General features: G+C 73.4%; 51 protein-coding genes and 2 pseudogenes (1 of these 53 cut by a window edge). 38 read left to right on the top strand and 15 right to left on the bottom strand.

Going from position 1 to position 56,944, the window contains the following annotated elements; genetic code table 11:
• Positions 1-3, bottom strand: partial view of an adenylosuccinate lyase gene (locus IF19_RS0102765; protein WP_202478645.1) — the start only. It extends 570 nt beyond the left edge of the window; only the first 3 of its 573 coding nucleotides appear in the window; the start codon lies at positions 1-3; the stop codon falls past the left edge of the window.
• 399 nt (positions 4-402) lie between these two features.
• Between IF19_RS0102765 and IF19_RS0102760 the strand changes: the two genes are divergently transcribed.
• Both IF19_RS0102760 and IF19_RS0102755 read left to right on the top strand, forming a co-directional pair.
• On the top strand, positions 403-2,184 hold the full coding sequence (locus IF19_RS0102760) for a 3-hydroxyacyl-CoA dehydrogenase family protein (RefSeq protein ID WP_030113730.1): 1,782 nt from the start codon (positions 403-405) through the stop codon (positions 2,182-2,184).
• A gap of 91 nt (positions 2,185-2,275) precedes the next feature.
• Positions 2,276-3,088 (top strand): TetR family transcriptional regulator, encoded by an 813-nt coding sequence (locus IF19_RS0102755; protein WP_030190442.1) that lies wholly within the window; start codon positions 2,276-2,278, stop codon positions 3,086-3,088.
• A gap of 147 nt (positions 3,089-3,235) precedes the next feature.
• Here the strand turns inward: IF19_RS0102755 and IF19_RS0102750 are convergent, their stop codons facing one another.
• Complete coding sequence (locus IF19_RS0102750) at positions 3,236-4,018, bottom strand: restriction endonuclease (protein WP_030113728.1); 783 nt, start codon at positions 4,016-4,018, stop codon at positions 3,236-3,238.
• Positions 4,019-4,171: 153 nt separating this feature from the next.
• On the opposite strand from IF19_RS0102750, the gene IF19_RS0102745 reads away from it, so the two are divergent.
• The 8 genes from IF19_RS0102745 (at position 4,172) to pssA (ending at position 13,083) form a co-directional block, all read left to right on the top strand.
• A complete protein-coding gene (locus IF19_RS0102745; protein ID WP_030113727.1) occupies positions 4,172-4,969 on the top strand; it encodes a GNAT family N-acetyltransferase in 798 nt (265 codons plus the stop codon).
• Positions 4,970-5,319: 350 nt separating this feature from the next.
• On the top strand, positions 5,320-6,657 hold the full coding sequence (gene ccrA, locus IF19_RS0102740) for a crotonyl-CoA carboxylase/reductase (protein WP_030113726.1): 1,338 nt from the start codon (positions 5,320-5,322) through the stop codon (positions 6,655-6,657).
• 9 nt (positions 6,658-6,666) lie between these two features.
• Positions 6,667-8,679 carry a protein meaA gene (locus IF19_RS0102735; RefSeq protein WP_030113725.1) on the top strand — a complete coding sequence of 671 codons (2,013 nt, stop codon included), beginning with the start codon at positions 6,667-6,669 and terminating at the stop codon, positions 8,677-8,679.
• On the top strand, positions 8,676-9,650 hold the full coding sequence (locus tag IF19_RS0102730) for an HpcH/HpaI aldolase/citrate lyase family protein (protein ID WP_030113724.1): 975 nt from the start codon (positions 8,676-8,678) through the stop codon (positions 9,648-9,650). The genes IF19_RS0102735 and IF19_RS0102730 overlap by 4 nt, the downstream gene beginning before the upstream one ends.
• Positions 9,651-9,652: 2 nt before the next feature.
• Positions 9,653-10,156, top strand: a complete 504-nt coding sequence (locus IF19_RS0102725) for a MaoC family dehydratase (RefSeq protein WP_030113723.1) — start codon at positions 9,653-9,655, stop codon at positions 10,154-10,156.
• Between the two features lie 49 nt (positions 10,157-10,205).
• Positions 10,206-11,411, top strand: coding sequence for an acyl-CoA dehydrogenase family protein (locus tag IF19_RS0102720; protein ID WP_030113722.1), 1,206 nt, complete (start codon positions 10,206-10,208; stop codon positions 11,409-11,411).
• Between the two features lie 180 nt (positions 11,412-11,591).
• On the top strand, positions 11,592-12,239 hold the full coding sequence (locus IF19_RS0102715) for a phosphatidylserine decarboxylase (RefSeq protein ID WP_030113721.1): 648 nt from the start codon (positions 11,592-11,594) through the stop codon (positions 12,237-12,239).
• A 22-nt stretch (positions 12,240-12,261) separates the two neighbouring features.
• Positions 12,262-13,083 carry a CDP-diacylglycerol--serine O-phosphatidyltransferase gene (pssA, locus tag IF19_RS0102710; RefSeq protein WP_030113720.1) on the top strand — a complete coding sequence of 274 codons (822 nt, stop codon included), beginning with the start codon at positions 12,262-12,264 and terminating at the stop codon, positions 13,081-13,083.
• Positions 13,084-13,251: 168 nt separating this feature from the next.
• Here pssA and IF19_RS0102705 read toward each other — a convergent pair whose 3' ends face one another.
• From IF19_RS0102705 to IF19_RS0102695, 3 genes are all read right to left on the bottom strand, one after another.
• On the bottom strand, positions 13,252-14,004 hold the full coding sequence (locus IF19_RS0102705; protein ID WP_030113719.1) for a PIG-L deacetylase family protein: 753 nt from the start codon (positions 14,002-14,004) through the stop codon (positions 13,252-13,254).
• A gap of 146 nt (positions 14,005-14,150) precedes the next feature.
• Positions 14,151-14,813, bottom strand: coding sequence for a DUF1796 family putative cysteine peptidase (locus IF19_RS0102700; protein WP_050493669.1), 663 nt, complete (start codon positions 14,811-14,813; stop codon positions 14,151-14,153).
• Positions 14,814-14,824: 11 nt separating this feature from the next.
• Positions 14,825-15,973 (bottom strand): class I SAM-dependent methyltransferase, encoded by a 1,149-nt coding sequence (locus IF19_RS0102695; RefSeq protein WP_030275884.1) that lies wholly within the window; start codon positions 15,971-15,973, stop codon positions 14,825-14,827.
• Between the two features lie 483 nt (positions 15,974-16,456).
• Between IF19_RS0102695 and IF19_RS0102690 the strand changes: the two genes are divergently transcribed.
• Positions 16,457-17,308 carry a hypothetical protein gene (locus tag IF19_RS0102690; RefSeq protein WP_030113715.1) on the top strand — a complete coding sequence of 284 codons (852 nt, stop codon included), beginning with the start codon at positions 16,457-16,459 and terminating at the stop codon, positions 17,306-17,308.
• Positions 17,309-17,364: 56 nt separating this feature from the next.
• Positions 17,365-19,533 (top strand): bifunctional serine/threonine-protein kinase/ABC transporter substrate-binding protein, encoded by a 2,169-nt coding sequence (locus IF19_RS0102685; protein ID WP_030113714.1) that lies wholly within the window; start codon positions 17,365-17,367, stop codon positions 19,531-19,533.
• Positions 19,534-19,704: 171 nt separating this feature from the next.
• On the opposite strand, the gene IF19_RS0102680 is transcribed toward IF19_RS0102685, so the two are convergent.
• Positions 19,705-20,823, bottom strand: coding sequence for a glycerate kinase (locus IF19_RS0102680; RefSeq protein WP_030113713.1), 1,119 nt, complete (start codon positions 20,821-20,823; stop codon positions 19,705-19,707).
• A 212-nt stretch (positions 20,824-21,035) separates the two neighbouring features.
• Between IF19_RS0102680 and IF19_RS0102675 the strand changes: the two genes are divergently transcribed.
• The gene (locus IF19_RS0102675) at positions 21,036-21,533 is read left to right on the top strand and encodes an NUDIX domain-containing protein (RefSeq protein ID WP_030113712.1); all 498 of its coding nucleotides are present in this window, start codon (positions 21,036-21,038) and stop codon (positions 21,531-21,533) included.
• A gap of 90 nt (positions 21,534-21,623) precedes the next feature.
• Complete coding sequence (locus tag IF19_RS0102670) at positions 21,624-22,193, top strand: GNAT family N-acetyltransferase (RefSeq protein WP_030113711.1); 570 nt, start codon at positions 21,624-21,626, stop codon at positions 22,191-22,193.
• A gap of 12 nt (positions 22,194-22,205) precedes the next feature.
• Here the strand turns inward: IF19_RS0102670 and IF19_RS0102665 are convergent, their stop codons facing one another.
• Both IF19_RS0102665 and IF19_RS0102660 read right to left on the bottom strand, forming a co-directional pair.
• Positions 22,206-22,406, bottom strand: coding sequence for a type II toxin-antitoxin system VapB family antitoxin (locus IF19_RS0102665; RefSeq protein WP_030113710.1), 201 nt, complete (start codon positions 22,404-22,406; stop codon positions 22,206-22,208).
• 75 nt (positions 22,407-22,481) lie between these two features.
• A complete protein-coding gene (locus IF19_RS0102660) occupies positions 22,482-22,886 on the bottom strand; it encodes a (2Fe-2S) ferredoxin domain-containing protein (protein WP_030113709.1) in 405 nt (134 codons plus the stop codon).
• A 365-nt stretch (positions 22,887-23,251) separates the two neighbouring features.
• Between IF19_RS0102660 and IF19_RS0102655 the strand changes: the two genes are divergently transcribed.
• The gene (locus IF19_RS0102655; protein WP_030113708.1) at positions 23,252-23,836 is read left to right on the top strand and encodes a TMEM165/GDT1 family protein; all 585 of its coding nucleotides are present in this window, start codon (positions 23,252-23,254) and stop codon (positions 23,834-23,836) included.
• Positions 23,837-24,007: 171 nt separating this feature from the next.
• On the opposite strand, the gene IF19_RS0102650 is transcribed toward IF19_RS0102655, so the two are convergent.
• The 3 genes from IF19_RS0102650 to IF19_RS0102640 all read right to left on the bottom strand — a co-directional run bounded on the left by IF19_RS0102650 (position 24,008) and on the right by IF19_RS0102640 (position 26,839).
• The gene (locus IF19_RS0102650; RefSeq protein ID WP_372340731.1) at positions 24,008-24,565 is read right to left on the bottom strand and encodes a methylated-DNA--[protein]-cysteine S-methyltransferase; all 558 of its coding nucleotides are present in this window, start codon (positions 24,563-24,565) and stop codon (positions 24,008-24,010) included.
• Positions 24,566-24,577: 12 nt separating this feature from the next.
• On the bottom strand, positions 24,578-26,050 hold the full coding sequence (locus IF19_RS0102645; protein ID WP_030120855.1) for an AlkA N-terminal domain-containing protein: 1,473 nt from the start codon (positions 26,048-26,050) through the stop codon (positions 24,578-24,580).
• 255 nt (positions 26,051-26,305) lie between these two features.
• Positions 26,306-26,839: an O-acetyl-ADP-ribose deacetylase gene (locus IF19_RS0102640; protein ID WP_030113704.1), complete on the bottom strand. Its 534-nt coding sequence runs from the start codon at positions 26,837-26,839 to the stop codon at positions 26,306-26,308.
• A 237-nt stretch (positions 26,840-27,076) separates the two neighbouring features.
• Here IF19_RS0102640 and IF19_RS1000000138640 point away from each other — a divergent pair, with 237 nt between their 5' ends.
• Positions 27,077-28,570: a threonine/serine exporter family protein gene (locus IF19_RS1000000138640; RefSeq protein WP_267882438.1), complete on the top strand. Its 1,494-nt coding sequence runs from the start codon at positions 27,077-27,079 to the stop codon at positions 28,568-28,570.
• Positions 28,571-28,689: 119 nt separating this feature from the next.
• Here IF19_RS1000000138640 and IF19_RS0102630 read toward each other — a convergent pair whose 3' ends face one another.
• On the bottom strand, positions 28,690-30,108 hold the full coding sequence (locus IF19_RS0102630) for a phytoene desaturase family protein (RefSeq protein WP_030120856.1): 1,419 nt from the start codon (positions 30,106-30,108) through the stop codon (positions 28,690-28,692).
• A 156-nt stretch (positions 30,109-30,264) separates the two neighbouring features.
• A pseudogene (locus IF19_RS01000000134490) lies at positions 30,265-31,109 on the bottom strand (inositol monophosphatase family protein).
• Between the two features lie 777 nt (positions 31,110-31,886).
• Here IF19_RS01000000134490 and IF19_RS0102620 point away from each other — a divergent pair.
• The 21 genes from IF19_RS0102620 to IF19_RS0102520 all read left to right on the top strand — a co-directional run bounded on the left by IF19_RS0102620 (position 31,887) and on the right by IF19_RS0102520 (position 55,404).
• Entirely contained in the window at positions 31,887-32,501 is a 615-nt protein-coding gene (locus IF19_RS0102620) for a response regulator transcription factor (protein WP_030113702.1), read from the top strand.
• The gene (locus IF19_RS0102615; protein WP_030275882.1) at positions 32,498-33,292 is read left to right on the top strand and encodes an enoyl-CoA hydratase/isomerase family protein; all 795 of its coding nucleotides are present in this window, start codon (positions 32,498-32,500) and stop codon (positions 33,290-33,292) included. The genes IF19_RS0102620 and IF19_RS0102615 overlap by 4 nt, the downstream gene beginning before the upstream one ends.
• A gap of 219 nt (positions 33,293-33,511) precedes the next feature.
• Complete coding sequence (locus IF19_RS0102610; RefSeq protein ID WP_030113700.1) at positions 33,512-34,480, top strand: ABC transporter ATP-binding protein; 969 nt, start codon at positions 33,512-33,514, stop codon at positions 34,478-34,480.
• A 117-nt stretch (positions 34,481-34,597) separates the two neighbouring features.
• Positions 34,598-35,446: an ABC-2 transporter permease gene (locus IF19_RS0102605; protein ID WP_248782503.1), complete on the top strand. Its 849-nt coding sequence runs from the start codon at positions 34,598-34,600 to the stop codon at positions 35,444-35,446.
• Between the two features lie 82 nt (positions 35,447-35,528).
• Positions 35,529-36,821, top strand: a complete 1,293-nt coding sequence (locus IF19_RS0102600) for a beta-ketoacyl-[acyl-carrier-protein] synthase family protein (protein ID WP_030113698.1) — start codon at positions 35,529-35,531, stop codon at positions 36,819-36,821.
• Complete coding sequence (locus tag IF19_RS0102595; protein WP_050493667.1) at positions 36,818-38,602, top strand: CoA-transferase; 1,785 nt, start codon at positions 36,818-36,820, stop codon at positions 38,600-38,602. The genes IF19_RS0102600 and IF19_RS0102595 overlap by 4 nt, the downstream gene beginning before the upstream one ends.
• A complete protein-coding gene (locus IF19_RS0102590) occupies positions 38,599-39,642 on the top strand; it encodes a ketoacyl-ACP synthase III (protein WP_030113696.1) in 1,044 nt (347 codons plus the stop codon). Before IF19_RS0102595 ends, IF19_RS0102590 begins: the two co-directional genes overlap by 4 nt.
• A 65-nt stretch (positions 39,643-39,707) precedes the next feature.
• A complete protein-coding gene (locus IF19_RS0102585) occupies positions 39,708-40,676 on the top strand; it encodes a ketoacyl-ACP synthase III (protein ID WP_030113695.1) in 969 nt (322 codons plus the stop codon).
• Positions 40,669-41,580: an SDR family NAD(P)-dependent oxidoreductase gene (locus IF19_RS0102580; RefSeq protein ID WP_030275880.1), complete on the top strand. Its 912-nt coding sequence runs from the start codon at positions 40,669-40,671 to the stop codon at positions 41,578-41,580. Before IF19_RS0102585 ends, IF19_RS0102580 begins: the two co-directional genes overlap by 8 nt.
• A complete protein-coding gene (locus tag IF19_RS0102575) occupies positions 41,577-42,401 on the top strand; it encodes an SDR family NAD(P)-dependent oxidoreductase (RefSeq protein ID WP_030113692.1) in 825 nt (274 codons plus the stop codon). Before IF19_RS0102580 ends, IF19_RS0102575 begins: the two co-directional genes overlap by 4 nt.
• Positions 42,398-43,786, top strand: a complete 1,389-nt coding sequence (locus IF19_RS0102570) for a beta-ketoacyl synthase N-terminal-like domain-containing protein (RefSeq protein WP_030275878.1) — start codon at positions 42,398-42,400, stop codon at positions 43,784-43,786. The genes IF19_RS0102575 and IF19_RS0102570 overlap by 4 nt, the downstream gene beginning before the upstream one ends.
• Complete coding sequence (locus IF19_RS0102565) at positions 43,776-45,056, top strand: beta-ketoacyl synthase (RefSeq protein ID WP_030190386.1); 1,281 nt, start codon at positions 43,776-43,778, stop codon at positions 45,054-45,056. The genes IF19_RS0102570 and IF19_RS0102565 overlap by 11 nt, the downstream gene beginning before the upstream one ends.
• Positions 45,053-46,642 (top strand): SDR family NAD(P)-dependent oxidoreductase, encoded by a 1,590-nt coding sequence (locus IF19_RS0102560; protein WP_030275876.1) that lies wholly within the window; start codon positions 45,053-45,055, stop codon positions 46,640-46,642. The genes IF19_RS0102565 and IF19_RS0102560 overlap by 4 nt, the downstream gene beginning before the upstream one ends.
• The gene (locus IF19_RS0102555; RefSeq protein ID WP_030113685.1) at positions 46,639-47,454 is read left to right on the top strand and encodes an SDR family oxidoreductase; all 816 of its coding nucleotides are present in this window, start codon (positions 46,639-46,641) and stop codon (positions 47,452-47,454) included. The genes IF19_RS0102560 and IF19_RS0102555 overlap by 4 nt, the downstream gene beginning before the upstream one ends.
• Positions 47,454-49,163: a CocE/NonD family hydrolase gene (locus tag IF19_RS0102550; RefSeq protein ID WP_030275874.1), complete on the top strand. Its 1,710-nt coding sequence runs from the start codon at positions 47,454-47,456 to the stop codon at positions 49,161-49,163. The genes IF19_RS0102555 and IF19_RS0102550 overlap by 1 nt, the downstream gene beginning before the upstream one ends.
• Positions 49,160-50,827 carry an ATP-dependent acyl-CoA ligase gene (locus tag IF19_RS0102545; RefSeq protein ID WP_030113682.1) on the top strand — a complete coding sequence of 556 codons (1,668 nt, stop codon included), beginning with the start codon at positions 49,160-49,162 and terminating at the stop codon, positions 50,825-50,827. The genes IF19_RS0102550 and IF19_RS0102545 overlap by 4 nt, the downstream gene beginning before the upstream one ends.
• Positions 50,824-51,717 (top strand): enoyl-CoA hydratase/isomerase family protein, encoded by an 894-nt coding sequence (locus IF19_RS0102540; protein ID WP_030113681.1) that lies wholly within the window; start codon positions 50,824-50,826, stop codon positions 51,715-51,717. The genes IF19_RS0102545 and IF19_RS0102540 overlap by 4 nt, the downstream gene beginning before the upstream one ends.
• Before the next feature lie 242 nt (positions 51,718-51,959).
• Entirely contained in the window at positions 51,960-52,799 is an 840-nt protein-coding gene (locus IF19_RS0102535; protein ID WP_030113680.1) for an alpha/beta fold hydrolase, read from the top strand.
• Between the two features lie 15 nt (positions 52,800-52,814).
• On the top strand, positions 52,815-53,375 hold the full coding sequence (locus IF19_RS0102530) for a GbsR/MarR family transcriptional regulator (RefSeq protein WP_030113679.1): 561 nt from the start codon (positions 52,815-52,817) through the stop codon (positions 53,373-53,375).
• A 106-nt stretch (positions 53,376-53,481) separates the two neighbouring features.
• Positions 53,482-54,525 (top strand): amidohydrolase family protein, encoded by a 1,044-nt coding sequence (locus tag IF19_RS0102525; RefSeq protein WP_106973664.1) that lies wholly within the window; start codon positions 53,482-53,484, stop codon positions 54,523-54,525.
• Between the two features lie 183 nt (positions 54,526-54,708).
• Positions 54,709-55,404, top strand: a complete 696-nt coding sequence (locus IF19_RS0102520; RefSeq protein ID WP_030120871.1) for a type 1 glutamine amidotransferase domain-containing protein — start codon at positions 54,709-54,711, stop codon at positions 55,402-55,404.
• Positions 55,405-55,476: 72 nt separating this feature from the next.
• On the opposite strand, the gene IF19_RS0102515 is transcribed toward IF19_RS0102520, so the two are convergent.
• Both IF19_RS0102515 and IF19_RS0102510 read right to left on the bottom strand, forming a co-directional pair.
• Positions 55,477-55,845: a Zn-ribbon domain-containing OB-fold protein gene (locus IF19_RS0102515; RefSeq protein ID WP_030113674.1), complete on the bottom strand. Its 369-nt coding sequence runs from the start codon at positions 55,843-55,845 to the stop codon at positions 55,477-55,479.
• Positions 55,846-55,971: 126 nt separating this feature from the next.
• The gene (locus IF19_RS0102510) at positions 55,972-56,688 is read right to left on the bottom strand and encodes a TetR family transcriptional regulator (protein ID WP_030113673.1); all 717 of its coding nucleotides are present in this window, start codon (positions 56,686-56,688) and stop codon (positions 55,972-55,974) included.
• A 169-nt stretch (positions 56,689-56,857) separates the two neighbouring features.
• On the opposite strand from IF19_RS0102510, the pseudogene IF19_RS1000000136805 reads away from it, so the two are divergent.
• Positions 56,858-56,944 (top strand): annotated as a pseudogene (locus IF19_RS1000000136805) (electron transfer flavoprotein subunit beta); the annotation flags it as partial.

Raw genomic sequence — 56,944 nt, 5'->3', positions numbered from 1 at the left:
CATGACGCTCAGCGTATCGACGAACACGCTGCGTACGACCCGAGTTGACGGAGTCCGTGTGGTCCAGGGCACATGAATCCAGGGGTGGCGCGCTCGTTACCCGCCGGTTAATCTCATCTGAGCGGGGCACACTCCCCGCAGGCTCCGGTGGCCTGGTGACGCAGCCACCCGGAGTGCTCGTCGGTTCGGCTTCCTGTGCGACGCGACTCCGGGACAGAGTCCGTCACCCCTCACGGCCGGGCGCACGCTCCTCGCGCCCCGGCCCCGTGCTCCACGACACGCAGCTCCCGTACGCCCCGCACGCCGTGCTCCGCGGCCGCGCGGCCCCGTACGCCACGCGCCGCTCCCTCATCGCCGCGCGCGCCGTGCTCCCACAGTCGTCACTCACCCTGGAGTCCCGTGATGGACACCCCTCTCTCCACCATCGCCGTCGTCGGCCTCGGCACCATGGGCGCCGGCATCGCCGAGGTCCTCGCCCGTGCGGGCCGCGACGTCATCGGCATCGACATCAGCGAGACCGCCGCCCTCGGGGCCGTCGCCTCCCTCGAAGCGTCCACCGCGCGAGCCGTGAGCCGCGGGCGGATCACCGAGCAGGAGCGGACCGCCGCGCTCGCCCGGTTCCGTACGTCGGACTCCCTCAGCGCCGCCGCCGACGCCGACCTGGTCATCGAGGTGGTGCCCGAGACGTACGAGATCAAGCAGCAGGTGTTCCGGGAGCTCGACGCGGTCGTCTCCCCCACCGCGATCCTGGCCACCGGCACCAACGCCCTGTCGGTGACCCGGCTGGCCGCCGAGTCGCAGCGCCCCGAGCGCGTGCTCGGCCTGCACTTCTTCAACCCGGCGCCCGCGATGAAGCTGGTCGAGGTCGTCTCCTCGGTGCTGACCGCGCCGCCCGCCGTCGAGGCCGTCACCGCGCTCGCCCGGGAGCTGGGCAAGGAGCCGGTCGCGGTCGGCGACCGGCCGGGGTTCGTCGCGGACGGGCTGCTCTTCGGCTACCTCAACCAGGCCGCCGCGATGTACGAGGCGAACTACGCCTCCCGCGAGGACATCGACGCGGCGATGAAGCTGGGCTGCGGGCTGCCGATGGGCCCCCTGGCGCTGCTCGACCTGATCGGGATCGACACCGCGCGGACGGTCCTGGAGGCCATGTACGCCGAGTCCCACGACCGGCTGCACGCCCCGGCGCCCGTCCTCGGCCAGCTCAGCAGCGCCGGTCTGACCGGGCGCAAGGCCGGGCGCGGCTTCTACACGTACGACGCGCCGGGCGGCCAGGACGTGGTGCCGGACGCGCTGACCCCGGCGGCCGACACCGAGGCGGGTGCGGGGCGCGCGGTGGCGTCGGTGGGCGTCGCGGGCTCCGGAACCATGGCGTCCGGGATCGCGGAGGTCTTCGCGAAGGCCGGGTACGGCGTGGTGCTGGCGGCCCGGAGCCAGGAGAAGGCGGACCTCGCCAAGGGGCGGATCGCGAAGTCCCTGGAGCGGTCGGTGGCCAAGGGGCGGCTGAGCGCGGAGGCGCGCGACGAGACGCTCGCCCGGATCACGGCGACCGGTTCGCTGGACGCGTTCGCCGAGGTCGACCTCGCGGTCGAGGCGGTCGCCGAGGACCTGGAGGTCAAGCAGCAGCTGTTCGCCGCGCTGGACAAGGTCTGCCGGCCGGGCGCGGTCCTGGCCACCACCACCTCCTCGCTGCCGGTCGTCGCCATCGCACGGGCGACCACCCGCCCCGAGGACGTCGTCGGGATGCACTTCTTCAACCCGGCGCCCGCGATGAAGCTGGTCGAGGTGGTCCGCACCGTCCTGACCGCCGACGACGTGCACGCCACGGTCCGCGCGGTCTGCGCGAAGATCCGGAAGCATCCGGTGGACTGCGGGGACCGGGCCGGGTTCATCGTGAACGCGCTGCTGTTCCCGTACCTCAATAACGCGATCAAGATGGTCGAGCAGCACTACGCCTCGCTGGACGACATCGACGCGGCGATGAAGCTGGGCGGCGGCTACCCGATGGGCCCGTTCGAACTGCTCGACGTGGTCGGCCTGGACGTCTCGCTGGCGATCGAGAAGGTGCTGCACCAGGAGTTCCGCGACCCGGGCCTGGCGCCCGCGCCGCTGCTGGAGCACCTGGTCGCCGCGGGCTGCCTCGGTCGCAAGACGGGTCGCGGCTTCCGCGAATATGCCCGTCGCTGACCCGGGTGCCGGGTGGGGCGGGCTGCTGGGACCGTCCGGCGGCCCGCCCCCGCAGGCGCGCTCTCCTGCACCGATGGGTTACGTTCATGCCATGTCCCAGCCCGCCAAGTCCCCCCGTGCCACCGCCGCGACCGACGCCCCGGAGACCACCGCGGGGACGCGGGCGGCCGCCCAACGGCTCAAGATGCGCCGTGAACTGGCCGCCGCCGCGATGGAGCTCTTCGCCACGAAGGGCTACGAGGCGACCACCGTCGACGAGATCGCGGGCGCCGCGGGCGTCGCCCGCAGGACCTTCTTCCGCCACTTCCGCTCCAAGGAAGAGGCCATCTTCCCGGACCACGACGACACCCTCGTCCGGGCCGAGGCGGTCCTCAACGCCGCCCCCGCGCACGAGCATCCGCTCGACACGGTCTGCCGGGGCATCAAGGAGGTCATGAAGATGTACGCGGCCAAGCCCGCCGTCTCCGTGGCCCGCTACAAGCTCACCCGCGAGGTGCCGACCCTCCGGGAGGCCGAGATCGCGTCGGTGGCCCGCTACGAGCGGTTGTTCACCCGTTATCTGCTGGGCCACTTCGACGAGCGCGACCACCATGTGGGCAACGACGACCCGCTGCTCGCGGAGGTCGCCGCGTCCGCTGTGGTCACCGCGCACAACCATGTGCTGCGCCGCTGGCTGCGGGCGGGCGGCCAGGGCGATGTGGAGGCGCAGCTCGACCGTGCCTTCGCCATCGTCCGGGACACCTTCGGCACCGGTATCGGGGCGGGCCGCACCGCGGGGAGCGAGCCGGAGCGGCCGGCCGCCTCGGTGGCGGCGGACGGCGAGGTGCTCGTGGCGGTGGCGCGTACCGACGCACCGCTGGACGAGGTCATGCGGACGATCCAGCAGGCGCTCAAGGACCGCTGACCCCGGCGGTTCCGCTGGCCCGGCAGGCCGCTGCCCCTGGCAGGGCCGCTGCCCCGTACCGCTCGTTCCGGGACCGCCGCCCCCGACGCGCCCGTTCCGGGACCGCTGACCCCGACGGACCCGCTCAAGGACCTGGCCCCGGCGTGTTCACAGGCCGCCGACGCCCGCGTCCGGCCTCTCGGCGGGGGCCAGGGCCTCCCAGGGCGGGGGCGCGCCGCCCTCGCTCCAGGCGGCCAGCTCCTCGGGGCCGTAGCAGAGGATGGCGCACTGCTCGGCGTAGTCGAGGGCGGGCTCGGTGAAGCCGCCGGTGGAGACGACGAGCGCCACATCCGCCGCGTGCACGGCGTAGCAGGTGCCGCCGAAGCGCTGGAGGTCCTGGGAGCCCGCCCGGTTCTCCGGTCCGTAGCGCTTGCACTGGACGACCAGGCGGCGGCCGTCGGGGGTGGTGCCCACCACGTCGGCGCCCAGGTCGCCCGCGCCGCCCACCACCTCGGCGTCGGCGCAGCCGTCGCGGCGGCAGAGTTCGGCGACGGCCTCCTCGAACGCATACGGGTCCAGCTGGGAGTAGTCGACGGGGTGCCCGGTCGGCTCCGGGGGTGCGAGGCGGGCCTCGGCGCGGGCCGCCTCGGCGGCGTCCAGTTCCGCGAGACCGACCTCGACGATGCCGTACGCGGCCTCGGTGACGGCCTCCGCGACGCGGCGGGCGCGCCGGCGGCGGCGCAGCACCAGGTAGGCCCCGGCCAGCAGCGGGAGGACCACGAGGGCGGCGAGGAACGGGTGACGGACGGCGCTGTGCCAGGCCGCCCGCAGCGTCACGCCGCCGCCCGCGACGATCAGGGCGACGAGGGCGAAGCCGAAGGAGGTGCGCCGCAGGTCGAAGGAGGCTCGCCGCTGCCCGTCGCCCCGTCTGCGGCCCATCGGTATCGCCATCGGTGCCCCACCCCTGTTCCCGGCTCGCTTCAAGATCACTTGGTGTCGGCCGTGTGCCCCGTGCCGCGCTTTCGACGCGTCCGGCGGGGTGTGCGGCCCGGCGTCGGACGAAATCGGCTGGTCCGCCGGGCGTCGCCGTGCTGAGGTGCGCGGATGCGACCTGACGAGATCCGTGACCTGTTCGACCGCGAGCTGCGGGAGCGTGCCCGCCCGGACGGGCCCGGCGTACGCGTCGAGCGTGCCGGGCCCGTGGTCCGCCAGGCGGGCGGGCCCGACGACTGGAACGGGGTGGTGTGGTCCGAGCCGGGCCTGGGCGCGGCGGGGGCCGACGCGGCGATCACGGCCCAGATCGCGTACTGGGAAGGGCTCGGCCACCCGGAGTTCGAGTGGAAGCTCTACTCCCACGACGACCCGGCCGACCTGGGGGAACGGCTGCGGGCGGCCGGTTTCGCGGCCGAGCCGCCGGAGACCCTGCTGGCCGCCCCGGTCGAGGCGCTGACCGCGCTGCCCGGTGCGGAGCCGCCCGAGGGGGTCGAGCTGCGGCCGGTGACCGACGCGGCGGGGGTGGAGCTGATGGCGCTGGCCCACGAGCGGGCGTTCGGCACGGACGCGGGGCGGCTGCGCCACCAGGTGCTGACGCGGCTGGAGCGGGCCCCCGAGCAGACCGTGGCGCTGGTGGCCCTGGCCGGCGGGGAGCCGGTCAGCTCGGCGCGGATGGAGCTGTACCCCGGTACGGGCTTCTGCGGGCTGTGGGGCGGCGGCACCGTCGCCGCGTGGCGGGGCAGGGGCCTCTACCGGGCCCTGGTCGCCCACCGGGCGCGGATCGCCGCCGAGCGGGGTTACCGCTTCCTCCAGGTCGACGCGAGCGCCATGTCCGCGCCGATCCTGGTCCGGCTCGGCTTCTCGGTGCTCGGGACGACGACGCCGTATGTGTACCGCCGGTCTCGCTGACCGCCTGCCAGCAGGACAGAACGTCTCGTAACGCCCATCGTGTTGCTCATGCGTGCCCACGAGATGACAAGTGAGAGAAATTGTTGGCACTGGGTGCCTTGTCAGGTGTCACGGAGTGCCATACGTTGAGGGTGTCCGGGCGGCCGGCGTGCTGGGATCTCACGTACGCCGGCTGTCCCCGCAACCACCGTGCTGCGCGCCCGGACGCCTGCGTCACAGGCACCCTTCTGCTCCACCCGAGCAAAGCCGAAGCTCCACCCGCCGAACCGACGGCAACACCTCCACACCGCACCCCCTGCCAGCAGGGCCCCTCAAGCGTTCCCTCGACGCGCACCATCGGAGGCAACACCGTGAAGGAAATCCTGGACGCGATTCAGTCGCAGGACAGCACCGCCGCGGACTTCGCGGCCCTGTCCCTCCCCGAGTCCTACCGCGCGATCACCGTGCACAAGGACGAGGCGGAGATGTTCGCGGGACTGGAGTCCCGCGACAAGGACCCCCGCAAGTCGATCCACCTGGACGACGTCCCGGTCCCCGAACTCGGCCCCGGCGAGGCCCTCGTCGCCGTCATGGCCAGCTCCGTGAACTACAACTCCGTCTGGACCTCGATCTTCGAGCCGGTCTCGACGTTCAGCTTCCTGGAGCGGTACGGGAAGCTCAGCGAGCTGACCAAGCGCCACGACCTGCCGTACCACGTCATCGGCTCCGACCTGGCGGGCGTCGTCCTGCGCACCGGTCCCGGCGTGAACGCCTGGAACCCGGGCGACGAGGTCGTCGCGCACTGCCTCTCGGTCGAACTGGAGTCCTCCGACGGCCACAACGACACGATGCTCGACCCGGAGCAGCGGATCTGGGGCTTCGAGACGAACTTCGGCGGCCTGGCGGAGATCGCCCTCGTCAAGTCCAACCAGCTGATGCCGAAGCCGGCCCACCTCAGCTGGGAGGAGGCCGCCGCCCCGGGGCTGGTCAACTCGACCGCGTACCGCCAGCTCGTCTCGCGCAACGGCGCGGGTATGAAGCAGGGCGACAACGTGCTGATCTGGGGCGCCAGCGGCGGACTCGGCTCGTACGCCACCCAGTTCGCGCTGGCCGGCGGCGCCAACCCGATCTGCGTCGTCTCCTCCCCGGAGAAGGCCGAGATCTGCCGGTCCATGGGCGCGGAGGCGGTCATCGACCGCAACGCCGAGGGCTACAAGTTCTGGAAGGACGAGCGCACCCAGGACCCGAGGGAGTGGAAGCGCTTCGGCAAGCGCATCCGCGAGTTCACCGGCGGCGAGGACATCGACATCGTCTTCGAGCACCCGGGCCGCGAGACCTTCGGCGCCTCGGTCTACGTCACCCGCAAGGGCGGCACCATCACCACCTGCGCCTCCACCTCGGGCTACATGCACGAGTACGACAACCGCTACCTGTGGATGTCCCTCAAGCGCATCATCGGCTCCCACTTCGCCAACTACCGCGAGGCGTGGGAGGCCAACCGCCTCATCGCCAAGGGCAAGATCCACCCGACGCTCTCCAAGACGTACTCCCTGGAGGACACGGGCCAGGCGGCGTACGACGTCCACCGCAACCTCCACCAGGGCAAGGTCGGCGTCCTGGCCCTGGCCCCCCGCGAGGGCCTGGGCGTGCGCGACCAGGAAATGCGCGAGCAGCACATCGACGCCATCAACCGCTTCCGCAACGTCTGAGGTTCTCCGATGAACGAACGTCAGAAGGACCGGCCCTGGCTCATGCGGACGTACGCCGGTCACTCGACCGCCGAGGCGTCCAACGAGCTGTACCGCCGCAACCTCGCCAAGGGCCAGACGGGTCTCTCGGTCGCCTTCGATCTGCCGACGCAGACCGGATACGACCCGGACCACATCCTCGCCCGCGGCGAGGTGGGCCGTGTCGGTGTTCCCGTCTCTCACCTCGGTGACATGCGGCGGCTGTTCCAGGACATCCCCCTGGAGCAGATGAACACCTCGATGACGATCAACGCGACCGCCATGTGGCTGCTGGCGCTGTACCAGGTGGTCGCGGAGGAGCAGGGGGCCGACACCGCCAAGCTCCAGGGGACGACGCAGAACGACATCGTGAAGGAGTACCTCTCGCGCGGGACGCACGTCTTCCCGCCGGTGCCCTCGCTGCGGCTGACCACGGACATGATCACGTACACGGTCAACCGCATCCCCAAGTGGAACCCGATCAACATCTGCAGTTACCACCTCCAGGAGGCGGGGGCCACCCCGGTCCAGGAGATCGCGTACGCCATGTCGACCGCCATCGCGGTGCTCGACGCGGTCCGCGACTCGGGCCAGGTGCCCGAGGAGAAGTTCGGTGACGTGGTCGCCCGCATCTCGTTCTTCGTGAACGCGGGCGTCCGCTTCATCGAGGAGATGTGCAAGATGCGCGCCTTCGGCCGCATCTGGGACCGCGTCACCCGCGAGCGGTACGGCATCACCAACGACAAGCAGCGCCGCTTCCGCTACGGCGTCCAGGTCAACTCCCTCGGCCTGACCGAGGCGCAGCCGGAGAACAACGTCCAGCGCATCGTGCTGGAGATGCTGGCCGTCACCCTCTCCAAGGACGCCCGGGCCCGCGCGGTGCAGCTGCCGGCCTGGAACGAGGCGCTGGGGCTCCCCCGCCCCTGGGACCAGCAGTGGTCGCTCCGCATCCAGCAGGTGCTGGCCCACGAGAGCGATCTGCTGGAGTACGAGGACATCTTCGCCGGTTCGCACGTCGTCGAGACCAAGGTGGACGCCCTGGTCGAGGAGTCGCTGGCCGAGATCGACCGGATCCAGCAGATGGGCGGCGCGATGGCGGCCGTCGAGTCCGGCTACCTCAAGTCCGAGCTGGTCTCCTCGCACGCGGCCCGGCGGGCCCGGATCGAGGGCGGCGAGGAGAAGATCGTCGGCGTCAACATCTACGAGTCCACCGAGCCCAACCCGCTCACCTCCGACCTCGACGGCGCGATCATGACGGTCGACCCCGAGAACGAGGCCCGGGTCGTCGCCGCCCTGCACGAGTGGCGCGACAACCGCGACGAGGCGCGCGCCTCGGAGGCGCTGGCCGCGCTGAAGAAGGCCGCGGCGGGCACGGAGAACATGATGGAGGCGACCGTCGAGTGCGCCCGCGCGGGCGTCACCACCGGCGAGTGGTCCTGGGCGCTGCGGGACGTCTTCGGCGAGTTCCGCGCCCCCACCGGGGTCTCCTCGGCCCCGGTCGCGGTCGCCGCCGAGCCGGGCAGCACGCTCGCCCTGGTCCGCGAGAAGGTCACCCGGACCGCTGCCGACCTGGGCGTCGGCCGGCTGCGCCTGCTGGTCGGCAAGCCGGGCCTGGACGGGCACTCCAACGGCGCCGAGCAGATCGCCGTACGGGCCAGGGACGCCGGGTTCGAGGTGGTCTACCAGGGCATCCGGCTGACCCCCGAGCAGATCACCGACGCGGCGCTCGCCGAGGACGTGCACTGCGTGGGCCTGTCCATCCTGTCAGGCTCGCACGCGGAGCTGGTCCCCGACGTGCTGCACCGGCTGCGGGAAGCCGGTGCGCCGGACATCCCGGTGATCGCGGGCGGCATCATCCCGCCGGCCGACGCCACCGCCCTCATCGAAGCCGGAGTGGCCGCCGTCTTCACCCCGAAGGACTTCGGCATCACGGAGATCATCGGCCGTATCGTCGACGAGATCCGGACAGCGAACAAGCTCGACCCTCTGGAGGTCCCCGCATGACCACGCCCACCCCCTCGGTCAACCGCCTGCGCCCGCGTCGCTCGTGCCTGGCCGTGCCGGGCTCCAACCCTCGCTTCCTGGAGAAGGCCCAGGGGCTCCCGGCCGACCAGGTCTTCCTCGACCTGGAGGACGCCTGCGCGCCGCTCGCCAAGGAGGGCGCCCGCCACCACATCGTGGACGCGCTCAACAACGGCGACTGGAGCGGCAAGACCCGGGTCGTGCGGGTCAACGACTGGACCACGCACTGGACGTACCGCGACGTCGTCACGGTCGTCGAGGGCGCGGGCCCCAACCTCGACTGCATCATGCTGCCGAAGGTCCAGGACGCCCAGCAGGTCGTGGCGCTGGACCTGCTGCTGACCCAGATCGAGAAGACGATGGGCTTCGAGGTCGGGAAGATCGGCATCGAGGCGCAGATCGAGAACGCCAAGGGCCTGGTGAACATCGACGAGATCGCCGCCGCCTCGCCCCGTCTGGAGACGCTGATCTTCGGCCCGGCCGACTTCATGGCGTCGATCAACATGAAGACCCTGGTCGTCGGCCAGCAGCCGCCCGGCTACCCGGCGGACGCCTACCACTACATCCTGATGCGCATCCTCATGGCCGCCCGCGCCCACGACCTCCAGGCGATCGACGGCCCGTTCCTCCAGATCCGCGACGTGGACGCCTACCGCGAGGTGGCCGGCCGCGCCGCCGCCCTGGGCTTCGACGGCAAGTGGGTGCTGCACCCGGGCCAGGTGGACGCGGCCAACGAGGTGTTCTCGCCCTCGCAGGAGGACTACGACCACGCGGAGCTGATCCTCGACGCCTACGACTGGTGCACCTCGGAGGAGGGCGGCAAGAAGGGCTCCGCGATGCTCGGCGACGAGATGATCGACGAGGCCAGCCGCAAGATGGCCCTCGTCATCGCGGGCAAGGGCCGCGCGGCCGGGATGCAGCGCACCTCCAAGTTCGAAGCCCCGGAGGCGTGATCATGCAGTTCGGACGCACGTATGAGGAGTTCGAGGTCGGCGCCGTCTACAAGCACTGGCCCGGAAAGACGGTCACGGAGTACGACGACCACCTCTTCTGTCTGCTGACCATGAACCACCACCCGCTGCACATGGACAGCAACTACGCGGAGAAGACGACCGACTTCGGGAAGAACGTCGTCGTCGGCAACTACGTCTACTCGCTGCTGCTCGGCATGTCGGTGCCGGACGTCTCCGGGAAGGCCATCGCCAACCTGGAGGTCGAATCGCTCAAGCACATCGCGCCGACCTTCCACGGCGACACGATCTACGGCGAGACGACCGTGCTGGACAAGACGCCGTCGAAGTCCAAGAGCGACCGCGGGATCGTGTACGTGGAGACCCGGGGGTTCAAGCAGGACGGCACCGTGGTCTGCGTCTTCCGGCGCAAGGTGATGGTCCCCACCGAGACGTACATCAAGGAGCGCGGCGGCGAGCAGCCCGGCCGCCCGACGCCGTCCAACTAACCGTGCGCGGCCGTGCGGCCGTCCGCGTGAAGCCACAGGAGAAGCAGCCATGACGCGACTCGCCCAGACCGCCGGTCTGAACGACGTACAGCGGGAGATCCTCGCCACCGTCCGGGATTTCGTCGACAAGGAGATCATTCCGGTCGCGACCGGGCTGGAGCACCGCGACGAGTACCCGACGGAGATCGTCGAGGGGCTCAAGGAACTCGGCCTGTTCGGACTGATGATCCCCGAGGAGTACGGGGGTCTGGGTGAGTCGCTGCTCACCTACGCGCTGTGCGTGGAGGAGATCGCGCGCGGCTGGATGAGCGTGTCGGGCATCATCAACACGCACTTCATCGTGGCCTACATGCTCAAGCAGCACGGCACCCAGGAGCAGAAGGACACCTTCCTGCCGCGGATGGCGCTGGGAGAGGTGCGCGGCGCCTTCTCGATGTCCGAGCCGGCGCTCGGCTCGGACGTCTCCGCGATCTCGTCGAAGGGCGTGAAGGACGGCGAGGAGTACGTTCTCAACGGCCAGAAGATGTGGCTGACGAACGGCGGGACGTCCACGCTGGTGGCCGTGCTGGCCCGGAGTGACGAAGGCCACCCCGAGGGGACCGCGCCGCACAAGTCGATGACGACCTTCCTGGTGGAGAAGGAGCCCGGCTTCGGAGAGGTCAGGCCCGGCCTGACCATCCCCGGGAAGATCGACAAGATGGGCTACAAGGGCGTCGACACGACCGAGCTCATCATGGACGACCTGCGCATTCCGGCCAATCGTGTCCTCGGGGGCACGACGGGCCGCGGGTTTTACCAAATGATGGACGGCGTCGAGGTCGGTCGCGTGAATGTCGCGGCACGTGGCTGCGGCGTCGCACAGCGTGCGTTCGAGCTGGGCGTTTCGTACGCACAGCAGCGCCACACCTTCGGCAAGCCGATCGCCCAGCACCAGGCGATCCAGTTCAAACTGGCCGAAATGGCCACCAAGGTCGAGGCCGCTCATGCGATGATGGTCAATGCGGCACGCAAAAAGGACTCCGGGGAACGGAACGACCTGGAGGCAGGGATGGCGAAGTACCTCGCCTCCGAATACTGCAAGGAAGTCGTCGAGGACGCCTTCCGTATCCACGGCGGCTACGGCTTCTCCAAGGAGTACGAGATCGAGCGCCTCTACCGCGAGGCGCCGATGCTGCTGATCGGTGAAGGTACCGCCGAGATCCAGAAAATGATCATTGGCCGGCGACTCCTGGAGGAGTACCGAATCCAGGGCTGATTGTCCGTTCTAGGGTGATTTGGTGGCGAAGAACATCACACCGGGTCACCCTCGACGGGCGGCGTTCGACAGTCCGACTCGGCTGCTGGCTTGCCCAGTTGCGCCCGGCAACCGATAGCATCTTCGGAAAGCCGCCGTCCCCCGTTGCCAGCGCGGCATCATCCGCTACGAAGGTCATCCATGCCCGACAGCACTTCCTCCGCATCCCGCGGCGGGGTCCGCATCGCCCGCGGAGCATCTCCGTGGCTCCTGCCGACCGTCGCCACCGCAGCCCTCAGCCTGGCCCGCGCCCGCACGTCGGGGCGCTGGGCAGCAGCGGCTGTGCCCACCACCGCGCTCGCGGCGGGCATGCTGTGGTTCTTCCGTGACCCCGAGCGCGAGATCTCCGAGGGCCGGGTCATCTCCCCGGCCGACGGCGTGGTGCAGAGCATCATGCCGTGGAAGGACGGGCGCACCCGCGTCGCGATCTTCATGAGCCCGCTCAACGTCCACGTCAACCGTGCGCCGCTGGCCGGCACGGTGACGTTGGTCGAGCACGTCCCGGGCGGGTTCGTCCCGGCGTTCAACAAGGAGAGCGAGAACAACGAGCGCGTTGTCTGGCACTTCGACACCGAGCTCGGCGACATCGAGATGGTGCAGATCGCGGGAGCGGTCGCCCGTCGGATCGTGCCGTACGTCCCTCAGGGCACGAAGGTGGAGCAGGGCGAGCGCATCGGCCTGATCCGCTTCGGCTCGCGTGTGGACATCTACCTCCCGGAAGGGATCGATGTCGCGGTCGAGGTCGGCCAGGCCACTACCGCGGGGGTGACTCGAATTGACCGTGATTGATCCTGATACCAAGGCCGGCTGGGTGCCGGAGGCCGACGAGGAGAACGACAGCGCGGAGGACATGCCGCTGTCGATGCGGCTGTCGATAGCGGACACGCTGACGCTCGGCAACGCGACGTGCGGGTTCATGGCGGTGTACTTCACCACCACCGGCATCCTGATCCCGCACCTCACGGGCAGCGACGAGTCGGGCATGGCCCGTCACTCGGCCGCGACCGCGGTGATCCTCATGCTGATGGCCGCGATCTTCGACCTGTTCGACGGACTCGTGGCGCGCAAGCTGCGGTCCTCGCCGATGGGCGCCGAGCTGGACAACCTCTCGGACCTCATCAGCTTCGGGCTCGCGCCGGCCTACTTCGTGCTCGTGTACGGCATGGTCGCCGACGACGCCCATCAGCGGGTGTCGGCGCTGGCGGCGATCGTGGTCCTGCTGGCGGTGGTGCTCAGGCTGGCCAGATTCTCCTGCGTGACGTTGAAGGACGGCATGTTCCAGGGCATGCCGAGCCCCTTCGGAGCGCTGACGGTCGTCTCGATCGTGCTCCTGGAGCTGCCCTTCATCCCGACGCTGCTCGCGATCATCGGAGTGGCGTGGCTGATGGTGAGCCGGGTGGAGTACCCGAAGCCGCGGGGCATCCTCGCGGTGGCGATGCTCAGCTGGATCGTGGGCGCGATGGGGCTGCTCGCCGCGTGGGCGTTCGACGCTCCGGGCGGCCAGCTGCTGCTCCAGACGGGCTGCGCGCTCCAGGTCGTGCTCGGCGCGGTGATCCCGCTGTTCGCGACGGCGCGACGGGTGAACACGTTCCGTGACAACCGGCGCGAGGCGCGGGCGGCTCAGCTCCCGTAGCGGGCGGTCACTGCGGTACAGCAGGTCCTCAGGGCCCGGATGCTTCGGCATCCGGGCCCTGAGGCGTTTTCGGGCTCTGAGGCGTTTTCGGGCTCTGAGGCGTTTTCGGGCTCTGAGGCGTTTTCGGGCTCCCGCGCCCCTTCGGGCCTGCCCTGCCGTCGCGGCGGTTCAGGCGGTGGCGCGGGGCTCCGCGGACCAGATCAGCTCGGTGCGCAGGGGCCCCTCGCGGTCCAGGAAGGCGCCGTGGGCGGGGGCGAGGGCGGCGAGCTGGGAGGCGTGGCAGAGGACGGCCTCGCGCTTGGCGGCCCACTGCTCGTCGGAGAGCGTCAGCTCGTGGCGGACGGTGAGCCGGTGGGTACGGTCCAGCCGCTGGTAGGCGGTCCCCCACTTCTCGCTGGCGGCGAGTGCGGCGCTCGCCCCGGGGGTGCCCCACTCCGGCAGGTGGCCGGTGTAGGGCAGATCCGCGTAGACCCAGGGCTCGGGGGCTCCCGCCTCGGCGAGGACCCGCTGGGCGCGCAGCCGTACGGCCTCGTGGTCCGGCTGGTTGGTGGCGAGGGGGACGAGGACCCGGGTGCCGGGGGCCAGCGAGCGCAGCAGGGGGTCGAGGCCGGCCGGTTCGTCGCCCTCGCGGACGTACGGGCCGTCGGGGTGGTCGATGAGGACCTGCTCGGCCCCGAGGAGGGCGCAGGAGCGGGCGTCCTCGGAGCGGCGTGCCTCGTACGCCTCCCGGGCGGAGCCGAAGCCGCAGAGCGCGTCCCATCCCGAGACGGGCAGTCCGGGGGCCGGTGCGCCGCCGTGGACGGTGACCACGGCGAGCGGTCCGGGCAGGGCGGGCAGCAGCCCGGCGAGGGAGAGCGCGGCGTCGTCGAAGTGCGGCGAGATGACGACGGTGCGCCAGGGCGGGGGTACGGCGGCGGGCACGGGTCCTCCGGAGGGGTGCGGGCGGAACGGCTTCGGGCGGGGCGTCACGGCGGCGGGCCGCGATCGGGCCCAGGGCGGTCGGGCTCAAGGGGTGGCGGACCCAGGTCGGTCAGGCCCCGGACGGTGGGGCTCAAGGGGTGGCGGGCTCAGGAACGATCGGGCTCAGTGCGCTGGGGCTCAGGGCCGGCCGGGGCCCCGGCGGCGCGCGGGATGTCCAGCGGGGCCAGGACGGCGTCCCAGGCCGCGTCGTCGCCCTCCCAGCGGCCCGGGACGAGGGGGACCGTGCCCCACAGGACACCGGGCGGCAGGTCGGCGGCGTCGGCCGGGGGCGTACGGCGCAGCCACAGCAGGTCGAAGACGTGGTCCGGGTAACGGGTGCGCAACAGCGTGTGCAGGGCGGTCAGCTCCGGGGCGCCGCTCTCGTCGAACGCGTCCTGGTGGACGTAGAGGACCCGGGAGCGGGAGGCGGTCAGGGTGCGCCAGCGGGTGGCGAGGTGGTGGAACTTGGCCCGGACCGCGTCGTACTGCCCGGCGATGAGCTCCGGTGTCAGGGGCGCGCCGGCCGGGGCGTGGAAGTCGTGGAAGAAGCGGATGTTCGAGTCCCGGTCCCGTACGCAGGCGCCGTCGCTGAACGGTTCGCACCGGCCGGGGCGGAGGACGTTGGCGAAGTCGGCCGCGATGACCTCCCGTACGGCGGCGAGGTCGAGGTCGAGCCAGTCGAAGAAGTGCGCCCGCTCGACGCCGGTGACGCGGCGGAGCTGGTAGGTCGACTCGCAGTGGTAGCCGAGGCCGACGCAGACGTCGTACATCGCGGATCCCGTCAGCCGCCGGTGCGCCGCAGCAGGACGCCGATGGAGCCGCGTTTGCTCAGGTAGGCGCGGCCGCCGCAGACGGCTTCCAGGGCCGGGGCGACGAGCGGCCTCTCGTCCGCCTTCTCCCAGTGCGGGGTGCGTTGCAGCCAGGGGGTCAGGGTGGCGGCGAGCGTCTCCGGTTCCAGGGCGACGAAGACGAGGTCGGCGGGGAGCCGGTCGAGCAGGCCGGGGTCCTGGCCGTAGTAGAGCATCTCGATGAGGAGGTAGGCGGCGCCGGGGAGGGCGGGGCGGGCGGCCAGTTCCTCCAGGGACTCCGGGTGGACGCGGGCCGCCCCGCCGGCGCGGGCGGCGAGCCGGTGGCGGAAGGCCGCGTTGGGTTCGGTCGCGTGGACGGTGAACCCCTTGTCCACGAGCCGGGTGGTGAGGGCCCCCTCGCAGGCGCCGACCTCGACCAGGGGTCCGCTGTCGGGCGGGCAGTGCGAGGCGATCCAGGCGACGGTGGTGTCCAGCCGCTCCGCCTCGTACGCGGAGGTGGTGAACTCCCACGGGTCGTCCACCGTGGCGGCGTCCTCGTCGAGGCTGGCCAGGAGGGCGAAGAGCCGCTCGCGCTCCTCGGGGCCGGCCGCGAAGAAGCGTTCGGTGGCGTGAACCCGCCCGGTCCGCACGACGTGCTCCTCCGACGCGGTGCGGAGCAGATGACCGCAGTGCCGGTTGACGAAGGCGAGTTTGGCGGCGACCCCGGCGCGGTCAAGGGGCCGGTCCAGGTCGCTGATGAACTGGAGGTACGGGGAGTGGCCGACGGCGTGCAGGACGGGGCGGCCCCCGGCGGCGTCGGCGGCGTCCCGGCCGAGGCGGCCGCGGCTGCGCCGGGTGTCGGCGGGCGAGTGGGTCCAGAGGCGGGCGGGCCCTCCCCCGGCGGACGTCTCCACGAGGGCGGCCAGGGCCTCGACCCCCGGGGACGCGGCGTCCTCGTCGACCGGCCGTACCAGCGGGGCGAGGGCGTCCAGTCGGTCGGCGAGCGGGCGGCCGGCGGGGAGCACCAGTCGCTCCCCGGTGTCGCCGCACAGGATGTGGGTCTCGTGCTGCTCCTCACCGAGTACGGAGAGGAAGTCCAGGGCCGCGTCCTCGGCCCTGAGTACCGCCACGATGTCGATCACGGAAGGATCCCCTCAGCAGAGCGCAACAGAGCTGGGCGGCGGACGGGCGGGGTTCGGCCCGGCTCGGGCGAACTCCGGCCACATATGGGCGAAAGCGGGCGGACGCGATCCCGAAGGCGTCGAGTCCGGAACGAGCTAACCACCGCCGCGACAGGTGGTCCAGACCAATTTTCCGCCGATCATGGAGGCCCGGACGCGTGGCCGGGCGGCGCCCGAGCCCCCGCTGCCGCCGCTCCGGAACCGGCTACTCGCGCGTATTCCACCATCGAAATCCGGCCACGCATCGGGGTCGTTCGCACGCGGCGCCTACCACCGCACGCGCCGGAGCGCCAGAGGTGAAGTCCCGGGGTGCGATGAGCCGTTGCGCCGCCGGGATGAGTAGCGTTTTCCCGTCACCATGGCGCGATCCGCTTCTAGAATCACCTCGCAACCGACGCCCGGACCAGGACGGCCGGGCGCGGACTGTGGGGCCAGGGGGGTCCGATGAGGAAGCTGATGCTGGTGGGGTCACGTCTGATGGCGGTCGCGGCGGCGGGAGCGCTGCTGGCCGGCTGCGGCGGCTCGTCCGCGAAGGACCGGTCCGGGCCGGGCCCCGACCCGAGCGGCTCGGCGCGGCAGGGCGGCCCGGCGACCGGCGGGGAGAAGACGGGGGCGTCGAAGAAGCCCGACCCGAAGCAGTCCACACTGCCGGGGGCGCTGCCCAGCGCCTACGACTTCACGCCGAACCCGGACCGGGTCCCGAAGACCGCGGCCCAGGCGCGGAAACTGACCCGTGGCGCCGCGCTCGGAGAGGACGACTGGACGGCGGGCATGGTGCGGCACACCCCGTACGAGAGCGGCGGCAGCTGGCCCGTGCTCCCGGACTCCTGCGTCTGGACCCGGTCCGCGCTGCCCGCCGGAATCCTGGACAGCTTCACACGGCGGCTCGACATCCCGGCCCGGGGCGGCAAAGGCCGGGTGCAGGGGGCGGTGACCGTGACCGTGCACCGGACCGAGGCGGGGGCCGACCGGGAGATCGAGGACACCGTCCAGGAGAGTTTCCGCTGCCCGGACCAGGAACTGGGCGGCGGGCAGCGGCTGAGCGGGCTGATGTCGCTCCGGTTCGATCAGAAGGACGTGCGCAACGCGGACGCCTCGCTGTTCGAGGCGGGGAAGTACAGCGGCCCGGAGTCGGGCGGGGTCCAGGACTACGTGTGGTCCAAGTCCCGGATCGGCCCGGTGACGACGGCCGTCTCGGTCAAGGGCGCGAAGGGCTACACCGACACCGACCTGCTGCGGATCGCCGCCGAGGGCGGCGCGAAGGTGCTCTACCGCGTCGAGCTGGAGCTGAAGTGACCGCGCGGCGGGGAGCCGACGTGACCGCGGGCCGCGACGAGAGGCACTGAACCCTGATGGAACCGCTCCGTTCCACCGACCCGGCCCGGATCGCCGGGTACCGCGTCCTCGGCCGCCTCGGCGCCGGGGGCATGGGCGTGGTGCTGCTGGGCCGGTCGGCCGGCGGCGCGCTGGTGGCGATCAAGCTGATCCGGGCGGAGTACGCCGACGACTCCGCCTTCCGCGCCCGCTTCCGGCGGGAGGTGGCCATCGCCCGGCAGGTCCGCAACCGGTGGGCGGTGCCCGTCGTCGACGCCGACACCGAGGCCCCCGCCCCGTGGCTGGCCACCGAGTTCGTGCCGGGTCCCGCCCTGAGCGAGGCCGTGGGCGGCGGCGGGCCGCTGCCGGAGCGCGGGGTACGGGCGCTGGGCTCGATGCTGGCGGAGGCGCTGGAGGCGGTGCACGCGGCGGGGCTCGTGCACCGGGACGTGAAGCCGGGCAACGTCCTGCTCGGCCTCGACGGCCCCCGGCTGATCGACTTCGGGATCGCGCGAGCTCTGGACGACACCGTCCTCACCGCGACGGACGTGATCGTCGGCTCCCCCGGCTTCCTCTCCCCCGAGCAGGCGCAGGGGCGGCGGATCGGGCCGGCGAGCGACGTCTTCTCGCTGGGCTGCGTCCTGGTGTACGCGGCGACCGGCGGGCGGCCGTTCGGCACCGGCCCGGTCGAGGCGATGCTGTTCCGTACCGTGCACGACACGGCGGACCTGAGCGCGCTGCCGCCCGGACTACTCCCGGTCGTCGGGGCGTGCCTGGCCAAGGACCCCGGGGACCGGCCGACCGCCGGCGAGGTCCGGGCCGCCCTGGCCGAGGACCTGGCGGGCGGCAGTTGGCTGCCCGGCCCGGTCACCCATCTGATCGCCGAGCGTTCGGCGCGGATGCTGGCCCTGCCGGACATCGACGCGACCAGCCTGGACGCCCGTGCGGACGCGCCGGACACCGTTCCGGGGGCCGGGGCCGGGGCCGGGGTCGGGAGCACCACGTCCGTCCGGGCCCCGGTCGGCCGCCGTCGCTTCCTCGCGTACGTCACCGGCGGCGCGGCCCTCGCGGCGACCGGCGGGACCGCCGCCTGGCTGGCCGCCTCGCGGGACGACGGGGAGCCGGACGGCCGGGACGGGAAGCCGGCGCGCCGGCCGGAGCTGCGCATCGGGCTCCAGGCCGACCTGAGCGGGCCCTCGGCGGCCGTCGGCCGGGGCCAGGACCGGGCGGCGCGGCTCGCCGTGGCGGAGCACAACGCCCGCCGCGACGCCCCGTTCACCCTGCGGCTGACGACCGTCGACGACGGGGGCGAGGAGGAGCGGGCCACGGCCGCGGTACGCCGGTTCGCCGCGGACCCGCTGGTGGTGGCGGCCATCGGCGCGACCGGTACGGATGCGGCCCGCGAGGCGCTGGTCGCGTACGACGAGGCGGCGCTGGGACTGGTCAGCGTGGTCGACGGGGACATCCGGCATCTCAACCGGACCTTCCTGTGCGCACGGCCGCGCAACGACATGCAGATGCTGCCGGTGGCCGAGTACCTCGGGGCGTACGAGATCGACCGGGTCGCGCTGGTGGACGACGGCACCGAGTACGGCCGCCAGACCACCCGCTTCCTGGACGCGGGGCTGCGCGGCAACGGGCGCACGGTGCTCGCGGAGACCGTACGGGAGGGCGCCCGCGACCTGGACGCGGAGGCCGGGCGGATCGCCGCGAAGCGGCCGGGGGCCGTGGTGTACGGAGGCGGGTGGCGGGACGCCGGACGGTTCGCCGAAGCGTTGAACAGGGCCGGGTACGCGGGCCCGAAGATCGCCACCCAGGCCGCGCACGACCCGCGGTTCCTGGCGGAGGCGGGCGAGGACGCGGCGGGCTGGCTCCTCGTCTCGACGGCCGCCGACCCGGCCTCCGTCCCCTCGGTGCACGCGTTCGCCGCCGCCTACCGCAAGCGGTACGACGGCGCCCCGCCGCTGTTCGCCGCCGAGGCGTACGACGCGGTCGGCCTCATCGCCGCCTGCGCCGAGAAGCTGGGCCGGGAGACGCTGACCCGGCAGGACCTGCTGCCGGCGCTGCGGACGACCTCGTACAAGGGGGTGTCCAAGAGCTACGCCTTCGAGCCGGCGAACGGGATGTACACCGGGACCGGGGTGTTCATCTACCGCGTGGAGCGGGGGCGCTTCCGGTACATCGGGATGGACGGGCGGCAGGCCTGAGCGCGGGCGGGGGCCGCGGACCGGGTCGCCCCGGTGGGTGGGGGGCCGCGGACCGGGTCGCCCCTTCCGCGCGCCTCTCCGCCGGTGCTGGAGGGGCGCCCCGTCCGTTCGCTTCCCGCCGGTGCCGGAGGGGCGGGTGGCCGGCACCCTCCCCTCCGGGGCGTACCGGCGTCAGCCGTGCAGGAAGTCCCGGGCGATCGACTCCGCCGCCCGTTCCAGGAGCGGCCCCGCCTCGGCCATGGAGACGGCGGCATCCGGTTCCAGGTCGGCCAGCGCGTACGCACGCCGGATGCCCGCCCGCTCAAGGGCCTCCTGGGAGAGGGCGAGCCGCCCACATACCGCGACGGTCTCGATCCCGGCCGCGCGGGCGGCGGCGGCGACCCCGGCCGGGGCCTTGCCGTGAAGCGTCTGCTCGTCAAGCGACCCCTCGCCCGTGATCACCAGCGTGGCGCGGTCGAGCGCGGGGGCGAAGCCCAGTACGTCGAGCATCACCTCGATGCCGGGGCGGAACCGGGCGCCGAGAGCGACGAGCGCCCCGTAGCCGATGCCTCCGGCGGCGCCCGCGCCCGGCAGTTCCGCGGTCTCGGGGCCGAGGACCGAGGCGTAGTGCGTCAGGGCCGCGTCGAGGACCGCGATGTCGTCCTCGCTCGCGCCCTTCTGCCGCCCGTACACCTCGGGAGCGCCCTTGGGCCCGGTCAGCGGGTTGTCCACATCGCTGGCGAGGACCAGGTCGACGTCCTTCAGGCGCGGGTCGAGTCCGGACAGGTCGGCCTCGGCCAGTTCGGCCAGCGGACCGCCGCCGGGCCCGACGGGCTTGCCGCCCGCGTCCAGGAAACGGGCTCCGAGAGCCGTGAGCATGCCCGCGCCGCCGTCCGTGGTGGCGCTGCCGCCGACCCCGAACACGATCGTCGTCGCCCCGGCCTCCAGGGCCGCCTTCAGCAGCTCGCCCGAGCCGTGGGTGGTGGCCGTGAGCGGGGCGAACACCCCGTCGGGCAGGTGCTGGAGGCCCGATGCCTCGGCCATCTCCACCACGGCGGTGGTCCCGCGCAGGGCGTACGCCGCCGTGACCGGGTCCCCGAGCGGGCCGGTCACCCGCGCCTCGCGGCGCTCGAATCCGGCGGCCACCGCCGCCGCGACCGTGCCGTCGCCGCCGTCCGCGACGGGCAGGGTCTCCACCTCCAGGCCGGGGACGACGCGCCGCAGCCCGGCCGTCACCCGCTCCGCGACCTGTACGGCCGTGAGCGAGCCCTTGAACTTGTCCGCCGCGACGAGCACGCGTGCGGTCTCCACATCTGCTCCGTCCGTCACCTTGCATCCCTTGCTTTCGAACAGGCAGTCGCGCCGCCCCGACCCTATCCGCACGACCCCTGATCTGCCCATGCCCATCCACACCCCTGCCTCTGCCGCGCGGGCGGCTCTCGCGAGCGGGCCGGGACCACCGGTCGCGCGGGGGCCCGACGATCGGCCCGCCCGGCCCGGAACGCCGCACTAGGCTGTCGGCCGTGACGACTCCCGACGCCGGCTACGCCGCGTACATCGCCGGACTCCCCCGCGTCCTCGCGGGCGCCGCCTCGCTCTTCCGGGACGCCGAGGGGCGGGTCCTGCTCGTCGAGCCGAACTACCGCGAGGGCTGGGCGCTGCCCGGCGGAACCGTCGAGTCGGACGCGGGCGAGAGCCCCCGCCAGGGCGCCCGGCGGGAGACGGCCGAGGAGATCGGCCTCGACATCGCGCCGGGTCGGCTGCTCGTCGTGGACTGGGTGCAGGGCGCAGGCCGTCCCCCGATCGTGGCGTACCTGTACGACGGCGGGGTGCTCGACGCCGACCGGTTGGCGGCGATCCGGATCCAGGAGGAGGAGCTGCTGTCCTGGCGGCTGGTCGCCCCGGCCGACCTGGACGGCTACCTGCTGGGCTCGCTCCACGGCCGGGTGCGCGCGGCGCTGGAGGTCCTGACGTCCGGCAGCGGAACGGCGGAGTTGGAGAACGGCGAGCGGGCGGCGTAGGAACGCCCTTGCTCTCGGCGTCGGTCCAGGGGGGCGGGCAGTCGGCCCCTCGCCCCGGCACGCTCCACCGCCCCCGGTAGCGTGGGGCGGGTGACCACATCTGACAGTGCATCGGACGCGGGCGGGGCGGCGGGGGCGGTCACCGTTCGCGCGGCGGTGAACGAGCGGGAGCGGTCCGCCGTCATCCGGGGTGAGTTCCGCTCGGACACCGTCTACGACGTCACCGTGTCGGAGAGCGGGTTCAGTCTGAGCCCCCGTCCGCTGGACCCGCCCGTCCACAAGGTCTTCCCCGACGACGAGCCCGCGGGTGAGGAACCGGGGAACGGCCACCGGATCGTCGCCGTGGCCGGCGAGCGGGTGTGCGGTTACGTCGACACGGAGTACGAGCCCTGGAACCGGCGGCTGGTCGTCGCCGACATCGAGGTGGCCGGGCCGTGGCAGGGCCGGGGCATCGGACGCGCGCTGATGAGCCACGCCGTCGAGCGGGCGCGGGCGTGCGGGGCCGGCCACGTCTGGCTGGAGGTGACGAACATCAACGCCCCGGCGATCCGCGCCTACCGGCGGATGGGGTTCGTCTTCTGCGGCCTGGACACGACGCTCTACCGGGGCACCGCGTCCGAGGGGGAGACGGCGCTGTTCATGAGTCTTCCGCTGGACTGACCGACCGGCTCGTCAGCCCTGCTGGGCCTCGGGTTTGACCTCCACGTCGCGCGCGGTGGCCTCGTGCTCGGCGACGAGCGCCTCGGTGCGGTGGCCGCGCGCGATGTAGTCGCGGACCACGAGTTCGACGGCGTCCTGGGGGCTTCCCACCCCCGCCAGCACCATGACTTCGACGACGAGTTCGGCATCCAGACTGACGGTCACCTCGGCCATGCGGGGAGACTACCCCGGGGCGCCCCGGCATGGTCCCGGTTCGCCGACGCGACCGGATCCGGGGCCTGCGGGCGCTCAGCCGTCCAGGCCGGCCGAGACGCGGCGCGAGGGCTTGAAGACGTACAGGTCGAGGATGTCCGGGGCGTCCGCGAGCCCCGGGCCGCCCTCCGCCGCCCAGGTCACGATGTCCTGCTCGGCGTGCTCGTCGTTGACGAGGCCGAGCCAGACCGGGCGGCCACCGGCTCTGCGCCCCTCGGCGGAGGGCTGCACGACGATCACGTTGCCCTGCTCGCAGGCGTCCAGGCACTCCACCGCCCGTACGGTGGCCGAGCCCTCCAGTCCCGCGCGGAGCCGGGCGAGCTGGGCCGCGTGGTCAACGCCGGGGATCTTCTCGGTGCCGCAGCAGCAGCCCCGGCAGACGCTGACGGTGGGGCGGCCGGCGCCCTGGGCGGGCACGTCCTTGCGGCTGCGGCGGCTCATCGGGGCACTTCCCGTCGCGGTGGGGGTGGGCGGGTCCACCGGGGGTCCCGGTGATCACCGCGACTCTACCGAGGCGTCCGCCGTTCGAACACCAGAGCCCTCTCCGGGCCGGGTGGGGTATCGTTGACGGCTGCGAAGGGGAGTAGCCCCGCAAACCGGTCGTCGACACACTGGAGCCCTCGGGTTCCCGGTGGCCGGGCTCGTGGATGCTGAGAAGGCTTCACGGGCGGGCGAGACCTTCGGTCCTGTATGACGCGTCCACACCCCGTGGACGTCGCCGTCATGCCGGGCCGAGTGGTCCTCCGAACAGCCCGAGCGGCGCTTCGCGAAGATCCGGGCCCGGCTCGCACAGAAAGCCGACCGGAATGCACCTCGACCTCCTGGCGATCCTCACCGCCTTCGGGCTGATCTTCCTCGCGGAGCTCCCCGACAAGACGATGTTCGCCTCGCTGGCCATGGGCACGCGGATGCGCCCGCTCTACGTGTGGTTCGGCACGTCGTCCGCGTTCATCGTGCACGTCGCCATCGCCGTGGGCGCGGGCAGCCTCATCGGGCTGCTGCCCGACTGGATCGTCAAGCTCGTCTCGGCCTCGCTCTTCGCGCTCGGCGCGTTCCTCCTGCTGCGCGGCAGCGGCGGGGACGATGACGACGAGACCGAGGTGAAGACCGTCACCGGGTTCTGGCCGGTCTACTCGACCGCGTTCATGGCGGTCTTCATCAGCGAGTGGGGCGATCTGACACAGATCACCACCGCCAACCTGGCGGCGAGCAACGGCACCTGGTCCACCGCGATCGGTTCGGCCGCCGCCCTGATGTCGGTCTCCGCGCTGGCGCTGCTGGCCGGCAAGTTCATCGCGAAGCGCGTACCGCTCAAGACCGTGCAGCGCATCGGCGGGCTCTGCATGCTGGGCCTCGCCGTCTGGACGGTTGTGGAGATCTTCACCGGGTGAGTCGAGGGCCGGGGTGGCGTCGGAAGCGCTCGGCGGTTCGGGCGGGTCCGGGGTGGCGACGGGGCCGGTTCGGGCGGCCCGGGGCGCGTGACGGATCGGGCGGGCCCGGGGGCGTACGCGGGCACGTTCCGGGGGTGTACCGGGTGCGGTGCTCCCCCGGCCCGGCCCGTCTCAGAAGAGGGCCGGGGTCTCGTCCCGCGCCCCGCCGTTCTCGAACGCGAGCAGCCGCTGCTTGCGGTCCAGGCCGCCGCCGTAGCCGGTGAGGCTTCCGGAGGCGCCGATGACGCGGTGGCACGGGACGATGATCCCGACCGGATTCTTGCCGTTGGCCAGGCCGACCGCCCGGGAAGCGCCGGGCTTTCCGAGCTCCTCGGCCAGTTCGCCGTACGTGCGCGTCTCGCCGTACGGGATCTTCAGCAGCTCCGCCCAGACGCTCCGCTGGAACGGGGTGCCCGCCAGGCTCAGCGGGAGGTCGAAACTCGTGCGTCCCCCGTCGAAGTACTCGCCGAGCTGCCGGATCGTCTCGCCGAAGGGCTCCGGGTCCGGGACGCCGAAGCTCTCCTCGGGCGGTCGGTGGCGCTGGTCGGTCATGTAGAGGGCCGACAGGACGCCGTCCGTGGCGACGAGGGTGAGCGGCCCGTAGGGGCTGTCGACGACGGTGTGCTGCCTGGCGCCGGGCACGGGCGTCATGGTGGTCGTGGAGGTCCTGTTCATGGGGGTCCTGTTCATGGGGTCTCTCCGTCAGGCGGGCAGGTGGTTGATGGGGTGGTCGTCCGCCGTCCAGAGGTACTGCACGGCGTACGCCCGCCAGGGGCGCCAGTCGGCGGCCCGTGCGGTGAGGGCGGCGGGGGTGGCCGGGAGGCCGAGGCGTTCGGCCGCGCGGCGGATGCCGAGGTCGGTGGGGAGGAAGGCGTCGGGGTCGCCGAGCGCCCGCATCGCGATGGACTCGACCGTCCAGGGGCCGAAGCCCGGCAGCGCGGAGAGGGCGGTGCGGGCCTCGTCCCAGTCGGTGTCGGTGTCCAGCCGCAGCCGGCCCTCCGCGAGTGCGGCGACGAGTGTGGTGAGCGTGGCGCGGCGGGTACGCGGCAGCGCCAGGGCCTCGGGGTCCAGCTCCGCCAGCGCTCCGGGGGTCGGGAACAGGTGGGTGAGTCCGCCCTCGGGGTCGTCCACGGGGACGCCGTGTGCGGTGACCAGGCGGGCGGCGTGGGTGCGCGCGGCGGCGGTGGAGACCTGCTGTCCGAGCACCGCGCGTACGGCGAACTCCGCCCCGTCCACGGTCCGGGGCACCCGGCGTCCGGGGCCCGCGTCGACGAGCGGGGCGAGCAGCGGGTCGGTGCGCAGCCGGTCGTCCACGGCGACCGGGTCCGCGTCCAGGTCGAGGAGCCAGCGGCAGCGGCTGATGGCCCGGGTGAGGTCGCGGGGGTCGGTGAGGGAGAGCCGGCAGGCGATGTGGTCGGGCTTCGGGGCCAGGGCGACGACGCCGTGCCCGTACGGGAGGGCGAGCGTGCGCCGGTACGCGCCGTCCCGCCACTCCTCGACGCCGGGCACGGCGGTCGCGGCGAGGTGGCCGAAGAGGTTGCTCGGGTTGAGCGGGGCCCGGTACGGGAGGCGGAGCGCGATCACCCCCGGTGCGGCGGGGGCGCCGGGTCCCCGGGCGGCCCGGGTCCGCAGCTCGCCGGGGGCCAGACCGAAGACCTCGCGGACCGTCTCGTTGAAGGTGCGGATCGAGGAGAAGCCCGCGGCGAACGCCACCTGGGCCATGGGCAGCGGGGTCGTCTCGATGAGGAGGCGGGCGGTCTGCGCCCGCTGGGCGCGGGCCAGGGCGAGCGGGCCGGCGCCCAGCTCGGCCAGGAGCTGGCGCTCGATCTGGCGGGCGGAGTAGCCGAGCCGGGTGGCGAGGCCGGTGACGCCCTCGCGGTCGACGACCCCGTCCCGGATGAGGCGCATGGCGCGGGCGACGGAGTCGGCGCGGGCGTTCCACTCGGGGGATCCGGGGCTGGTGTCGGGGCGGCACCGCTTGCAGGCCCGGAATCCGGCCTGCTGGCAGGCGGCGGCGCTCGGGTAGAAGGTCATGTTGCGGACCTTGGGCGGCACGACGGGGCAGCTGGGGCGGCAGTAGATCCGGGTGGTGAGGACCGCGGTGAAGAACCAGCCGTCGAAGCGGGCGTCCTTGGACTGGACGGCCCGCACGCAGCGCTCGGTGTCGGTGTGCATGAATCCAGGATGGTGCACCGGTCAGCGGCTTGGCTGGCGGAAATCCGACACGGTGGTCGAGCGGGAAGCGGAGACGGCCGGACGGCCCGGAGGGCACCCGCTCGACCGCCGTACGCAGGTCGCACCGGATCCCGCCGTCGTGACCGCCGCGCGGGGGCCAGGTGGCCTCGCGTCCCGCCGTGCCGGGGCCGGGGTCTCGCGTCCCGTCGTGCCGGGCGTGGTGGCCGCGCGCGTTCTCAGTGGCCCCGAGCGGTCTCAGCGCATCGCGAGGACTTCCTCGAACTCCACGTACGCGTGGGCGTCGAAGAGCACGAAGCGCACCTCCTCGACCGGTTCCACCGTCTCCGCCAGGACCGTGCGCACCGCGATCCGCGCCCCGTCGTCCATCGGCCAGCCGTAGATGCCGGTGGAGATCGCCGGGAACGCGATGGACTTGGCTCCCAACTCGGCGGCCAGTCGCAGGGATTGGCGGTAGCACGAGGCGAGCAGCGCGGACCGGTCCTGGACGCCGGAGTAGACCGGGCCGACGGTGTGCACGATCCACCGCGCGTCGAGGCGTCCGGCGGTGGTGGCGACCGCCTGTCCGGTGGGCAGCCCCTTCCCGTAGTGCCCGGCGCGCAGTTCACGGCAGGCGGCGAGGATGTCGGGACCGCCGCGCCGGTGGATGGCGCCGTCGACTCCGCCGCCGCCGAGCAGCGAGGAGTTCGCCGCGTTGACGATGACGTCGACGGACTGGTCGGTGATGTCGCCGCGGACCAGACGTACGGCTGGGGAGACGGAGGTGCTCATACGGACATCATGCCGCGCCCCGGTGGCCTGCGCCGCCCGGTCGGAAGGAACCGTCGGACGCCGGTGGCCTCCCCCGCCCGGTCGGGAGGACCCGTCGGAGGGATGCGCGGCCGCTGCGCGCCGGGCGGTGACGCGCGGTCACGGCCTGTCCTCCGGCCGGCCGCCCGAGGGGCAGAATGCACCGGTACGCACCCATTCCGCCGGAGCGGGCGGCAGCCCGGGAGGAAGGCCACCTCGGTGCCCTCGAACAACTCGGTGTCCTCGGACGACTCCTCGTCCTCGGAGGCCACCGCATCCCCGCACGACTCCAGGCCGTCGGACCGCGCGCACATCGGCCGTCCGCCCGGCGACGGCACGTTCCTCGGCCGGCGCCGGGCGCGGCGCGAGCAGTTGGCCCGGCTGCGGGACGACGAGTCGACCCTGCTGAACCGGCTGTACGGAACCGAGTTCGAGGGGTACAGCTTCCCCGAGCCGCGCGACGTGGACGAGCCGACCGCCGTGGCCTGCATGCGGTTCGCCCTGCGGCAGGGGCGGGAGCTGTTCCTCGCCGGGGCGGAGACCCGGGCCATCGAGTCGGCGATCGTCGCGATCACCGCGCGGTGGGAGATGGACCACATGACGGTGGACGTCACCTCCCGTACCATCCAGGTCCAGTACGCGCCGCCGGGCGCCCACCCCCTGACGATGATGATGGTGACGGGGTCGGAGGACAGCAGGGACCTGCGGCAGCTCGACGATCTGAGCGCGCTGACGCACCGGGTGGTGGACAAGGGGCTGCGGCCGCTCGAAGCCGAGCACGAGCTGACCCGGATCATCTCGCGCAAGGGCTTCTGGCCCTGGTGGACGACGGTGCTGGGAGGGGCGCTGCTGGCGGCCATGCTGTGCGTGCTCGCGTCGGGCACGCCGCAGGCGGCGGTCGTGGCCCCCGCGGTGTTCCTGGTGAGCAACCGGTTCGGCTGGGCGCTGGGGGCGGGCGGGCTTCCGTCGTTCTACGTCACCGCGCTCCAGACCGCCGCGGTGATCGGCCTGACGATGTTCCTGGCGGACGCGCACGTGCTGACCGGGGGCGAGGCGGCGAGCGTCGCGGCGGCCAACATGGTGCTGCTGCTGCCGATCCTGTCGCTGGTGAGCCTCTCCGAGGAAGCCATCTCCGGGTTCCGGGCCATGGCGGCCGGGCGGCTGATCAGCGTGGGCATGTTCCTGGGGGCCATGGTCGGCGGGGTCGCCCTGGTCGGCTTTCTGCTGCGGGACGCCGACGTGGACGCGCGCAACACGGCGTTCAGGGCGCTGCCGTTGGCGTTGTCCCTGGTGACGTCGGCCATCGGTGCGCTGGGGAACGCGATCTTCATGGGCGGCCCGCCCCGGCTGCTGCCCTGGGCGGCGGGCGCGGGTGTGCTGGCCGGGCTGGTCAACGGCGTGCTGCACCAGGAGTTGGGGCAGCCCAGCCCGATGGCCGCCCTCGGGGCGGCGGCGGTCCTGGGCGCGGCGGCCGGGGCGGTGGCGCCGTCCCTGCACATCCCCTCGCGTTCCCTGGTGGTGCCCGGCATCGCGGGGGCCCTGCTGCCGGGGCCGGACGTCTACCGCAGCCTTCTCCAGTACGGGCTGCACGTGCCGGGGGCGGGCGGCTACGCGGTGCTGGCCTTCGTCACCACGGCCGCGATCGGCGTCGGGACCGTGCTCGGCAGCCAGTTGGGCGGCGCGGCGCAGCGCCGCTGGGCGCCCGCGTCGTAGCGGAAAGCCGGAGGACGTGTCCGGCGGATCGTGACCGGGCCCACGACGCCGGGTGCGGCCCGTCCGTTCCTGATCCCGCCCCCCCAGCGGCGACGGCCCCGTGCGGTGCGGAGGACGGGTCAGGACGAGGACCGCAACTGCCGCCATACGGCCTTGGCGGCGTGGTGGCCGGACATGCCGTGCACCCCGGGGCCGGGCGGGGTGGCCGAGGAGCAGAGGAACACCGCGGGGTGCGCGGTGGCGTACGGGACGCGGGCGAGCTTCGGGCGGATGAGGGTCTGGAGGCCGGCGAAGGCCCCGCAGGCGATGTCGCCGCCGACGTAGTTGGCGTTGCGGGCGGCGAGCTGGGGCGGTCCCGCGACCGCGCGGGCCAGCACCAGATCGCGGAACCCGGGGGCGAAGCGCTCCAGTTGGCGTTCGATGACCTCGGTGGCGTCGCCCTCCCAGCCCGCCGGGACATGTCCGTACGCCCAGAAGACGTGGCGCCCCTCGGGGGCGCGGCCGGGGTCGGTGAGGGTGGGCTGGGCGGTGATGAGGAAGGGCTTGTCGGGGTCGCGGCCCTGTACGGCGGCGCTCAGGGCGGCGTCGATGGCTCCGGCGGTGGGACCGATGTGGACGGTGCCGGCCCGGCGCGCCTGTTCCGCGGTCCAGGGGACGGGGCCGGAGAGCGCGTAGTCGATCTTGAAGGCGGAGGCGCCGTAGCGGTAGCCCCGGTAGGCGCTGCCGAGTCCGGCGATACGGGCGAGGGCCGTGGGGGAGGTGTCGAAGATGTAGGCGCGGGCGGGCGGGAGTTCGTCCAGGCGCTTGACCTCGCTGCCGGTGTGGATCGTGCCGCCGTGTTCGCGGAGCAGGGAGGCGAGAGCGTCGGAGATCGCCTGGGAGCCGCCGCGCGGCACGGGCCAGCCGTTCTCGTGGGCGGCGAGCGCGAAGACGAGGGCGATGGCCGAGGTGGCGAAGCCGCTGGTGGGCGCTATGGCGTGGGCGGCCAGCCCGGCGAAGAGGCCGCGGGCCTTCGCGCCGCGGAAGCGCCGGGCGACCCAGGTGGCGGGCTGGAGGCCGAGCAGCCCGAAGCGGGCCAGCCGGTACGGGTCGCGGGGCAGCCCGTCCCAGGGGGTGCGGAGGAAGTCGGCGGCCAGGGTGTCCCAGTGGCCGAGGAAGGGGGCCACGAGGCGGCGGTACGCGCCGGCGTCCGCGGCCCCCAGCGACATGGCGCTCTCGCCGACGGAGCGGGTGAGGGTCGCGGCCGTCCCGTCCGGGAAGGGGTGGGCGAGGTCGACCTCGGGGTGCAGCCACTGAAGTCCGTGCCGGGCCAGGGGCATCGCCCGGAACGCCGGCGAGCCGATGCCGAGGGGGTGGACGGCGGAGCAGGGGTCGTGCCGGAAGCCGGGGAGCGTCAACTCCTCCGTGCTCGCTCCTCCGCCGACCGTGCCGTGCGCCTCGTGGACCTCCACGGCGAGGCCCCGGCGGGCCAGTTCGGCGGCGGCGGTCAGGCCGTTGGGGCCGGCCCCCACGACGACCGCGTCGAGCATCGAGGTCACCTGGGACTCCTTCGTCGGCCGGCGGGCGGACACCCAGGATATTCGGGCGCACCGGCCGCACGGACACGGGACCCCGGGGCGGAGGGGGTTTCGGGGGTGCCCCCCTCGGCGGCCGGGCGGGCGCACCACCCGGCCCGCCCGCCCGGCCGCCGCCGGTCAGCCGCCCGAGCGCAGGGCGGCCAGGACGCGCCGGGCGGTCGCCTCGTCGCGGGCGGCCGTGAACGGCAGGTCGTTGCCGCCCGCGATCCGGAAGGGGACGCCGGAGAGCGTGGACTGCGCGCCGCCCGCCTCGGTGACCAGGAGCAGTCCGGCCGCGTGGTCCCAGGCGTACTCCCAGTTGAAGGCCGTCGCGTCGAGGTCGCCCCGGGCCACCGCCAGGTACTCCAGCCCCGCGGAGCCGCAGGGGCGGGCGGCGATGCCCTCGGTCCGCAGGCCGAGCAGGGCCCGCTTCTGGTCGTCGGTGGTGTAGTCGGGGTGCGACATGGCCACCTCCAGGACGGCTCCGGGGGCGGGCGCCCCGGACCGTATCGGCGCGCCGTTGAGCGTGGCGCCCCGGCCGCGTACGGCGACGGCCATCTCGTCCAGGACCGGTGCGTAGGTCCAGGAGGCGTGGATCTCGCCGTGCCGGGCGAGGGCGACGAGGGTGCAGAAGCCGGCCTCGCCCCGGACGAACTGGCGGGTGCCGTCGACCGGGTCGACGATCCAGACCGGGGCGTCGCCGCCGAGGGCGTCGTAGACCGCGGGGTCGGCGTGGACGGCCTCCTCGCCGACGACGACCGAGCCGGGCAGCAGGGCGGTGAGGGCCGCGGTGAGGTGCTCCTCGGCGAGGCGGTCGGCGGCGTGACCAGGTCGTGCGGGCCGCTCTTCTCGATGATCTCGTGGGCGGCGAGGCTGCGGTGGCGGGGCACGATCTCGGCCGCCGCGGCGGCGCGCACGGCGGCCTCGACCTCGGCGAGCGGTCCGGCGTGGCCGGCGGTCCCGTACAGGAAGTCATCGATCATGGGCCCAGCCAATCATGCCGGTACGAGCCCTTACCCCTCGGGTGATTGCGGACATCTCAGGCGTCCCGTGGGATGCCGGACAGTATCCGCAAAAGCTCGGCCCCGCACAAAGGACGCGTCAATTCCCGGCAGGAATTCTTGACTGCCGGGTAATAATCCGTTGCGTGACAAGTGGAGCCAGTGCGGTTACTGTTGGCGTGGATTCGGGGCCCGAACTCTCGTTTTGGTTCACCCCGTGCGGCCCTGAGCGGCCACCGGCTGGAACGCACCACCAGGGGGAGGAAGCCGTGCATCAGCCAGCCCACCCCTCGGGGTGGCGGGACACTTGCCGGACCAGGCGGATCACCGCATCGAACCACCGCGCGCCGGGCCGGTCCCGCCCACCGTACCGCCGCGGACGCACGCCGGGCTTACTGTTCCCGAGGATGTCACAGAGCCTTAACGTGCTCACCAAAACCAGGAATCAAAGGTCCGCGAAAGTGGAACCGCTCCTGGAGCGGAAGCGTCTTGTACCCGGATTCCCATATCCGCGCAGGCTGTCTACGCGCCAGTAATAAGTGGCGGCCCGGAATGTCATTACCGACCGAATATCCGACGGCATCCGGGCAACAATACAGCCGCGTGCCCGCGTGCGCCGCCGGCCCGTTCCCCGTCGTATCGGAGCGGACTTCCCGTCGGCTGCGCGGACATCCTCTCGCGGGCACGATTCAACATATTCACAACATGCCGAACGACACGCGGCCGAGCTGCCGCGCCGGGAGTACGAGGGGTTCAGGTATGGCCGAGAAGGGCGGAGGCGGACTGGTGGTCCTGCACTCGTCACCGTTGATACGCAAGGCGATTCTGGATCTGTTCCGGGGCGATCCGGCCGTCACCGTGCTGGGAGGCTGCCCCCACCCGACCGCGGTCGGCAGCCTCCCCGGCGGCCGGCCCGACGTCGCGCTCGTGGAGTACGAGCAGTGGCAGGAGGTCCTCGGCGACCTGGCGTACTGGAGCGACACCCGCGTCATCCTCTACAGCAGGGACAACGCGCCCCGCAGCGTGGTGGACTGCATCAGGGGCGGGGCCGCCGGGTTCGTCCACGAGTCGTGCCCGCCCGAGTCCATCGTCAAGGGGCTGCACGACGTGCTGAGCGGCCGCGGCTTCTGGCACCTGGGCGCGGACGATCCCCCGCCGAAGACCCGGAAGCCGGGTTGGGGCGGCGGCTGGAAGCTGAGCGGGCGCGAGGAGGAGATCCTCGGACTGTTACTGCGGCGGCGTTCCAACGAGGAGATCGCGCAGGAGCTGTGCCTCACCCAGCAGACCGTCAAGAACTACGCGAGCCGGGTCTTCCACAAGGTGGGCGTGTCCGGGCGCAAGGAACTGTTCAGAATGCTGAGGCCCTGCGGATGACCCCTCCCGCGAAGAGCACGCCCGAAGCGGAGGCGGAGCCGCTTCTGGTCGAGCACACCGGCCGGGTGGTCACCCTTACGCTGAACCGCCCGCACCGCCGCAATGCGATGTCCACCGCCCTGCTCGAACAACTCGCGGCCGAACTAAATCAGTTGACTGGCCGAAAAGACACTGCTCCCGGGGCACTGGTGCTCACCGGCGCCGCCGGGACCTTCTCCAGCGGCGCCGACACCCGTGAGCCCGACTGGCACGATCTGCAGCGCCGCGCGGTGCGGCGGGCCCATTTCCGCACGGTCTTCCAGGCGTTGCACGCGGCACCCTTCCCCGTGGTCGCGGCCGTCGAGGGGTACGCGCTCGGCGGCGGACTCGAACTGGCCCTGGCCTGCGACCTGGTGGTGGCGGGCGAGGGCGCGTCGTTCGGCCTTCCGGAGCTGGCGGTGGGCGCGGTGCCGGGCGGCGGCGCGGTCCACTCGCTGCTGCGCCGGGCGGGGCGGGGGGTGGCCGCGCGGATGCTGCTGATCCCCGGCGAACGCGTACGCGCGGACGAACTCGCCCGGCTCGGCGCGGTGGAGCGCACGGTGCCCGACGGTGAGGCGCTCGGTGCGGCACGGGCGTTGGCGGCCTCGGTGGCCGCCGGGGATCCGGCGCTCCTGGAGGCGGGGGTCCGTCTGCTGCGGGACTCCGGGCACCTGGACCGCACGAGCGCGCTCGGGGTGGAGAACGGCTACTGGTGGCAGGCCGCTTCGGCCGCGCACCGCGAGCCGGCTCCGCCCGCGGCCTCCCCTTCCTGACCACCCCGCACGACGGGGGCGTTTCGCGCCACCGCTGGTAGGCGCTTCGTTGCAGCAGGTGAGCCGCCCCGTTAGTCTGTTGATCAGATTCAGTAATCAGTGAATGTGCTGTACGTGCCGTACACCTGTCGCTGACCCCCCACCCCCCGATGCCCGCCGGACGACCCCGGCCGACCGTGGACGCACGAGCCGTGGGCGCAAGAGGAGAGCAGAAGAGACGTGACCCCTCTCATCGAATGTACGGACGTCACCAAGAAGTTCGGTGACTTCACCGCGTTGAGCCGGCTGAACCTGACCGTCCCCCAGGGCGTGGTCTACGGATACCTGGGCCCCAACGGGGCGGGCAAGAGCACCACGATCCGGATGCTCATGGGCCTCTCCCGGCCCACGTCCGGCCGGGTCCGGGTGCTGGGCCAGGACCCGACCGACCCCGGGGTCCGCGGACGCATCGGCTATCTCCCGGGCGAACTGCGGCTGGACGACCGGCTGACGATCGGGCAGACGCTGGCGTCCTGGGGGCGGCTGCGGGGCCTGACGGACACCGCCCACCGGGACGATCTCGTCCAGCGGTTCGGCGTCGACCCCTCGCGCAAGGTGCGCGGACTGTCCACCGGCAACCGCCGCAAGGTCGGCCTGGTCGGCGCGTTCATGGCCAGGCCGGAGCTGCTGATCCTGGACGAACCGACCAACGGGCTCGACCCGTTGATGCAGCAGGTGTTCCTCACCGCCGTCGAGGAGGCCCGGGACAACGGACAGAGCGTGCTGCTCTCCTCGCACATCCTCTCCGAGGTCGAGCGCGTGGCCGACCAGGTCGCGGTGCTCCAGGGCGGCAGGCTCGCCGCCTCCGGCCCGACGAAGGAGCTGCGCCGCCGGGCCGCGCAGCGCTTCCACATCGCCTTCGCCGAGGGCGAGGAGGTCCCGCTCACCGGTCTCGCGGCCCTGGACGGGGCCTCGGCCGTGGAGCGCCGCTCCCCCGACGGCCAGGAGGTCTCGCTGGCGTGGGCCGGCTCGCCCGACGCGCTGCTGGCGTTCCTGGCGGGCCGCCGGATCACCACGCTCACCGCGCCCGAACCGGACCTGGAGGAGGCGTTCCTGGAGTACTACCAGAACGACGCCCCCGCCGGCCGGGGCGCCGCGGCCGAGGAGCCCGCCGGCCCGGTGCGGCAAGGCGTCTCCGGCGGTTCCTGACCGGTCCCACTCCTGATCCGCCGGACGCACCCCGGGGCGTCCGAGGCGGACACCACAGCCGCGGGTCTCACGTCACCATGGCCGCTCCCCCCGGGCCGGCCGGAAGGGAAACACACCATGTCATCGCCCAGCTCGGAGATCTTCCGGCGCGGAGTACAGATCCAGAAGCGCACCCTGATCGCCTGGTCGGCCGCGCTGGTCCTGCTCGCACTCTCCGTCGTCGGCGCCTGGCCGTCGATGGAGAAGTCCGGCGCCCTGGAGGACTTCGCCTCCGGCGTCTCGCCGGAGATGGCCGCGGCGTTCGGGATCGACCAGATCAGCAGCGCCAGCGGCTACCTCAAGGGCAACCTCTACGCGGTCCTGCTCCCGCTGCTCCTCGGCCTGATGGCCGTGACCGCGACGGCGGCCCTGACCGGCGGCGACGAGGAGGCGGGACGGCTGGAACTACTGCTCGCGCTGCCGGTCGCCCGCCGCACCGTCTTCCTGGTGCGCTTCCTCTGCGTCGCCTTCGGACTGGCCGTCACCAGCGTGCTGGTGTGGCTGTCGGTGTACGGCTCCGTCGTCTCCTTCGACATGGACGTCTCCGGCGGCGGGGTCGCGGCCGTGACGCTGACGGTCGGACTGCTGGCCGTGCTGCACGCCGGTGTCGCGTACGCCGTCGTCGGCTTCGGTCTCGGCCGCGGCCCGGCCCTCGGCGTGGCCGCCGGCGTCCTCGTCGTCGGCTATCTGCTGCACGCCATCGCACCGATGTCCGACTCCCTGGAGCCGCTGTCGAACGTCTCCCCGTGGGAGTGGGCGCTGGGCGGCGACCCGCTGGTCAACGGGGTCCCGTGGGAAGACCCCCCGCCCCCCCCCCCCCCGGCCCGCCGCGGCGCCCCGCCCCCCCCCCCCGGGGGGGGGCGGGGCCGCTGCCGTGTGTACGCGCGCGCCTACCCCGGGGAGGCAAGCAGCTCGGCCGAAAAGTGAGTACTGGCGGTCATCAAAGTTGGCACGTATGAGTACTTGACGGCCATATTTTGGCTCATGTAAGGGCAGTTAGCTTCGGTCCATGGACAGCAGCCGAGACCCTTCCCCGGACCCCTCCGATCCCGTCGTGCTGACCGGCATCGGGTGCGTGCTGCCCGGCACCCCCGATGTCCATGCCTTCTGGAACCACGTCTCCACCGGAACGTCACAGGTGAGCCGGTTGGAGAAGCCGGCCTTCGCCGCCGCGGGGCTGCCGGTGCACGCGGCCGCGCAGCTCGGTTCGTTCGACACCGCCTCCCGGCTGCCCGACCTCGCTCCGGCGCACGCCGCGAAGTACAACCGCGACATCCTGGCCACCATGGCCGCCGTCGGCGACGCGCTCGCGGACGCCGGGATCGCCCGCGGCCAGATCGCCCCGGAGCGGCTGAGCATCGTCCAGTCCTCCTCCCGCGGCCCGCTGTCCTGGTGGGCCGAGACCATCACGGCGGGCCCGGAGCAGGACCCGTACGCCGGCAAGGCGACGGCCATGTTCCGGGGTCTCGCCGGCTGCCCGGCCACCCTCGCCGCCATCGCCGTGGGGGCGAAGGGCCTGGTCACCACGGTCAGCAGCGCCTGCGTCGGCGGCCACCACGCGATCGGCCTCGCCCTGCGCGAGCTGCGGTCGGGCAGCGCCGACGTGGTGCTCGCCGGGGGCCACGAGTTCCCGATCACCCCCGAGGTCGCCCGCTGCTACCTGGGGCTCGGGGACGGCGTGCTCTCGCCGGAACGCGACGACCCGGCCACCGCCGTCCGGCCCTACGACCGCGACCGGCGCGGATTCGCCCTGGGCGAGGGCGCGATGACGCTCTGCCTGGAGCGCGAGTCGTCCGCCCGGGAGCGCGGCGCCCGGATCTACGCACGGGTCCTGGGCCACCGCGCCCTCAACGAGGCCCACCACGCCACCAGCATGGACCTGGTCGGGGACGTCACCGCCTCGGTCGTCTCCGGAGTGCTCGACGACGCCGGGCGCAAGCCGGAGGAGATCGGCTACGTCTGCGGCCACGGCACCGCCACCCGGTACAACGACCTCGCCGAGAGCCGCGCCCTGCGCCGGCTGCTGCCGCACCACGACGACGCGGACCTTCCGCCGCACGGCTCCAACAAGCCGATCTACGGCCACACCTTCGGCATGGCCGGAATCATCAACGTCGCCGCCACCTCGCTGATGCTCCACCACCAGCGACTGGCCCCGACCGCCAACCACCGCACGCCGGACCCCGAGTGCGACCACGACCACGTCGCCGAGGGGCCGCGCGACACCGAGCTGGACCTCGCCGTCTCGCTGTCCTTCGCCTTCGGCTCGCAGACCTCCGTCATGGCCCTGGAGCACGCATGACCACAGCGCCCGAACGTCCCTCCGCCGCCGACCGCCCCACCGGCCCCTACCTGGCCGACGGCCCCGACGACCTGGTACGCCGCTTCGTCCGCGCCGGTGACCACGTGCACGCCGCGGCGACGATGTCGCGGCCCAACGCCCTGCTGAACGCGGTGTGCCGCACCTTCGCGGGAAGCCGCAGCCTGACCGTGAGCACCACCGCCGTGCACTCCAGCGCACACGCGCTGGCCCTCTCCGGAGCCGTACGCAAGGTGATCACCGGCTTCGTCGGGGACACCTACCCCGCGCCGCGCCCCAACCGCCTCTACCGCGAACTGGCCGAGGGCAGGCCGTTCGAGATGGAGATGTGGTCGCTGCTGAGCTACACCCAGCGGCTGATGGCCGGGGCGCTCGGCCAGCCCTTCGCCACCACCGGCTCGATGCTCGCCGAGACCGACCTCCGGCACGGCAAGGAGGGCGTCCTCCACCAGGTGCCGCACCCCGAGGACCCGGAGCGCACGGTCACCCTGCTCAGTCCGCTGCGCCCGCGCCTCACCCTCTTCCACGGCGTCGTCGCCGACCGCCGGGGCAACGTCGTGGCCGTTCCCCCGCTGGGCGAGGGCGCCTGGGCCGCGTACGCCGCGACCGACGGCGTCCTCGCATCGGTGGAGGCGATCGTCGACGACGAGGTGATCGCGGCGATGCCGGACCGGGTGGTGATCCCCGCCGCCCGCGTCCTCGGGCTGTGCGAGGCGCCGCTCGGCGCCCACCCGCAGTCGCTGCGCACGGGCGGGCTCGCCGGGGTGGACGGCTACCTCGACGACTACGCGTTCCTCACCGACATCGTGGCCGCCTGCAAGACCCCGCAGACCGCCGCCGCCTGGTACGAGGAGTGGGTCGGCGGGATACCCGACCACGCCGCCTACCTGGAGAGACTCGGCGCGACGCGCCGCTCCGAACTGGTCTTCCCCGCTCCCCCGGGCACTGCCGCCGCGGGGAAGACCCCCTCACCCGAGGACCTGGACGCCGCGCCCAGCGAGCAGGAGCAGCTGATCGTGCTCGGCGCCCGCGCCGTCGCGGACCTGGTGCGCGAGCGCGGCTACGACACACTGCTCGCCGGGATCGGCACCTCGCACATGTCGGCGTGGCTGGCGGCCCGGCTGCTGGCGGACGAGGGCGTCCAGGTACGGGTGGCCGCCGAGCTGGGCCTGCAGTCGATGGACCCCGAGCCCGGCGACGTCTTCCTCTTCAGCCAGCGGCACGCGGAGCGCTCGCAGATGCTGGCCGGGGTCGCGGAGACGCTGGGCGGCGCGGTCGCCGCCAACCCCCGCTGCCTGGGGGTGCTGTCGGCCGCCGAGATCGATCCGGGCGCCAACATCAACACCACCCTGCTGCCGGACGGCCGGTGGATCACCGGCTCCGGCGGGGCCAACGACATCGCCTCCTCCGTGGACTGCGTGGTGATCGCCCTCGCCTCGGCCCGCCGCTACGTCCCCCGGCTGACCCACCTGACCAGCCCGGGCCTGCGGGTCCGCGATGTGGTCAGCCAGTTCGGCCGTTTCACCCGCGCGGGGGCCGGGGCCGCCTTCGAGCTGACGAGCTGGCTGCCGCCAGTGCCCGGCCGGGGCCGCACGGAGGCCGACCTGCCGGACGGGCCCGAGGCCGCCGTACGCGACCTCACCGGCTGGGACTTCCCCGACGGCTCCACGGGGGTCGGCGCGTTCCTGACCGACGAGAAGTCCGTCACCACCGAAGAACTCTCGCTCCTGCGCACCATGGACCCGGAAGGCTTCTACCGATGACCACGACCGCCGAGACCGTTCCCGACCCGGCGACGGCCCACCTGCGGCCCCTGCCCCCGACCGCGATCGCCCCGGTGCGGCTCGCCGGGATCGGCCACTACTTCCCCGGTGAGCCGATCACCAACGCCCACTTCGAGCAGCTCGACGCGCTGGGCATCGACGACGCCTGGATCCGTGAGAACACCGGGATCGTCAGCCGCCACTGGCCGGCCGACGAGAAGGAGCGCGCGGTGGAGATGGCGGCCCGGGCGGTGGACGACGCGCTGAGCGCCGCCGGTCTTGGTCCGGACGACATCGACCTGGTCATCGGCACGACGTCCACGACCCGGCCGCGCACCAACCCCTCCAGCGCCACCAACAACTACATGGACATCTCGCTGCCGCTGCAGAAGCAGGCCGGGCTGCGCCACGCCACCTGCTTCGACGTCACCTCCGTGGCCTGCGCGGGCTTCATGTACGGCACCGCGACGGCCGCCGCGATGCTCCCGGCGCTCGGCATGCGCAACGCGCTCGTCGTCTGCGCGGAGAACCCGCGCCCGATCCTGAACTTCGACTACCGCTACTCGGCGCTGTTCGGGGCGGGGGCCGCCGCGGCGGTCTGGTCGGCGGACACCGCGGAGTGCGGGCTGCTGGACGTGGCGCTGCACGCGGACGGTTCGTACTTCGACGCGTTCGACATCGACGAGAACGACAAGATGCTGATGCGCGGGCGCGAGGTCGGCGCGGTCGGCCCGAAGCTGCTCTCCCACGTGGGCCGGGAGATCCTGGAGCGCAACAGCCTGACGGTGGACGACGTCGACTGGTTCGTGCCGCACCAGGGCAACCTGAACATGATCAACCAGGTGTGCCGGACGCTGGAGATCCCGCGCGAGAAGCTGCTGACCAACATCCAGGAGCGCGGCAACACCTCCAGCGTCTCCATCCCGAGCTGCCTCTCCGAGAACCTGCGCGCGGGGAAGATCCGCTCCGGCGACCTCGTCGCGACGATCGGCATCGGGCGCGGCTTCAGCTGGGGCGCGATGCTCCTGCGCATCCCGTGAGCCCGCACGCCCCCACCTCCGCCGGGCGCTCCCCGGCACCACCGCACAGTACGGGAAGACGAGAGATGCACGACGAGACCTCCCTGTGGCGCGAGAGCGGCCTGCGCCTGTCCGGGTTCGGGCACTACTACCCACGCCTCCTGGTCGAGAACGAGAGCGCCGACGACCCCGCCGGCAACGCGGTGGACGAGGCGGTCATCGGACGGCTCGACGTCCGCAGCCGCCATGTCGCGGACGAGGAGGAGACCCCCGCGTACATGGGGGTGCGTGCCGCCCGCGCCGCGCTGGATCAGGCGGGCGTGGCGCCCGGCGAGATCGACCTGGTGGTCTTCAGCAACTGGACCGACCGCCAGTTCGTCCCCGAGTGGGCTCCGCACACCGCCCATCTGCTGGGCGCCGAGCGGGCGTTGGCCTTCGACGTGTGCGGGGCCTGCACCGGGTTCGTGCACGGGGTCCAGACGGCGGCGGCGTACTTCGGCACGCACACCGACTGGCGGCACGCGCTCGTCGTCTCCAGTGAGCGCTTCTCGCGCCGGGTGCGCCCCGGCAGCAAGGGCGAGCTGATCGTGGGCGACGCGGCCGGGGCGGCCGTGCTCTCGCGCGGCGCGGAGCCGGACGCGGGGCTGTGGGACTCGCTGCTGATCAGCGACGGCTCCGGCCGGGAGACGGTGACGGTGTACCCGCCGAACGGGTGGATCAAGAGCAGCCGGGAGCTGGTCTCCATAGCGGCGGACTCGCACGCCGATCTGGCCGCCCGGATGCTGGCCCGTTCGGGCGCCAAGATGGAGGAGATCGACTGGGTGGTGCCGCACCCGGGCACGGGCCAGCTCCACACCGCCGTACGGGAACGCCTCTCCATCCCGCAGGAGCGCTTCGTCACCAACTACGAGACGCGGGCGAACACCGGCAGCGCCTCGGTGCCCATCGTGCTCTCCGAGATGGCGCTCGACGGCCGGCTGAAGCCGGGCGACCTCTGCTACACGCCCACGGTGGGATCCGGCTGGTACTACGGGGGGCTGCTCTTCCGTGTCTGATCAACCGTCATCATCTCTACGAGGCAGCGCCGTTCGGGGTGCCGCCCTGGTCACCGGGGGAAGCCGGGGGCTCGGTTCGGCCATCGCCCGCCATCTCGCCGGCGCTGGATGGCACACCGTGATCTGCGGGCGTGACCCGGACAGCCTGGACGCCGCCGTGAAGGCCGCGGCGGACGACGGGATCGCCCTGCACGCCGTACGGGCGGACGTCACCGACGAGGAGTCGGTGGCCGGGCTCTTCGACCACTTGGCCGTGGAGGCCCCGCCGCTGGGCCTCTGCGTCAACAACGCGGGCAACAACTTCTCCCGCCGCCTGGTGAGCGTCAGGGAGCGGCCCGACGGACCGCCGCTGCTCTCCCCGCATCCGCTCGAGGACTTCGAGCGGGTGGTGACCTCGCTGCTCACCGGCACCTTCCTGGTCGGCCGGCACGCCGCGCAGGCGATGCTGGCCGCCGGCACGCCCGGCGCGATCGTCAACATCTCCTCCACCGTGCGCCGGGGCGCGTACGGCCAGTCGGCGTACTGCGCGGCCAAGTCCGGGGTGGAGGCGCTCACCCGCACCTGGGCGACCGAGCTGGGCGAGTACGGCATCCGGGTCAGCGCGGTGGCCCCCGGAGTCGTCGACGGCGAGGCGCTGCGCCGCCGTTCGGCGGCGAGCGAGCGGCACGCGGCCTACATGGCGGACCTGCGTCGCCATGTGCCGCTGCGCCGCTGGTGCGACGAGAGGGACGTGGCGGAGGCGGTCGCCTTCGCCGCCGACAACCCCTCGGTGACCGGCACCGTGCTGGAGGTCGACGCGGGCGGGCTGCCCGCCCGCGTCCTGCCCCCGGCCGGCCCGGACACCGAGACCCGTACGACGGCCGCGACGGCGGACCTCCCCGAGAAAGCGGAGAACACAGCATGACCAGCGGCTTCGCACCCACCCTGCTCGAAGGCAGGACCACCTTCCTGACCGGCGCCAGCAGCGGCATCGGCGCCGTCCTGGCGACGATGCTCGCCGCGCACGGCTCCCGTGTGGCGCTCATGGCCCGCAGCGAGAAGGAGCTGCGGCTGCTCGCCGAACGTATCGAGGCGGACGGCGGGCGCGCGGTGGCGGTCCCCGGCGACCTCACCGACGCCGACAGCGTGCGCGCCGCCGTCCGTGAGGCCGAGGAGCGACTCGGCCCGATCGACCGGCTGGTGCACTGCGCGGGCGAGGCCCGCAACCAGGCGTTCCTGTGCGACCAGGACGAGGACCAGTGGATGGCCACCCTCGACATCAACCTGCTGGGGGCGTTCCGGGTCGCGCGGGCGATCGTGCCGGGGATGATGGAGCGCCGCGAGGGCAACATCGTGATGGTCTCCTCCATCGCCGGAAAGCGCGGGCTGCCCGCCAACACCTCCTACTGCGCCTCGAAGTTCGGGCTCAACGGGATGACGCAGGCGCTCGCCTCCGAGCTGGGCGCCTTCGGCGTGCGGGTCAACGCGGTCTGCCCCGGGCTCACCGACAGCCCGGCCGCCACGGACGGGGAGCGGTACGGCGACCCGTTCATGGCCGCCATCGCCAAGCACCACGGTCCGCCGGACCTGACCTGGGAGCGGTACCTCAAGCGGGCGGTCAACAGCACCATCCTGCGCCGTCTGGTGCGCCCGGAGGAGATCGCGGCCCAGGTGCTGTTCCTGCTCTCGGACCTCTCCGGGGGGATGACCGGCCAGGCCGTCAACGTGGATGCGGGGGCTCTGTGAGCGAGGAGTACGGCCAGGAGCGGGACGCGGCCCCCACGCCCGAGCGGCTGCTCGCCCCGGCGGCGCGCCCCTGGGCCCCCGGGCCACGGGACGCGCTGGTCACCGGCATGGGCTTCTGCCTGCCCGGCGCGGGCGACGAGCCGGTGCGCACGGCCGGGCAGGTGTGGGCGACCGCCGCCACCGGCGCCAGCCACGTCGAACGCGACGGCTTCCACCACGGCACCGTCCGCGGGGCACGGGAGGCGTTCGGGGAGCTGCTGCCCGACATCCCGTCCCGCTATCTGCGCAGCTACGCCGACGTCCACCTCTACGGTCTCGTCTCGCTGGTCGAAGCCTGCCGGGACGCCGGACTCGACCACGCGGCGGGGGCGTTGCGCGGTGCGGACGTGCTGACCGCGCGCGCCGGGGTGGACAGCAACTACGACAGCTACCGCGCCTGGCACGACGCCGATCCGGCGACGATCAGCCCCAAAGACGCCAAGTCCCTTTTCGTACGGCTCCTGGTGGCGGGCACGTCGAGCGATGTCGGCCCGGTACAGGCCGCGTTGCTCGGCTCCACCGGCGCCAACTACACGGTGAGCTGCGGCTGCGCCTCCTCCTCGGTGCTCCTCGGGATCGCCCGCACGATGATCGCCTCCGGGCAGAGCGACCTCGTCGTCGTCACCGGGGTGGACCGCTTCGACACCGAACGGGTGCTGCACGGCCACCGGTTGCGGGAGGTCGTCGAGCGGGAGGCCGTCGTCGTACGGCACAACGACGACCCGCCGGCCGCGCCCCGCCACGACCGGCCGATGCGCCCGTACGACACGGCGGGCGACTGCATGAACTACGGGGACGGCTCGGTGACCCTGATCCTGGAGAGCCGCGCGCACGCCGCGGCCCGCGGCGCCCGCTCCCACGGGGCGGTCCTCGGCCAGGCCACCACCCGCTCCGGGCTGAACAGCGCGGTCGCCATCGACACCGGCGGTACGGGGCTCGCGGAGGCGGCCCGCCGCGCCCTGGGCGACCACACCTCGCTGGGACGCGTCCCGTACGTCAACGGGGGCGGTGAGGGCGACGCGCTGTTCACGCGGATCGAGTCCAACGCCGTGCGCTCGCTGTGGGGCGAGAAGTCCGGCCAGGTGCTGGTGAGTTCGCAGGAGGCGTGCTTCGGCCACAGCGGCGCGCCGCTCGGCAACCTGGGCACGGCGCTGACGCTGATGATGATGCGCGAGGGCGAGGTCTGCCCCACCGCCAACTGCACGGACCCCTCGCCGGTCTGCTCGTTCGACCCGGTGCCGGGGACGAAGACCCGCGCCCTGGAGTTCGACCGGGCGCTGAGCTTCAACTACCAGGTGGGCGGGGTCAACAGCGCACTGCTGCTGGGAGGCGGCGATGCCCGCTGAGACCCCGCTGCTGCGCCTCGCCGGCGCCGGGTTCGTCCTCCCGGGCCCGGACGGCCGCGCCTGCACCGATGCGGAGACCTTCTGGCGCGTGGTGCGCGACGGGGTCAGCTGCCTCTCCCCGTACGCCCATCCCGAACTCCCCCTCCGCATCGCCGGAACGGTCGAGGGCTGGGATCCGGAGCGGGAACTCCCGCTGTCCGAGCGGCAGATCCGCCGCTCCTCGCGCGCCGGGCTGATGGCGACGGGCGCGGTCCACCGCGCCCTGGAGCACGCCGGCCTCACCGCCGCCGACCTCGATCCCGAGCGCACGGCGCTGGTCGCCTGCTCGCTCCAGTTCGCCTTCCCCGAGACCGAGCGCTACTACAGGCGGGCGCATGCCGAGGGCGTCGCCGCGCTCGGCATGGAGTACTGGCTCAACGGCACGCCGCCCAGCGTGATCGGCACCGTCGCCTCCGGGCTTCAACTGCCGTGCCAGACGCTGAGCGTGGCGGGCTCCTGCAACGTGGCGCTGCGGACGCTGCACCTGGTGCAGCAGATGTTCCGCTGCGGGGACATCGACCGGGCGGTCGTCGTCGGCGTGGACACCACCGTGGACCCGGTGTTCGTCGCCGGCACCAGCCACACCGGGCGCAGCGGCTACCGCGCCTCGTCCCTCTCGGACGATCCCGCCGACGTCCGGCCGCACGACGAGATCCAGACCGGCAACGCCACCGGGGAGGGCGCGCTCGCCGTGGTCCTGGAGAACCCGGCCGCCACCGGGGACCGTCCGGGGCTGCTGCACCGGGCCCATCTGCGCACCTCGCGCTCCAACGGCCCCTCCACCGTGGCGACCGGGCCGCCCGGCAACGTGGTGGGCGACGTGCTGGCGACCCTCGCGTCGGCCGGGCGCGGTCTGGGCGACCTCGCGTTCGTCAACGACTACGCGGACGGCAACCGGTTCGTCGAGGACCACCTGTGCGAGGCGCTGGCCGGGGTGCGGCAGGCGGCCGGGTACGGCGGCGAGCTGCTGCTGACCAACCAGGAGGCGGTCTTCGGGCACGTCGCCGGGACGGGCGGCCTGGTCAAGCTCGTCGGCAGCCTCCTCATGCTGCGCCACGGCCGCATCGCCCCGAGCGCCAACACCACGAAGCCGTACGCGGGCCTGCCGGGCGAACCGGTGCTCGCGGGCGGCCTGGAGACCGATGGCGACAGCGCGCTGGTGCTCGCCTCCGGGGCGGGCGGCGACGCCACCAGCATGCTCATCGAATACGAAGGTGGCGACTTGCCATGACCCATGTACACGACACGGCACCACGGTCCGGGACGGCCGGGCCGGGGGACGCGCCGCGGACGCCGGTCGGCGCCCGGGTGGTCGTCGACACCGCCGGGGCCCCGGGCACGTCGGCCGACGCCCTCCTCGACGCGCTGGCCGCCGTCGGCCTGACCCCCGTGGCGGCCGGAACGGCCGGGACGCCCGTCGCCGCCGGGGCTCCGGGCTCAGGCCAGGCCGCCGCCTACTGCGCGCTGCTGCTGGGCGAGGAGGCGTACGGCGCGGAGCGCTCGCCGGGCCTGGACCGCGAGCGCGTCCGGGCCGCCGCCCTGGCGATGGCCGCGGCGGGCCGGGGCCGTCTGGTCCTGGTGACCGACGCGACGGGCGAGACGCACGCCGGGACGGACCCCGACCGGCACGCCCGGCTCGCCGCCGACCGGGCCTGGTGGCAGCACCTGGTCACCGAGGTCGCCGGGCGCGGCGTCGTCGGCAACACCGTGGTCACCGGCTACTCCCCCGGTCTGGGCCACCTGCTCGCGCCCGTCGCCGAGGCCGGGCTGCTGCGCTACCTGGTGCAGCGCCGGGCCACCACGGTCGCGGACGTGGCCGCCACCGTGGGCTTCCTGGTCTCCGAGGGGTGCTCGTACCTGGTCGGGGAGACCCTCCCGGTCGACGGCGGCGCGGGTCTCGGCCAGATCCCGTCGCTGCCGGCGGGCCCGCCCGCCGCCGTCCCGGCGCCGCGGAGCGCCCCGGCGCAGCAGCCCGCCCCGGAACCGGTCGGCGGCCCGGACCTGCTGGGCCACACGGTCCTGGTGGCGGGGGCCAGCAGCGGTATCGGACGGGCCGCCGCGCTGCACCTGGCGGGGCGCGGCGCGGACGTGGTGCTGGCCGCCCGCCGGACCGGGGCGCTGGAGGAGGTGGCCGCCGAGATCGAGGAGGCGGGCCGACGGGCGTGGACCCTGCGCTGCGACCTCTCCGACCCCGAGGACGCCGCGTCGCTCGGTGAACGCGCCTGGAAGACGGCCGACGGGGTGAACTCGCTGCTGTACGCGGCCGGACACCTCGGCTTCAGCGCGGTCGGCGGCGACCCCGCGTCCGCCGCCCGGACGTTCGCGGTAAACCTGCACAGCTTCGTCGCGGTCACCGAGTACCTCACGGCCCGCTGGCGGGACGAGCGGATGCCCGGCGCGGTGGTCGGGGTCTCCTCGGTCAGCTCCACGCTCAGCCCGGTCGCCGGTCTGGAGTACTACGGGGCGAGCAAGGCGGCGATGGCGCAGTACATCCGCTGTCTCGCGGTCTCGGTGGCCCGCCACGGCATCCGCGCCAACTGCGTGGCCCCCGGCATCATCGAGACGCCGATGGGCGACGCGGCGGGCCCCGAGCACCGGCGCGGCTGGATCAGCCGCATTCCGGCCGGGCGGGTCGGCGAACCACGTGAGGTGGCGGCCGTCCTCGGCCATCTGCTGAGCGGTTCGGCGTCCCGGGTGACGGGTGCGGTGCTGCGCGCGGACGGCGGCTTCGGCCTCGGTGACGTGGCTCCGCTGCGGCCCGGCTACCCGGAGCAGGCGCCGGCGGGGCCGGAGCGCACCCGGGCGGAGGGCCGGTGAGCGCCGAAGGAGGAGCGGGCGCGCCCCTGGTCGCGCTGGTCGCCGGGGCGTCCTCCGGCATCGGAGCGGCCGTCGCCCGCCGGCTGGCCGCGCGCGGGAGCGCCGTGGCGCTGGTCGGGCGGCGCGAGGCCGAGCTGAAGGAGGTCGCGGAGTCGATCCGCGCGGCCGGCGGCACCGCTCTGCCGCTCGCCCTGGACCTGGCCGAGGAAGGCGCCCCCGCCGACGCGGTCGCCATGACCGCCGCCGCGCTGGGGCCGGTGGGGCTGCTGGTGTGCAGTGCGGGGGCGATCCGGCTGGCCGCCGTCCACGAGACGGAGGAGCGGCACTGGGAGCGGCAGCTGCGGGTGAACCTCACCGTGCCGTTCCTGCTGGCCCGCGAGGTGCTGCCCGGGATGCGGGAGCGCGGCTGCGGCTGGGTCGTGAACATCGGTTCGGGCGTGGGCTCGGAGGTGGTGCCGGGCAGCGGCGGCTACGGCGTCAGCAAGCACGCCGTGCACCGGCTCACCGAGCTGATCCACGAGGAGAACCGCGACCGGGGCGTCCGCGCGGTCACCGTCGCCCCGGGCTGGGTCTCCACCCGGCTCGCGGCCCGCCCCGCCGATCTCGGGGTCCCCGAGGAGGAGGTGCTGGACGCGGAGGACATCGCGGACACCGTCGCCTGGCTGCTGGACCGGCCGGCCCGGATGAGCGTCGGCCCGCTGATCCGCGTCGAACCCACGGCGAGCCGGGCGGCCGCCGGGGACGCCATGACCCGCCATCTGAACCGCTCCCGCGCCGAGGGCGCTGGACGGGCTGCTGAGGAGAACCGCTGATGGGCAGGACCACTCTCGTCGAGCACGACGTGCCGGTGGAGATGCGCGACGGAACGGTGCTGCGCGCCGATGTGTGGCGGCCCGCCGAGGGGCCGCCCGCACCCGCCGTCCTCTTCCGGACGCCGTACGGCAAGTCCCCGCTGGGGCTCGCCACCCTGACCCCGGCGCAGTGCGTGGACCGGGGGTACGCGGCGGTGGTGCAGGACACCCGGGGCCGGTTCGCCTCGGAGGGCGAGTGGGCGCCGCTGGACTGGTCGCAGGAGGGTCCGGACGGGTACGACACCGTCGAGTGGACCGCCGGGCAGCCCTGGTGCGACGGGAACGTGGCCATGGCGGGCACCTCGTACCAGGCGATCGTGCAGTGGCTGGCGGCGATGGAGAAGCCGCCGCACCTGCGGGCCATCGCGCCGGCGATGTCGACCTCCGCGCCCTTCGACGCCGAGCAGTTGGGCGGTGCGCTGCGGCTGGACCACCTCACGAGCTGGCTCGGTCTGACGGCGCTGGAGTGGGTGCAGCGCCGGGCGGCCGCGGGCGACCCGGTGGACGGGGCGGTCGTCGCCGAGGTCGTGCAGTTGCTCACCACGCCCGAAGTGCCTCTGCGGCGCTGGCCGTTGTCGACGATCCTCGACTTCGAGGGGTTCCCCGGCCGGCTGCGGGACATCTTCGCGGGGAAGGTGGCGACGGTCGCCGACTACCGCCTCGGCGAGGTCGGCGTGCCCACGTTCTCGGTGGGCGGCTGGTACGACGTGTTCTCCCACGGCACGATCGAGCTGCACCGGGCGATGCGCGCCCAGGACCCGGTGGCCGGGCGGCACGAGCTGGTCATCGGACCCTGGGTCCACTCCGGCCAACTGCCGCAGGTGCAGGGCGAGGTGAACACGGGGCCGTACGGATCCGCGCAGGGCGCCCGGTTGGCCGATCTGCACCTGGACTTCTTCGACCGCCATCTGCGGGCGTCCGGGGAGGCCGCCGGGGACGCGGCGGGCGGTGACGTCCGGTACTTCCTCTTCGGCGACGACGCCTGGCACCGCGCCGAGAGCTGGCCGCCGCCCGAGGCGGTGGACCGCCCGTGGTACCTGGCGGGTCCGGAGGGCGGGGAGGAGGACGGCCGGCTGCTGCCCGAGCCTCCCCAGGAGGGCTTCGGGCAGGACGCGTTCACCTACGACCCGGAGAACCCCGTGCCCTCGCACGGCGGTCGGGTGCTCCAGCTCGGCCGGCTCGCGGCGGGCCCGCTCAACCAGGCCCACCTGGAGGCCCGTCCGGACGTGCTCCTCTACACGTCCGAGCCGCTCACCGAACCGCTGGACGTCGTCGGCCGGCAGCGGCTGCGTCTCCGCTTCGGTTCGGACGCGCCCGCCACCGCCGTCGTCGCCAAGCTCACCGACGTACACCCGGACGGGCGTTCGCTGCTGGTGGCCGAGGCGAGCCTCAGGCTGGAGACCGCGGACGGCACGCCTGCGGACGAGCCGTACGACGCCGAGCTGCTGCTCGGGGACACCGCGTGGCGCTTCGCCCCCGGGCACCGGCTGCGCGTCCACGTGACCAGCAGCAACTTCCCCCACCTGGACCGGCATCCGAACGTTCCGGGCGCGGTGGGCGAGGCCGAGCACTGCCGGCCCGCGCGGCAGACGCTCTGGTACGGCGGCCCGTACGAGAGCGTGCTGCGGCTGCGGGTGCTCCCCGCTCCGAGCACCGGGGGGACCGCGTGAGCGAGGACATACTGGACCCGGCGTCCGCCGCCGTGCCCACCGCCGAGCAGTGCGTCCTGGGCCCGCTGCTGCGCCGCCGCGCCGCCACCGCTCCGGACGCTCCGTACGCGCTGATGCCGGACGGCGACACCTGGACGTACGCGCGGACGCTCCGGGAGACCGAGGAGTCGGCCGCCGCCCTCCAGGCGCTGGGCGTCGCCCCCGGCGAACTGGTGCTGAGCTGGCTGCCCAACGGGCCCGACGCGCTGCGCGTCTGGTACGGGGTCAACCTGGCGGGCGCGGTCCTCGTACCGCTGAACATCGCCTACCGGGGCGCGATCCTGCGCCAGGTGGTCGCCGACAGCGGGGCCGGCGTGCTGGTCTGCCGGCCGTCGCTGGCGGCCCGGCTGGAGGACGGGGACGAGCGGGTCGGGGCGGTGCGCACGGTGGTGCTGCTGCCGGGCCCCGAGGACACGCCCGAGGAGGTGGTGGCCCTCGCCGCCCGGCTCGCCGGACGCTACCGGGTGGAGACCGGACTGCGCTCGGACCGGGCGGAGTTCACCGAACCCGTGCCCGCCCCGCAGCCGTGGGACCCGCAGACGGTGATCTACACCTCCGGCACGACCGGCCCGTCGAAGGGGGTGATCTCCTCCTACGCGCACCTGTACTCCAGTTGCACCGCCGCCTTCCACGGCATGGCCGGTCCGGACGACCGCTATCTGCTCCAACTGCCCCTGTTCCACGCGGGCGGCACGATCGGCGCGTACGGGATGCTGGTGCACGGCGGATCGCTGACGGTCGTCCCCGCCTTCACCACCAGCGAGTTCTGGCCGCTGATCCGCCGTACGGGGACGACGCTGTGCACGCTGCTCGGGGTGATGGCGACCTACCTCCTCAAGCAGCCGCCGGTGCCGCAGGACACCGGGCACCCGCTGCGCGCGGCCTACGTCATCCCGTTCACCGAGGGGGCTACGGAGTTCTCCAAGCGGTTCGGCGTCCAGGTCCGCGCGCTGTTCAACATGACCGAGGTCGCCTGCCCGGTGTTCTCCGCGCCGGACCACCACCCGGGCGTCCCGATGCACTGCGGACGGCCCCGGCCGGGCATCACCGCCCGCGTGGTCGACGACCACGACCGCGAGGTGCCGGTGGGCGAGGCGGGCGAGCTGGTGCTGCGGGCCGACCGGCCGTGGTCCTTCCTCAGCGGCTATCTGGGCCGTCCCGCCGAGACGGCCGCCGCCTGGCGCAACGGCTGGTTCCACACCGGGGACGCCTTCCGGCGCGCCCCGGACGGCGGACTGGTCTTCGTCGACCGCAAGAAGGACGCCATCCGCAGGCGCGGTGAGAACATCTCGTCGTTCGAGGTGGAGGCGCAGGCCGTGGCGCACCCGGGCGTGCTGGAGGCGGCTGCGGTGGCGGTCCCCGGCGACGAGGGCGAGGACGAGGTGCTGCTGGTGGTGGCGGACCGCGACCCGGCGGACCCGGTCGACCCGGCGGAACTGCTGGAGTTCCTCCGGGAGCGGCTGGCCCACTTCATGCTGCCGCGCTACATCCGGGTGCTGCCCGAACTGCCCAAGACCCCCACCGGCAAGCCGACCAAGCACACGCTGCGCGCCGACGGCGTGGCGGCGGGGACCTGGGACCGCGAGGCGGCGGGTGTCCGCGTCCGCAGGGAGAGGATCGTATGAGCGAGGAAGCGGCCCGCGCGGGCCGGGAGTTCGCGGCCGAGTGGACGGGGGCGGCGACCGAGTCGTTCGCGGACTTCGCGGAGCGGGTGGGCGGCGAGGAGGACGTACCGCTGCGGGCCTCGCTGGCGGAGGGGGTCGCCACGCTGACGCTGGACCGGCCGCGCCGCCGCAACAGCCTCGACCTGACGCTCTCCCGCCATCTGCTGCTCGGCCTGATGTGCGCGGGCGACGACCGCCGGGTGCGCACGGTCGTGATCACGGGCAGCGGCGGTGCGTTCTGCGCGGGCGACGACGTGGAGAGCGTACGGAGGTGGCGGCTGGGCGACCGGGCGGACACCCCCTTCGACCCGATCACCTCGGACGCGCACTACCTCCGGGTCTGCGAGGCGATCCTGCACCTGCCGAAGCCGGTCATCGTCGGGCTGACCGGCGCGGCGGCGGGCGCCGGGGCGGAGATCGCCTGCGCCGCCGACTTCCGGCTGGCGGACACCCGGGCGTCGATCGGCAGTTGCCTGGCGGGGGTCGGCCATGTGGGGAACGTGGTGCTGATGTCCCGGCTGACGGGTCCGGCGCGGGCCACGGAGATCTACCTGACCGGGCGGATGGTGTCGGGGGAGGAGGCGGTGCGGCTGGGCCTGTTCGACCGGCTCTGCGCGCCGGAGGATTTCGACCGCGAACTGGCGGAGCTGGCCGCCCGGTTCGCCGCGCTGCCGACGGCTTCGGTGGGCCTGTTCAAGGAGTTGCGAGAGCGGAGCTGGGGGCAGCCGGCCGAGTACGGGCTGCGGCTCCAGGACGCGTACCACCTGAAGACGCACGCCGCGGTGGCCGACGCCCGTGAGGGGATGGCCGCCTTCGCGGAGAAGCGGCCGCCGCGTTTCACCGGCGACTGAGGGGCCGCGGGCGGCTCCGTCGCGGCCTTCGGCCGACCCGTCGGAGCCGTCCGCCTTTGCTGCCGCGACGGAGAGAGTATTCTGATTCTGATGAACGAAGCGCTGCGGCACCCCCGCCCGGCGGCCTCGCCGCCCCCTCCCCCGCCTCTGCCCGCATCCGCGTACACCGCGAAGCTCCCCTTTCCCTCCCCGGACGCGCCGCCACCCCCGTATACCGTCGGCCGCGACGAGGAGGCCGTACGGTGACCGGCCCCGAGACCCGTACCGTCGCCGGGTCCCGGGTGGTGGAGACGGCGCACAGCGCCGAGGTCTCCGGCGCCCGGCTGCACTACTGGACGGCCGGCGCGGCCGACCGTCCGGGCATCGCGCTCACCCATGGCGCGGGGGCCGACCACCGCATGTTCGACCCGCAGATCCCGGCCCTGGTGGAGGCCGGATTCCGCACCCTGCGCTGGGACGTGCGCTACCACGGGGCGTCCGCCTCCGGCACCGGCAGATTCCGTACGGTCTACGCGGCGGACGACCTGGCGGCGCTGCTGGACGCCGCCCGGATGGCCCGGCCGCTGGTGCTGCTGGGCCAGTCGATGGGCGGCAACATCTCCCAGGAGTACCTGCGCCGCCGGCCCGACGAGGTCGCCGCGCTCGTGGTGATCGGCTCCACGTCCAGCACCCTGCCGATCACCCGGCGCGAGCGGCGCGGCCTGGTCCTCTCGCGCGCCCTCATGCGGCTGGTCCCGTACCGCCGGCTCACCCGGTCGATGGCCATGGCGTCGGCCGAGGACGCCGGGGCCCGGGAGTACCTGCGCGAGACCTTCGCGGCCAACGGGCGGCGCGCCTTCCTGACCACCTGGGACGGCATGACGCGGGCGATCGACCCGTCGCCGGGCTACCGCGTGGAGAAGCCCGAGCTTCTGATCTGCGGCGAACACGACGGCACGGGTAACATCCGCTCGGCGATGGAGCGGTGGAGCGAACGCGATCCCCACAGCGAGTTCCATGTGATCCCCGGTGCCGGACACGTCGCCAATCTGGACCGACCCGACGAGGTCAACCGGCTGACCGTCGCCTTCCTGAAGGCCTGAGACCCCGACGAGACCATGACTTCCGACGAGACCACGAACGACGACGACTTCACGCCCGACGGCCTCGCGCCAGGCGGCTCCGTACCCGACGCGGGGCCCCTCCCGGCCCCCGGTTCCGCGGAGTTCGGCGACGCGGAGGCGTCCTTCATCAGCGAGATGGGTTCGCTGATGGAGCGGTGGGGCCTCCCGCAGGCCACCGGCCGCCTCTTCGGCTACCTCCTGCTGCGCAACAAGCCGGTGGACCTCGACACCATGACCCGCGAGCTCGGTCAGGCCAAGAGCGGACTGAGCGTCGCCGCGCGCCAGTTGGAGGCGTGGACGCTGGTGCGGCGCTCCACCCGTCCCGGCAGCAGGCGGATCGACTACGAGGCCGTGGGCGACCTCCAGCACCTGCTGCTGGTGAACAACGCCCACATGCGCAAGTTCACCGAGACGCTCAACTCGGGCGTCCCGGTGGCGCGCGGCGAGGCGCGGGACCGGCTGGCCTCGCTGGCCGGGCTGTTCAACGGATACGTGCAGCAGACCGAGGCGCTGGTGGCCGACTGGGAGGCCCGCCGCGCCGCCGCCACCTCCTGAACCCCTCCGCGACCTTCCGGCTCCCCTCCCCCGGCGCTGTCCACCCCATCCCGGCTTTCCGACGTCCGGCTTTCGGCTTTCGGCTTTCGACCCCGACGGAGTGATCGTGAACGGTTCGTACGGCCTCGCGCCGCACAACGGAACAGCGGCGGCCACCGCCGTGGCGGAGCCTCCGGCCCCGGCCCGCCGCCCGGTCGTGGACGCCTGCTCGCTGGTGTACGACGACGCGGGCTGGCGGGCGTACCTGAACCGGCTGGGCGAGAACGCCCCCGAGTACCTGGACGTCTTCTCCTCCTCGTTCTGCCGGTACTTCGGGGCCTCGCACCCCGCCTACCGCGAGGCGCTGGCCGTCCGGTGGCAGGACGCGGTGGACGTGCTCCTGCCGCCCGGCCGACCGCCGTTCGACCTGGCCGCGCACCTCGCGGACCGGCGGCGGCAGGGCGTGACGGCGGAGTTCGCCATGGGCTCGGCGGAGCGGCTGCCGGACGGCCGCACCGTCAACGCGTGGCTGCTGGAGACCGTCCGGGAGGTCCGCGACCGGATCCACGTCTGGGCCGGGATCTCGCTGCGCGACCCGGCCGCCGCACTGCGCGAGGTGGAGGTCTCGCTGGCGGCCGGGGCGTCCGGGCTGTGCGTGATCCCCTTCCTCGACGGCACCGACCCGGCCGACCCGCGGTTCGCCCCGGTCTGGGACGCGGCGGCCTCGGCCGGGCTGCCGGTCTGGCTGCACACCGGCCACCACTTCGCCCGGAGCCACCCCAGCGGCCTGGGCAGCTGGCGTACGGTCGAGGCGCTGGCGGCACGCCACCGCGAGCTGCTGCTGGTGGCCGGGCACGCGGGCTGGCCCGACGTACGGGAGACGCTGCTGACGGCCGCCCGGCACCCGGGCGTCCGCCTGGAGTTCTCCTCGCACCGCCCCCGGCACATGGCCGGACCGGGTTCGGGCTGGGAGCCGCTGCTCCACCACGCCCGGGGCCTGGCCCGCGACCGGGTCATGTTCGGCACCTCGACCTGGGTCAACCCGGGGCCGACCGGGCCGCTGGCGAACGAGCTGGCCGAGCTGCCGCTGCCGGAGGACGTCGTCACCGCCTGGCTCTCCGGGAACGCGGAGGCGCTGGTCGCACGGTCGGCCGGGAAGCGCAGGGGCTGAGCCGCCCCCGGGTGCCCGGGAGGATTCACGGCGGCCGGCCGGGGCAGGCGATCCGCCGGACGGCCGATCGCCGCCGCCCCGTCGGACGCCACTTTCCGGCACGGGTGGGCGGGGCGCCGATCCCGGCCGGACCGGGCCTACCGTCGGCCTGGTCAGCCACCCCGACCAACGGAGATGTACGACATGGCAAAGATCCTTTTCGTGGTGTCCGGCGCGGACCACTGGACCCTGGCGGACGGCTCCGCCCACCCCACGGGCTTCTGGGCCGAGGAGGCGGTGACCCCGTACCGCGCGTTCACCGGGGCCGGCCACGAGGTGGTCGTCGCCACCCCGGGCGGGGTCGTCCCGACCGTGGACCGCGGCAGCCTCGCGCCCGACGTCAACGGCGGCCAGGAGGGCGCCGACGCGGTGGCCGCCGGCCTTGAGGCGTTCGAGGAGCTGCGGCGGCCGGTCGCGCTGGAGGACGTGGACCTCGACGCATACGACGCCGTCTTCTACCCGGGCGGCCACGGGCCGATGGAGGATCTCGCGGTGGACCCGGCCTCCGGGCGGCTGCTCGCGAAGACCCTGGCGTCGGGCAAGCCGCTGGGCGTGGTCTGCCACGGTCCGGCGGCACTGCTGGCGGCGACCGGGCCGGACGGCGCCAACGTGTTCGCCGGATACCGGCTGACCGGCTTCACCAACGCCGAGGAGGCCCAGGCGGGCTTGGCGGAGCGGGCGAAGTGGCTGCTCCAGGACCGGCTGGTGGAGCTGGGCGCGGACTTCCAGGAAGGCGAGCCCTGGGCCCCGTTCATCATCACCGACCGCAATCTGATCACCGGTCAGAACCCGGCGTCCTCCGCCCCGTTGGCGCAGGAACTCCTCAGCCGGCTCGGCTGACGACTCCAGGGCTCCGGCCGGCCCGGTGAACGCTCACCGGGGCGGTCCGGGGCCCGCGCCCGCGCCGTACCGTCAGATCCAGTCCCGCCGGGCGGGCGGCTCGCAGAGCTCCAGCACCACGGCGCCCGTCTCCGGCTCGTCGCCGGAGACGGGCCGGACCTGGGCGCCGACCGTCACCAGGTGCGGGGCGGCCCCGACGACCTGGCAGCGGAAGACGAACCCCTCGGGGAAGCGCACCAGCGACTCGTTGCGCGCTTCGTCGGTGTAGCGGTGCACCACGGCGGTCCGGACGACCACGCCGTGGCCGGTGGTGCGTTCGGGCTCCAGGTCGCTCGACGCGCACACCGGGCACAGCAGCCTCCGGAAGGAGGCGGTGCCGCACCAGCGGCAGCGGTGGTAGGAGAGCGCGCTCTCCTCGTGCGCCTTCCGGACGGTGCCCATTCCTGTCTGGGACATGGCTCGACCCCCTGCGCTCGGCTCGGAACGCGCCGTGCCCGCACGGACGGCGCGTCCGCACCATATGGCACCCAGTGCCGGACCGTAAAGGCACTGAGTGCCTATTGGTACTCAGTTCTCTGCGACGGCGGCCTCGATCTGCTGCACGACGCGCCACATGGGGGTGCCCTTCCGCGCGACCATCACGATCACCTCGTCCTCGCCGCCCCCGCCGCCGGAGGCGGGAAAGGGAGCGGCCGGCGCGGGGGTGGCCGCCGCGGGCGCCACCGGCGCGGACGGGCTGCCCCAGACCTCGCGCACCAGGGCGAGCGCGTGGTCGACCGCCACCTCCGGGTCGCCCTCGCCGCCCGAACGCAGCCACAGCCGCAGCCCGTTGTTGTGCGCGGCGACCACCGACGCCGCGATCACCTCGGCCCGCAGTGCCCCGTCGCCGCCTTCGCCGAACCGGTTGCGCAGATGACCGGCGAGGGTCTGCTCGTACCGGCGCACCACCGACAGTTCGTACGTCCGCAGCCCCGGCACCTCCCGGGTGAGCCGGTAGCGCTGGACGGAGAACTCGGGGTTGTCCGCGTACATCCGCAGCACGATGCGCGCCGCGTCGCACACCGCGCCGACCGGGTCGCCGTCGTCCACGGCGGACAGGAACTCGGTCATCTCCGCGAGGCAGCTCTCGTGGTCCGGGAAGACCGCGTCCTCCTTGGAGGGGAAGTACCGGAAGAACGACCGGCGGCCCACCCCGGCCCGCGCCACGATGTCGTCCACGGTCGTCCGCTCGAAGCCCCGCTCCAGGAAGAGCTGGAACGCCGCCTGTGCCAGCACCTCCCGCATCGGTGGCTTCTTCTCGGGTCCTCGCGCCTCGCTCATGCGGCGAAACGTAGCACCGGAAGCCCCTTCTTGGCACTGGGTACCTTTACAGAGGGTACTGAGTGCCATAATCTCTGCATCAGTACGAATGACACCCAGGTGGGACCACACCCAGGTAGGCAGGAGAGCCGGCGTGAGCTTGAGGATCGTTGTCTGTGTGAAGTACGTGCCCGACGCGACCGGTGACCGGCGTTTCGCCGATGACCTGACGCTGGACCGT

Origin of the sequence: Streptomyces californicus (assembly GCF_000717645.1) — a bacterium.
In the GTDB taxonomy this organism is placed as follows: Bacteria; Actinomycetota; Actinomycetes; order Streptomycetales; family Streptomycetaceae; genus Streptomyces; species Streptomyces californicus.
This window is presented reverse-complemented; position numbering and strand designations above follow the sequence as displayed.

Coding starts and splice junctions, on each gene's coding strand:
- IF19_RS0102760 (WP_030113730.1), top strand. CDS start 403: ATGGACACCCCTCTCTCCACCATCGCCGTCGTCGGCCTCGGCACCATG.
- IF19_RS0102755 (WP_030190442.1), top strand. CDS start 2,276: ATGTCCCAGCCCGCCAAGTCCCCCCGTGCCACCGCCGCGACCGACGCC.
- IF19_RS0102750 (WP_030113728.1), bottom strand. CDS start 4,018: ATGGCGATACCGATGGGCCGCAGACGGGGCGACGGGCAGCGGCGAGCC.
- IF19_RS0102745 (WP_030113727.1), top strand. CDS start 4,172: ATGCGACCTGACGAGATCCGTGACCTGTTCGACCGCGAGCTGCGGGAG.
- IF19_RS0102735 (WP_030113725.1), top strand. CDS start 6,667: ATGAACGAACGTCAGAAGGACCGGCCCTGGCTCATGCGGACGTACGCC.
- IF19_RS0102730 (WP_030113724.1), top strand. CDS start 8,676: ATGACCACGCCCACCCCCTCGGTCAACCGCCTGCGCCCGCGTCGCTCG.
- IF19_RS0102725 (WP_030113723.1), top strand. CDS start 9,653: ATGCAGTTCGGACGCACGTATGAGGAGTTCGAGGTCGGCGCCGTCTAC.
- IF19_RS0102720 (WP_030113722.1), top strand. CDS start 10,206: ATGACGCGACTCGCCCAGACCGCCGGTCTGAACGACGTACAGCGGGAG.
- IF19_RS0102715 (WP_030113721.1), top strand. CDS start 11,592: ATGCCCGACAGCACTTCCTCCGCATCCCGCGGCGGGGTCCGCATCGCC.
- IF19_RS0102700 (WP_050493669.1), bottom strand. CDS start 14,813: ATGTACGACGTCTGCGTCGGCCTCGGCTACCACTGCGAGTCGACCTAC.
- IF19_RS0102690 (WP_030113715.1), top strand. CDS start 16,457: ATGAGGAAGCTGATGCTGGTGGGGTCACGTCTGATGGCGGTCGCGGCG.
- IF19_RS0102685 (WP_030113714.1), top strand. CDS start 17,365: ATGGAACCGCTCCGTTCCACCGACCCGGCCCGGATCGCCGGGTACCGC.
- IF19_RS0102665 (WP_030113710.1), bottom strand. CDS start 22,406: ATGGCCGAGGTGACCGTCAGTCTGGATGCCGAACTCGTCGTCGAAGTC.
- IF19_RS0102660 (WP_030113709.1), bottom strand. CDS start 22,886: ATGAGCCGCCGCAGCCGCAAGGACGTGCCCGCCCAGGGCGCCGGCCGC.
- IF19_RS0102655 (WP_030113708.1), top strand. CDS start 23,252: ATGCACCTCGACCTCCTGGCGATCCTCACCGCCTTCGGGCTGATCTTC.
- IF19_RS0102650 (WP_372340731.1), bottom strand. CDS start 24,565: ATGAACAGGACCCCCATGAACAGGACCTCCACGACCACCATGACGCCC.
- IF19_RS0102645 (WP_030120855.1), bottom strand. CDS start 26,050: ATGCACACCGACACCGAGCGCTGCGTGCGGGCCGTCCAGTCCAAGGAC.
- IF19_RS0102640 (WP_030113704.1), bottom strand. CDS start 26,839: ATGAGCACCTCCGTCTCCCCAGCCGTACGTCTGGTCCGCGGCGACATC.
- IF19_RS0102620 (WP_030113702.1), top strand. CDS start 31,887: ATGGCCGAGAAGGGCGGAGGCGGACTGGTGGTCCTGCACTCGTCACCG.
- IF19_RS0102615 (WP_030275882.1), top strand. CDS start 32,498: ATGACCCCTCCCGCGAAGAGCACGCCCGAAGCGGAGGCGGAGCCGCTT.
- IF19_RS0102605 (WP_248782503.1), top strand. CDS start 34,598: ATGTCATCGCCCAGCTCGGAGATCTTCCGGCGCGGAGTACAGATCCAG.
- IF19_RS0102600 (WP_030113698.1), top strand. CDS start 35,529: ATGGACAGCAGCCGAGACCCTTCCCCGGACCCCTCCGATCCCGTCGTG.
- IF19_RS0102595 (WP_050493667.1), top strand. CDS start 36,818: ATGACCACAGCGCCCGAACGTCCCTCCGCCGCCGACCGCCCCACCGGC.
- IF19_RS0102590 (WP_030113696.1), top strand. CDS start 38,599: ATGACCACGACCGCCGAGACCGTTCCCGACCCGGCGACGGCCCACCTG.
- IF19_RS0102585 (WP_030113695.1), top strand. CDS start 39,708: ATGCACGACGAGACCTCCCTGTGGCGCGAGAGCGGCCTGCGCCTGTCC.
- IF19_RS0102575 (WP_030113692.1), top strand. CDS start 41,577: ATGACCAGCGGCTTCGCACCCACCCTGCTCGAAGGCAGGACCACCTTC.
- IF19_RS0102565 (WP_030190386.1), top strand. CDS start 43,776: ATGCCCGCTGAGACCCCGCTGCTGCGCCTCGCCGGCGCCGGGTTCGTC.
- IF19_RS0102560 (WP_030275876.1), top strand. CDS start 45,053: ATGACCCATGTACACGACACGGCACCACGGTCCGGGACGGCCGGGCCG.
- IF19_RS0102550 (WP_030275874.1), top strand. CDS start 47,454: ATGGGCAGGACCACTCTCGTCGAGCACGACGTGCCGGTGGAGATGCGC.
- IF19_RS0102540 (WP_030113681.1), top strand. CDS start 50,824: ATGAGCGAGGAAGCGGCCCGCGCGGGCCGGGAGTTCGCGGCCGAGTGG.
- IF19_RS0102530 (WP_030113679.1), top strand. CDS start 52,815: ATGACTTCCGACGAGACCACGAACGACGACGACTTCACGCCCGACGGC.
- IF19_RS0102520 (WP_030120871.1), top strand. CDS start 54,709: ATGGCAAAGATCCTTTTCGTGGTGTCCGGCGCGGACCACTGGACCCTG.
- IF19_RS0102515 (WP_030113674.1), bottom strand. CDS start 55,845: ATGGGCACCGTCCGGAAGGCGCACGAGGAGAGCGCGCTCTCCTACCAC.
- IF19_RS0102510 (WP_030113673.1), bottom strand. CDS start 56,688: ATGCGGGAGGTGCTGGCACAGGCGGCGTTCCAGCTCTTCCTGGAGCGG.